Below are 56,968 nucleotides of genomic sequence, written 5' to 3'. Positions count from 1 at the left end.
GCGCGAAGTCATCCGGCCGGTCGGCGGGTTCCTCGGTGACCACGGCCTCGACGATCCGCTCCACCCGGAAGGTCCGCTGCCCCTTGTCCGTGCCCGCGAGCAGGTACCAGATGTCGTCCTTGTCGACCAGCCCCCACGGCTCGACCAGGCGTTCGGAACGTTCCCGCGCGCCGCTGGTGTAGTTCAACCGCACCTTGCGACGGCGCACCACCGCGGACTGCAACAGCTCCACCATCGCCGGCCGCTGCCGGTCCCGCTCACCCCAGCGGGTCGAGTCGATCATCGTGGCGTCGGCCGCCGCCTCGGCGTCCGCACGGAAGGTGCTCGGCAACGCCCGCACCAGCTTCCGCAACGCCGCCTTCGCCTCCCCGGAGACCGCCGCGGCTGGTCCGACCAGCAGGAACAATGCCTGCGCCTCGGCCGAGGAGAGCCCGCTGAGATCGGTCCTGGCCCCGCCGACCAGCGACCAGCCACCACCGCGGCCGGGTTGCGGGTACACCGGGATGCCCGCCGTGGACAGCGATTCCAGGTCCCGGCGGGCGGTGGCCACCGACACCTCCAGCTCCGCGGCCAGCTCGGCCGCGGTCACCCGGCCCCGGGCCTGCATCAGCAGCAGGGTGGCCACAAGTCGGTCAGCGCGCATGTGTTTCAGCTTCTCCGGAAAAGTGCTCAGTTGATGAGCACTTTAAGCCGCAACATGGTTCCCGTCAGCCCAAGCGAGAGGAACCCCGATGCTGCGAGGTCTCACCACCCACAACTTCTTCGCCGAGGACGTCACGGCCGCCGTCGCCTGGTACACCGAACTCCTCGGCGTCCAGCCCTACTTCGAACGCCGGCTCGACGGCAAACCCGCCTACATCGAGTTCCGCATCGGCGACTACCAGCACGAACTCGGCATCCTGGACCGCCGCTTCGCTCCGCCCGGCGCCGGCGCCACCGGCGGCACCCTGACCTACTGGGCCGTCGACGACATCGAGTCCGCCTACCAGCGCCTGCTCGACCTGGGCGGCACCGCGCAGCAGGGTCCGACCGAACACGGCCCCGGCTTCGTCACCGCCTCGGTGATCGACCCCTTCGGCAACATCCTGGGCATCATGTTCAACCAGCACTACCTCAACGTGCTCGCCGGCCAGGCGGGGGAGTGAGATGAACACTTTCACCGCGCCAACCACCGAGGACTGGCGAACCTGGCTGACCGCCCACAGCCAGTCCGAGTCCGAGATCTGGCTGATCATCCAGCACAAGGACAGCCCCACCCCCAGCCCGCGCTACCACGAGGCCATCGAACAGGCCCTCTGTTTCGGCTGGATCGACAGCCACCACCGCAAACACGACCCCACCAGCTCCCGCCTGCGCTTCACCCCACGCAAACCCCGCAGCACCTGGAGCAGGCTCAACCGGGACCGCGCCGCCACCATGATCGAACGCGGCCTGATGACCCCACCCGGCCAAGCCATGATCGACCTGGCCAAGTCCACCGGAACCTGGCAACCCCCGACCACCCCACCCGCGGACCTACACACCCAACTCGACCGCAACCCCCTGGCCCGCAACCACTTCGACCAGTTCCCACCCTCCTCGAAACGCCTCATCCTGGACTGGATAGCCAGCGCCAAACGCCCGGACACCAGACAACGCCGCATCGAGCAAACCGTGTCACTGGCCGCGATCAACCTTCGCGCCAACCACCCCAGCCCCCGCCCCAGTCCCCACTCCCGCCAGGGCGCCGGTGCGCGGCCAGCACGACCGCGCACCGGAGAACTCACCTGAGCTGCTGCTTGATCAGATCCAGGTAACTGATCACCCGCGCGTACACACCGGGCTTCCCGGCCTGGGCACAACCCTCGCCCCAGGACACCACGCCGACCAGCTTGCCCGCGGTGACCAGCGGACCGCCGGAGTCACCCTGACAGGAGTCCTTGCCGCCCTCGGGCAGACCGGCGCAGACCATCGAGGTGGCGTTGTACTCGCTGTAGGCGGCCTTGCAGTTGGCATCGCTGGTCAGCGGCACGTCCACCTTCCGCAACACCGGCGAGGACGGCCCGCCAGGCCGGATATCGCCCCAGCCCAGCGTGGTGGTGACGGTGCCGGCCCGGTACAGCCCGGTGTCCGCCGAGGTCACCAGCGGCAGGGTCTTGTGCTCCAGGTTGCGGTCCAGAGTCAGCACCGCGACGTCGTCACCCTGTTCCACCGACCGGAAACCAGGGTGCTGCCAGTACTTGGTCACCCTGGCCACCACCCCCTTGGTGGTGCGCATGTCGGTGCGCCCGGCGACCACGGAGAACCGCGAGGCCGGATCACCATCGGTGCAGTGCGCCGCGGTAAGCACCTTGTTGGGCGCGATCAGGGTGCCACCGCAGTGCTCGCGGTTGCTGTGGAACACCGCGACCGTCCAGGGATGGGCCTCGGTGGTGGTCGTGGTGCCGCCGACGATCAGGGGATCGACGTCACCGGCGGGGGCGGCGTTGGCCAGACCGCCCATGGGAATCACACACACCGCAGCAGTGGCCACAACTGCGGCGCAACGGGCAAACTTTCGCAGGGTTTCTCGCACGATCGGATTCCTTCCACAGAAATTCCGGTACGTGCCCCAGCGCACCACCCTCCATGCGCAAGCAACATCCAACAGAGGTCGGGTACCCCCTCCCCAAAAAGTCCACCCCCCTCAGGACACCAGCCCCCCATCCCGAGCGATCATCGCCGCCTGCACCCGATTAGCACACCCGATCTTGGCCATCACCCGACTGAGATGGCTCTTGATCGTGCTCTCACTAACCCGCAACGCCACCCCAATAGCCACATTCGACGCCCCCCGAGCCACCAACGCGAGCACTTCACGTTCCCGAGCACTCAACTGCCCCAACAACCGATAGGCCTGCGCAAACCGCCCCGGATCAACCCTGCTGAACTGCGCCAACACCAACCGGGTCAGCCGCGGCGACAAGATCGCCTCCCCGTCAGCCACCACCCGCACCGCATAGAGCAACTCCCCAGGCCCACCATCCTTGACCACAAACCCAGCCACACCAGCCCGCACAGCCCGATACACAAACTCAGCCGTGTCCCCACAACCACCCCGCCCCGCCAACCCACCCACACCCCAGCGCCCAGCCTCACCTGCCGCGCGGTGTCCGACCCCGCAAGTGCACGCCGCCTGGTGTCCGACCCCGCGTGTGCACGCCACCTCGTGCCCGACCCCACGTGCGCACGCCACTTGATGTCCGGATCCACCAGCGCACCCCGATTGTTGTTCGGACCCGCCAGCACACGCGACCCGATGCCCGGACTCACCCACATCCGCGCCCGCAACCCGGCACCCGGTCTCGCCCAGACCGGTGCTCAAGGCAGGCCGCTCGAACTCGCCCGCGCCCCAGTACCCGGATCCCCCGGCGCCCGCAGCCGCAGCCTGATGCCCAAACCCGGCCTTGCCACCACAAGCACCCTGCCGTGCTACCCCGCCCACACCCACGCCCTGGTACCCGGCCTCGCTTACACCAGCGCCCGCAGTCTGGCACCTGAACTCACTCGCGCCAGTGCCCGCACTCGGGCACCCGGCCTCGTCCACGCCGGTGCCCGAGACAGGCCGCCCGAACTCGCCCGCACCCGCGGCCAGGTTCGCGAATCCGCCCGCCCCAGCGCACCTCGCGTGGTGTCCGGATCCGCCCGCGCCCGCAACCCGATGCCCAAACTCGCCCGTGCCCGTGCCCGTGCCCGTGCCCATGCCCGTGCCCATGTCGGTGCCGGTGCCGCTAGCCCGGCTCGCGAACTCGCCTGTGCCCGCAGCCCGGTCCACAAACCCGCCCGCGCCCCAGCCCACCGCCCGGTGCCCATGATCGGCCTGCTCGAGCGCGATCAACGCCACCACCGCGGTCTCCGGCACCTGCTCCCGGACCGCCTCGATCGCGGACAACCCGTCCTCACCGGGCATCCGCAGATCCGTCAGCAGCACCTGCGGTCGCTGTTGCCTGGCCAGCCGCACCGCGGTCGCGCCGTCCCCGGCCTCGCCCACCACCCGCAGATCCGGCGCGCTTTCCAGGATCCCGCGGATGCCGTACCGGGCCAGGGTTTCGTCGACGATGCCCACGGTGATCACGAGACCCGCCGAATCAGGAATCGCGGTGAGCGAGTGTGTGCAATTCCAGTAAGCGCTCCTTCATGTTTATCGTCCGGCAATTGCCGCCGGTCGGGGATAATGTGGCTGGCATGGTTCCGGAAATATAGTCCCAAGGTTCCGTCCGGCCCGCTCGGATGTCACGTCAGGTCGCCAGCGCCTCGACCGTACCACGGTCGTGCACGTGCGCTGTACTGCGCAGACGTTTCACATCGCGAACTGAACAGGTATGCCGGACAGGTCTGCCAGGCATACTACTTTCCTCCTACTCGACACCCCGGTCCAATACCAGAAAGTATGACCCATCAATACCCGCCAGTGTGATTGTTCGGCCCTCTCGCGCACCTAGGCTTGCTGTCAGATGGGCCATGCTCCACTGTGGACCGGCGGCCCCCGATGCCGACCGGTTCGCCGGGTTCTCCCGTAGCGATATCACCCCGACACTGATGAGGAACCCACCGCCATGGGCGCACGGAAGACGACAGCAGTACTCGGCGCGGTCCTGCTGACCCTGACCACCTCCGCGCCTGCGGTCGCCGCACCCACCGACGAGCTGTCCGGCTACCGCTCCCAGCAGCTCACCTGGTCCGCCTGCGCCGACCCGGACCTGGCCGCCGCGGGCGTCGACTGCGCCAAGGTCGAGGTCCCCCTGGACTACCGCGATCCAGGAGGCAGGCGTATCGAGGTCGCGATCAGCCGGAAGAAGGCCGCCGAGCCGGCCCGCCGGCGCGGTGTGTTGCTGACCAACCCCGGCGGCCCTGGCGGTGAGGGCCTGTTCCTGGCCGCGAAGCTGGCCGAGCAGCCGATCGCGCGGGTCTACGACCTGATCGGGATGGACCCGCGCGGGGTGGGCCAGTCGACCCGGCTGTCCTGCTTCTATCCGCCGACGCCCGAGCTGACCACGCGGCCGCCGGAGGCCGAACTGCCGCTGTGGACCCAGCTGGCCAGGGACACCGAAACGGGCTGCGGTGCGGCGGGCGGTGCGTTCCGGCAGCACGTCACCAGCATGAACACCGCCCGGGATCTGGACCTCATCCGCGCGGCGCTGCGCGAGGAGAAGATCAACTACGTCGGCTACTCCTACGGCACCTTCCTGGGCGCCATGTACGGCACGATGTTCCCGGACCGGCTGGACCGCAGCGTGCTCGATTCGGCGCTGGACCCGCGCAAGACCTGGCACCAGCAGGACTACGACACCCTGGGCGCGTTCAAGGACAACCTGCGGAACTGGACCGAGTGGACCGCTGCCCGCAACGGCACCTTCAAACTGGGCGACAAGCCCGCGGCGGTGCGCGCCGCGGTGGACCGGATCGCCGCCGAGGTCCAGAAGCGCCCGCTCGGCTTGCTCACCAACGTCAGCGCCTTCGACCGCACCATCGGCAACACCACCCGGTACCGCCGGATGTGGGCCGACCTGGCCTTGGCCGTGCGCGAGCTGCTCACCCAGGCCGAGGGCGGCGCCGGTCGGGCCGCGGGTGGTGATCTCGCCGCCGCCGGGGCGATCCTGCACGCGGCGCGGCAGCAGGTCACCGAGGGGACCTACAACTCGGTGGTCTGCGACTGGTACTGGCCGCAGGCGGTCAACGGCTACCTCGCGGACATGCGGCAGGTTCGCGACACCTTCCCCTACGCCGACGCGGTCAACTTCATGGCCCCGAAGAACTGCACCTTCTACCTGCCCAGGGACCGGATGACCCGGATCCGCCCGCGGGCCTACCCGACCGGGCTGGTGGTCCAGTCCGAGGGCGACACCCAGACCGCGCACGCCAACGGTGTGGCCATGGCCCGCCACCAGAAGGCCCGCCTGATCAACGTGCGCGACGACGGCAACCACGCGCACTACGGCATCCAGAACAACACCTGCGTGGACCGCCTGGTCAACGCCTACCTGCTCGACGGCGCGCTGCCCGCACCGCGGGTGGACTGCCCTGGCGTGGACAAACCCAAGGACATCCCGGCCGACTCCGCCCGCGCCAAGTCCACTGTGGACAATCCGGCAACCGCTGATCTGGTCACGGCCGCCAGGGAGATCGTGGCCCGCGACCTGGTCCGGGGACAGCGGTGAGCCGACGCAACCGGGTCGGCCTCGGCGGCGCCCTGCTGGTGCTGCTCGGAGTGCTGGCCATGACCATAGGACCGGACCTGGTCAACGCCGCCGTCCCGGACCGGACCCCGCCGGTGCGGTCCGGCGACACCAGGGTGATCGACACGGGGGAGGCCCGGGTCCGCCTGGACCTGACCCCACTGGTGGGCTGGACCCCAACCCCAGGCACCAACCCCACCGGCTTCACCCTCACCCGCGCCACCGACCGGCTCAGCGTCGAGGTGAAGTCAGGCGTGCGGAACGGCCGGATCGCGCTGGAGCGGTACCTGCGCGGCCTGGGCGTCACCGAACCCGCACTGCGCTGGCAGCTCACCGGCGACGTGCGCACCGACACCGGACTCACCGGCCACCAGGCCACCTTCCACAACCGCGACCGCCACGGCACGGTCTGGCTGCTCAGCCGCGCCACCACCGCGGTGATCCTCAACCTGGTCGGACCACCGGACACCGAACCCGGCATCGGCACCCTGCTCGACCTGGTGGAGGTGAGCGGATGAGACCCACCCGGCCAGCCGCACGCCACTGTTGGCGCGGTGCGGGCACGCTGACCTTGCTCCTCAGGGATCGCGATGTGGAGGCCGGATCCTCGGGTGACCGGCGTGGACAGCCCGGCGCATCGCAGCCGTCCGGTGGGGCGACCTGCCCGACGTGCTCCCATGCCTGGCGCCGCGTGCACATGGCCACCAGCCGGCTCGCGGTCAAGACGATCGTGGCGCAGGTGAACGTCGCCGGCGGCGCGTTCGTGATCACGGGTGATCGCCCGGTGCCCATCGAGCAGGCCGCACGTCCTGACGTCCTCGAAGGCCCCGGCCGTGAAGGGGGATAGCGCCATCAGCACGCTCCAGACCCGTGCGTTCTGGCAGCCCCGGCGCGCGATGCTGTGGGTCTACCTGCTGGTCGTGGTGACCTGCCTGCCACTGCTCGCCCTGACCTTCGCGCCGTTCGCCGCGGCCTCCCCGGTCGCACTGGGCATCGCGCTGGCCGGGCAGCTGGTGCTCGGCGTCCTGCTCTACACGCTGATCCGCTGGATCGACCTGTTCGAGAAGGAACCCCGCACGCTGCTCGCCGCGGCCTTCCTGTGGGGTGTGGCGATGACCGCGCTGGCCGGCAGCCCGAACGGGGCGATCGGCCAGCTGGTGGCCAAACTCGGCGGCCACCAGTTCGCGGTGGACTGGTACGCCGCCATCGCGGGTCCCACCACCGAGGAGACGCTCAAGGCACTAGGCGTGATCGCGATCGTGGTGATCGGCCGCGAACAGGTCCAGCGCCCGCTGGACGGTCTGGTCTATGGCGCGATGGTCGGCCTCGGCTTCCAGCTCGCCGAGAACGTCACCTACGTGCTGAGCAACGCGATCGAGAACCCCAACAGCGATGTCCAGGGCGGCATCGGGGTGCTGCTGGCCCGGTTCCTCACCGGCCTGGCCACGCACACCGTGTACAGCGGCGTGGTCGGCCTGGGCATCGGGTACGCGCTGACCAGGATCGACCGGTCCTGGGCCCGGCGGGTGATGGTCGCGCTCGCGTTGTTCCTGGGTGGCTGGGTCCTGCACTTCCTGTGGAACTCGCCATTGCTCGGCGAATCCGGCCTGGTGACCGTCATCGTCAAGCAGGGCCTGATCGTGGTCTTCTTCATCCTGGCCATCCGCTACGGCGCGCGGCACGAGTACCGCTGGTTCGTCAGCACCCTGCGCGCGGAACCAGCCGAGATGATCACCCCAGCGGAACTCGGCGCCCTGCGCACCCGCCGATCCCGCCGCCGCGCCCGCAAACACGCCGCCGCCCAGCTCGGTCCGCCAGGCCCGGCGCTGCTCCGGCGGCTGCAGGACGCCCAGCTCGCGCTCGCCGTGGCCAAGGACTGGGCGGCCGATGCGGCCACTGATCCCGAGGTGGCCGCGGCCCGGAAAGCGATCACGCACGCACGGGCCGACCTGGGGCGACGCGGTCAGGAGGTCAGCCTGGGCGGGCGATGAGTTCGACCATGGTGCGGATCGGGGTGAACTTCGGCAGCTCGGCGAAGGCATCCCGGTGCTCGACGACGAACCCGGCCCGGCGCACCGCCGCCTCGGTGTCCCGGTTGGGGCGACAGCCGGCGGCCAGTCGTCGCCACAGCGGGTCCACCCGGTCCTGCCACCTGGCCAGCCCGCCGGTGCCGCGCACGTGCTCCAGCACCACCAGCCGTCCACCCGGCGCCAGCACCCGTCTGGCCTCGGCCAGCGCCCGGTCCGGGTGCGCGACCGTGCACAGCACCAGCGTGCAGACCACCGTGTCCACACTGGCGTCGGGCAGGGCCAGGGCCTCGGCGGGGGAGTCCAGTACCTCCACCGGCACCCGCGCGCGATCCACCCGGCGGGCCAGGCGCTGCCGCATGTGCGGATCCGGCTCGGTGGCCAGCACCCGCGCCGCACTGGCGAAGTACGGCAGGTTGACCCCGGTGCCCGCCCCGACGTCCAGCACCACCCCGGTCAGCCCACCCAGCAGCCTGGCTCGCCGGGCGGCCAGCACCCGGCGTTCCATCGCGGCCGTCATCCGGTCGTACACCATCGCGAAAAGCCGGTGACCAGGCATATCGCCCATCATCCCAGAACGGAGTCGGCTTGCTCACTCGTTCCGCGCTTGAAAGTTCGGCCAGCCGAACTTTAGTCTTCCAGAGACCGAACTCGGCACTGGGAGGCGCGGAACACGCATGCGGAACACACCCTCGCGGTTAACGCGCACCTGGCTGGCCACGATCTCCGTCCTCGCGCTGGCCGTGACCGGCTGCACCGCCCGCACCGCGGCCGACCCCGCTGACAGCCGCCCGGTCGTGCTGACCACCTTCACCGTGCTCGCCGACATCGCCGGCAACGTGGCGGGCGACAAGCTGCGGGTCGAGTCGATCACCAAGGCGGGTGCCGAGATCCACGGCTACGAGCCCACCCCCGCCGACATCCGCAAGGCCACCCAGGCCAAGCTGATCCTGGACAACGGCCTCAACCTGGAGGCGTGGTTCACCAAGTTCGTCGCCGAACTGGACGTGCCGCACGCCGTGGTCAGCGAGGGCGTGCAGCCGGTGGACATCGCCGAGGACGCCTACCGCGGCAAGCCCAACCCGCACGCCTGGATGTCCCCGCTGAACGTGCGCACCTACGCCGACAACATGGCCAAGGCCTTCGCCAAGCTCGCCCCGGCGCACGCGGCCGAGTTCACCGCCAACGCCGAGAAGTACAAGCAGCAGCTCACCGAGGTCCAGCAGCGGCTCACCGGCGCACTCGGCAAACTGCCGAAGGAACAACGCGCGCTGGTCACCTGCGAGGGCGCTTTCTCCTACCTGGCAAGGGATGCCGGACTGACCGAGCGGTACCTGTGGGCGGTCAACGCCGAACAGCAGGCCACCCCACAGCAGATCGCCGGCGCCATCGAGTTCGTCCGGCAGAACAAGGTGCCCGCGGTGTTCTGCGAGTCCACCGTCTCCGACGCGCCGATGCAGCAGGTCGTCTCGGCCACCGGCGCCCGCTTCGGCGGCGTGCTCTACGTTGACTCACTCTCCGAGGCGGGCGGCCCGGTGCCGACCTACCTGGACCTGATCCGGCACGACGTGGACACCATCGTCGCGGGGCTGACCAAGTGAGGCCCGCGGTCCGGGTCGAGGACGTCACCGTGCACTACGGCGAGGTGCAGGCGCTCAACGGCGTCAGCCTCACCCTGGAACAGGGCCGGGTGCACGCGCTGATCGGGGTCAACGGCTCCGGCAAGTCCACCCTGTTCAAGACCATCATGGGCGTGCTGCGCCCGGACTCCGGCACGGTCGAGGTGGACGGCCAGACCCCGGCCCGCGCCCGCAAGTCCGGCGCGATCGGCTATGTGCCGCAAAGCGAAACGGTCGACTGGGCGTTCCCGCTCTCCGTCCGCGATGTGGTGATGACCGGCCGCTACGGACACCTGGGTTTCACCCGCCGCGCGCGCCGCGCCGACCACGAGGCGGTCAACGCCGCGCTGGCCAGGGTCGAGCTGACCGACCTGGCCGACCGGCAGATCGGCCAGCTCTCCGGCGGTCAGCGCAAACGCGCCTTCCTGGCCCGCGGCATCGCCCAGCACGCCCGGATCCTGTTGCTGGACGAGCCGTTCGCGGGCGTGGACAAGCCCTCGGAGGCCACCATCACCCGCCAGCTCCGCGCACTGGCCGCCGACGGCGTCACCATCCTGATCTCCACCCACGACCTGGCCGCCGTGCCCGGCCTGGCCGATGAGGCCCTGCTGCTGATGCGCCGGATCCTGGCCCGCGGCGAACCCGCCGAGGTCCTCTCCCCGGAGAACCTGGCCCTGGCCTTCGGCCTCGACGTCTCCCAGGAGCGGGTGTGAACATCCTCGACCTGCTGGCCGAACCCCTCGGCTACAGCTTCATGGTCCGCGCGCTGGTGGCCACCGTGATCGCCGCGGTGGTGTGCGCGGTGCTGTCCTGCTGGCTGGTGCTCATCGGCTGGTCGCTGATGGGCGACGCGGTCTCGCACGCGGTGCTGCCCGGCGTGGTGCTGGCCTACGTGCTCGGCGCGCCGTTCGCGGTGGGCGCGCTGGTGTTCGGCTTCCTGGCGGTGGCGCTGATCGGGGTGGTGCGCGACACCAGCCGGATCAAGGAGGACGCGGCCATCGGCATCGTGTTCACCACGCTGTTCGCCCTCGGGCTGGTGCTGATCTCGGTGACCCCGAGTCAGACCGACCTCAACCACATCGTCTTCGGCAACCTGCTCGGCGTGGCCACCACCGACGTCATCCAGATCGCCGTGCTGGGTGCGCTGGCGCTGACCGTGCTGGTGCTCAAACGCCGCGACTTCACCCTGTACGCCTTCGACCCGACGCACGCGCACGCCATCGGCCTGAGCCCCCGGGTGCTCGGCGCCCTGCTGCTGGCCCTGCTCGCGCTGACCTCGGTGGTGGCGTTGCAGGTGGTCGGGGTGATCCTGGTGGTGGCGATGCTGATCATCCCGGGCGCCACCGCGTACCTGCTGACCAACCGCTTCCAGCGGATGCTGATCATCGCCCCGGTGCTGTCCGTGCTGGCCGCGGTCACCGGCCTGTACCTGAGCTACTACCTGGACACCGCCTCCGGCGGCATGATCGTCCTGGTGCAGGGCGTGGTGTTCACCCTGGCCTACCTCTTCGGCCCGGAACACGGGATTCTGGGCCGCAGGCTGGCCGCGCGTCGGCGTGCGGCGGCCCGAGCGTGACCGTGCGCGGATACCCTGCCCGCATGTCGGTGTCCGAACTGTCCGAGAGCACCCAGAACTACCTCAAGGTGGTCTGGGCGCTGCAGGAGTGGTCCGAGGAGCCGGTCACCACCTCGGTGATCGCCCAGCGTCTTGGCCTGCGGCTGTCCTCGGTGTCGGAGTCGGTCCGCAGGCTGACCGAACAGGGCCTGCTGGAACACCCGCGTTACGGCAGCGTCGGCCTGACCGAGGCAGGCCGGGCGCACGCGGTGGCCATGGTCCGCCGCCACCGTCTCATCGAGACCTTCCTGGTCAACGCGCTGAACTATCGCTGGGACGAGGTGCACGAGGAGGCCGAGCAACTCGAACACGTGGTCTCGGACCTGATGGTCACCCGCATCGACGAGTTCCTCGGCAAACCCACCCGCGACCCGCACGGCGACCCCATCCCCGCCGCCGACGGCACCGTGCACCGCCCCGACGCCCGCCAGCTCACCGGCATGCCCCCGGGAACCCGCTGCCGGGTCGAACGCATCTCCGACGCCGACGCCGCCCGCCTGCAGTACTTCGCCGACAACGGCCTGGTCATCGACACCGAACTCCTGGTCCTGGACTCCGCAACCGGCGCCGACACCCTCACCATCCGCGTCGCCGACCGCACCGACCACCTGAGCCTCGGCCCCGCCGCCACCGACGCGGTCTGGGTCTCCCACCAGCCGTAGCTCCCGGCACCGGGTCCCAGCCGTCGCTGTCAACAGGACGTGCACAGAACATAAGCACCCGCCTGCGAATGTCCAGGTGTGCTCACCAGGCGAACCTTCACCAAGCTCATCACCACCGGAGCGGCCACCGCCACGCTGACCGGCGTCTCCACCGCCGCGGCCAAGGCCCAGACCGAGCCCCGAACCGGCATGGCCCGGGACGAGGCGCCCGCCCAGGACAAGCCGTCCGCTTCAGACCGGCCATCGACCAGCGGTGCCCCGGGCTGGCGCAGCCTAGGCCCGATCCGGCAGGTACGCACCGAGTTGCTGGACATCGCCTACCACGAGTCCGGCCCAGCCACCGGCCCCGTCGTGCTGCTCGGCTACGGCTGGCCGTACTCGCCGCTCGCCTACGCCGAGGTCGCCCCCGCACTGGCCCGCCGCGGCTACCGAGTGCTCATCCCCTACCTGCGCGGCCAGGGCACCACCCGATTCCGGTCACCGAACACCATGCGTTCCGGGCAACAAGCAGCGCTCGGTTCGGACTGGATCGCGTTCATGGACGCACTCAAGATCCCCAAGGCCATTTTCGGCGGCTACGACTGGGGCGGCCGGGGCCTGTGCGTGGCCGCCGCCCTGTGGCCGGAACGCTGCCTCGGCCTGGTCTCGGTGAACAACTACCTGGTCCAGAACCTGTCACTGGCCAGGATGCCGCTGGCACCGTCCATCGAATCAGCGCAGTGGTACTTCTACTACTTCCTGACGGAGCGCGGCCGCAACGGCCTGACCACCAACACCAAGGAACTGACCCGCGTGGTCTGGCAACGCAACTCCCCGACCTGGCGCTTCACCGAGCAGGACCTGGACCAGGCAGTCTCGATCTTCCAGAACCCGGACTACGTCGACATCGTCCTGCACAACTACCGCCACCGCCTGCTCACCGAACCCGGCGACCCCCGCTACGACGACCTCGAGTCCAAGCTGCTCACCCAGCCCCGGATCACCGTGCCCACAGTGACCCTGGACGGCCTGGACGACGGCAACTTCCCACCCACCAACGGCACCCCCTCAGCGAAGTTCTTCACCGGCCCGCGGGTACACCACCAGGTCCCCGGCGCAGGCCACAACCTTCCCCAGGAACGCCCGAAAGCCTTCCTGAACGCAGTCCTCGAGGTAACCCGCCTACGCCCCTGACCTGTCCCCAGTGCGAGGTCTTTCCCTTCACTTTCAGCAGCCCAGGATTCCACTGTGGACAGGGTGAAGCGAAGAACCAGCAACCCACGCACCCAAACCAAGGCCCTCGGCCTGGCAATGGCCCTCGCGTTCACCCTGCCCCCAGTCGCAACGGCAAGCCCAGCCCAACCTCAAGCTCCCACCCCAGCCACGACAGCGGCCCTCGCCGCCACGCCAGCCGCAGCAGCCCCAGCCCCAGCGGCAGCGGCGCCGGCGGGAGCCCCAGCGGCAGCGGCAGCGGCGCCGGGCTCGGTCATCCGGCACAGCTTCGGCAACAGCGCGGGCAGCCGTGAGTACGGCCTCTACCAACCCGCCGGCGAAGTCCGCCCCGGCCGACCGCTGATCGTGTTCCTGCACGGCTGCGGTGGCGCGACCCCAGAGGAAGCAGTGCGGCAATCCGGCCTCACCACCCTCGCCGACCAGCACGGCTTCCTGGTAGCCGCGCCCGCGCAGCCCCCGTCCACGGGGTTCAACGGGTGCTGGAACTGGTTCCTGCCCTGGCAACAGCAACGCGACGCCGGCGAGCCGTCGATCATCGCGGGCATCACCCGCGAGGTGATCCAGCGGGAACAGATCGATCCGGCCCGGGTGTACGTCGCCGGGTTCTCCGCAGGTGGGGCGATGAGCACGGTCATGGGCGCGACCTACCCGGACCTGTACGCAGCCGTGGCGACCTTCGCCGGCTGCGGTTACCCCACCTGTGTTGACGGCACCGGCTTGCTCGCCCGCCTGCGCATGGGCGGCCTCGCCCGGCCGATGCCGGTGCTGCTCGGACAGGGCGAGCTGGACCCGATCAGCGTCTACCCGCTGGGGCGACTACACCTGCGCCAGTGGCTCAACGCCAACACGCTGGCCGGCGGCGGTGGCCCGTGGCTGGGCCCGGACCGGTTGTCGCGCAACAAGCCCTTCGACCGGGAGACCTACCTCGATCCGAGTGGCTGTGCACTGGTTGAGTTCCTCACCGTGCACGGTGGCAAGCACACCTACTTCACCGAACAGCCGGACTATCCCGCCGAGTTGACCAGCTTCCTGCTGCGGCAACGACTCGGCGCGGCACCCGCGGACTGCCGGTGAACACCACTGCCACACTGACGTAGTTGCCGGACAACGTGAACGTTGATCAGCAGGACATCACCAGCCCACACCTTCAACCCGGCCACTTGCTTCAGTGCCGTAGTGGATTCCCTCGCCCAGACACGTCTACTTGGCGGCGAACCACGAGACCCGCCGGGCGGGGATCAGGGGCCAGACGCCTCGGCGAGGCCCTTGAGGTGTTCGTTGCGAGTGCTGATCAATCGCCGCATGTAGTGATCGAGTACCAGCAGCTCCGCGAGCCGGCCCAGCGGACCGAGCGGCGCGGCGAAGTCGATCACATCGCGCATCAGCGTGCCGCCCCGGCCATCCGGCTCGAAGTGGTGCGCGTGATGCCAGCGCCGGAACGGACCGCGCTCCTGCTCATCGACGAAGTACCCCGGCGGGTCGTACGCACTGATCCGCGAGGTCATCCGCCAGTTCAGTCCGAAGTGCCTCGCCTGCCAGGTGACGGTGTCGCCAAGGGCAAGCTGCCCGGAGGTGACCCCGTCGACCGCACGTTCGGTGGAACCCGCCATCGAACTCGTGTGCACCTCGACCTCCAGCGAGAGGTCGAAGACCCGCTGCGGCGGCGCGGCGATGCTGGTGCTGACCTCGAAACGCGGCATGCCTCGACCCTACGTCTGACCTCCGCCGAGACACCCAGCCTCAGGGACGCCGGACCAGATGTCCGCCGATCTGCAGCTGATCACGTAGCAGCCGTTGGGTTCTACTGACCTCCTCCTCTGTGCAATCGATCAGTACCTTGATCTCGACATCCCGCTTGACCAGATCCGCGGTGAGCAACACCCCGCACACACCTGCCCCGGCAGCGCTGCCCAGGAACACGTCGATCCCTTCACCGTCGCCGCTGCTGGTGGCCTCCAGGTGGCCGTAGTCGAGCGGGTAGATCACATCGGGAAATCGCGGGTGCGGTTGGCCACGCGGTCGGTCGACCACGATGGACGAGGCCGCGACCAGTTGGTCGAGCCGTTCGAAGAACCCCAGCAGTTCACTTTGTTGGCGTCCAGGAGAGGTAAGCACCCGAACATTCTCGTTCACCCCTGCCGCAGGCCGGAGTCATTACTCTGGCCGGGTTGATGGTCTTGCTGACGGGGGAGAGCGATCGTGACTACAACCAGGGAGTTGCTCCGGAACGTGCGGCGGCGGCCTGGCATGTACTTGTGGCGGTCTGAGCTGTCGTATGGGGGACTGGTCAACTTCGTGATGGGCTTGGACCTGGGTACAGATGGCGCCCTGCTGAACGGTTTTCGTGAGTTCCTGGTGCTCAAGCTCGACGGCGGCGACAATCTCGGCTGGCCTGGGCTGGTGAAGCACCTGTCGGGCGACGGGACGGAGGCTGCGGTTGACCAGATCGGGCCCGGCCAGGCTGGGGTTGACTGCCTCTTTGATCTGCTGGATGAGTTCCTGGCCGAAGCCAGTAACCCGCACCGCCGGACCCGCATCCATCACGAATACGTGCAGTGGCTGCAACGGCAGTCCTGGTACAACCAGGATCTGGCGCGGTTCAGCAGTTCCCCGCCGCCTGAGATGCTCGACGTGGACCAAGCGTGCGCGATGTCCGGCGTGGACCGGCCGACCCTGTTCGACCTCGTGGCAGCCGGTCAACTCCAGCTGTCGCGAGCTGGGGCTGAGGTGCTGTTCTACCGGCGAGAGGTCGAACAGCTGGTCCCGTGATTCGCTGGGCTGGGAGAAGATCGGGGTATGAGCGATCTGCTGTTGCGGGATGGGCTTGTGCTGGATGTGCGCTCTGGTGACTACTTCGAGGCGAGCCTTCGTTGTGTGGACGGCCGGATCGTCGAGATCGGCCCGGGTCTGACCGCCTCGGCGGAGGCCAGGATCGTTGACCTGGCCGGGGCGGTGGTGCTGCCGGGGTTGATCGACGCGCATGTGCACGTCACCGCGGCGACCGCGGCGCTGGGGGATCTGCCGACCTGGTCGCCGTCCTATGTGGCCGCACACGCCGCCCGGATCATGGGGTCGATGTTGCGGCGCGGGTTCACCACCGTCCGGGACGCGGCCGGTGCGGACTATGGGCTGGCCGATGCCCAGGCCGAGGGCCTGATCGTCGGACCTCGGTTGGCCTTTTGCGGCAAGGCGTTGAGCCAGACCGGCGGTCATGGCGACCTGCGTGGGCGGGGCGCCTCGGCTGCGGACGATCATCCCTGTTGTGCGGGGCTTGGCCAGGTTGCCGATGGGGTGGACGCGGTCCGGGTGGCGGCCCGGAACGAATTGCGCAAGGGGGCGCACCACATCAAGGTGATGGCCTCCGGTGGCGTGGCTTCGCCGACGGACCGGATCGACTCCACGCAGTACTCGATGGAGGAGTTGCGTGCGGTGGTGGAGGAAGCCGAGGCGGCCAATCGGTATGTGGCGGCGCACGCCTACACCGCGCGGGCGGTGAACCGCGCGCTGGAGGCCGGGGTGCGGTCGATCGAGCACGGGAACCTGATCGATGAGCGCAGCGTCGAGTTGTTCCTCGCGCACGACGCCTATCTGGTGCCGACCCTGGTCACGTACTGGGCGTTGAAGCAGGAGGGCAAGGCGCACGGCCTGCCGGCGGACAGCCACCGCAAGGTGGACGAGGTGCTGGAAGGCGGCCTGCGCGCGCTGGAACGCGCGGCCCGCGGTGGGGTGAAGCTGGTGTACGGCAGCGATTTGCTCGGCGGGATGCACCGCTACCAGAGTCACGAGTTCCTCCTTCGGGGTGAGGTTCAGCAACCGATCGATGTCATCCGCTCAGCCACGGTCACCGCGGCCGAGCTACTGGGGCTCGCCGGGGAGATCGGCGAGGTTGAGGTGGGGGCACGGGCCGATCTGGTGGTGCTGGACCGGGATCCGTTGACTGAGGTGGGGGTGTTGGCGGCCACACGTCATATCGTGCATGTGGTGCAGGAGGGCCGCATCGTCTCTGACGGCAAGGCCGCATAGGAGGAAAGTCGTACCCGGCTCTGCCCTCCTCGCCGATGTCCCCAAGCTCCCGACCGACGATCGTGGAAATCGCGCTTCGGACGGAGGGACAAACAGTGATCATCGCTGAGGGCTTGACGAAACAGTACGGCGGCGGCGTCGGTGTGGCCGACCTGTCCTTCGCCGTGCGGCCCGGTGCGGTCACCGGGTTCCTCGGTCCGAACGGGGCAGGCAAGTCGACCACGATCAAGCTGATGCTCGGCCTGGTGCGCGGCGCGGGCCGCACCACCTTCACCGGCCGCAGCTACCTGGAACTGGCCGATCCGTTGCGCACAGTCGGCGTGCTGGTCGACCCGGGCGCGGTGCACCCGTCCCGCTCGGCAGCCGGGCACCTGCGGATGGTGGCCGCGGGCGGCGGGTTGCCGATACGCCGGGTACACGAGGCGCTGTCCCTGGTTGGTCTGGACTCGGTGGCGGACAAGGCGGTCGGGAGGTTCAGCCTGGGCATGCGGCAGCGGCTGGGCCTGGCCACCGCACTGCTCGGCGATCCGGAGTACCTGATCCTGGACGAACCTGCCAACGGGCTTGATCCCGACGGGGTGCGCTGGATCCGACGGTTCCTGCGTGAGTTGGCGGGGCAGGGGCGGACCGTGCTGGCCTCCTCGCACCTGCTGGCCGAGATGGCACAACTCGCCGACGATCTGGTCGTCATCGGCGGGGGCCGGTTGATCTCGGCCGGCTCGCTGGCGGAGTTCGTCGACCAGCACACCCGCAGCGTTGTCGTGGTGCGCGGGCCCGAGACTGCGCGGTTACTGGTGGCCTTGGGTCGCAACGGGTTACGCGTGTGGCAGGGCACCACCGAAGAGCTGGTGGTCGACACCGACAACACCGAGCTGGTCGCCAGGGTGGCCGCTCAGACAGGGTTACCGGTCCGGGAACTGTTCCTGCGGCGGTCCGATCTGGAACAGGCATACCTGGCCGCGACCGCGCACACCGTCCAACACCGAGGAGAACCGTCGTGAACACAGCGGTGGCCTACGAATGGCACCGGGCCCGCGGCCTGCGCTCAACCTGGGCGTTGCTGCTCGCGGCCGGAGCACTGGCCTTCGCCTCTGGGCTGTACTGGGGCGCCAAGACCGATCTGGGGAGGCTGGACGCGTTCGATTCCTCGCTCGGTCTCCCACTGACTCTGGGCGCTTCGCTGATCGCCGCGGTGGGGGTGTGTGCGTTCGGACTGGACTACCAGCACGGCACGATGCTCACCACCCGCCTGGTGCTGCGGTTCCGGGCCCGGATCGTGGCGGCCAAGGCGGTGGTGGTCGGCGGGCTGAGCCTGGTTGGCGGAGTGCTGGTGACTGGGCTCGCGGTGGCCGGGGTGTTACTGGCTGGTGGTTCACCCGATGGTGGGGTGACGCATGTGCTGCTGCGGGGCGTCGGCGTGCTGTTACTGACGCTGTTGTCCGGGCTGGCCGGGCTCGCGCTCGGCGGGCTGCTGCGGTACACCGCGATCGGTACCGGGGTCTTCCTGGTGTGGACGTTGGTGGCCGAGACCGCGCTGGGTGGGTTCCTGCACGTGCCCCCGTCCTCATTGCCGTTTCGCGGCACCGCGCTGCTGTTCGCCGGGAGCGCCCCGCCGTGGTTCGCGGTGCTGCTGTTCGCGCTGGTGGCGGCGGCCGGACTGACCGCGGTGGGATTCACCCTGGCACGTCGGGACAGCTGACGGTCAATGATCACGTGGCCGCCTACAGTGGGCCCGGTGGGGTCCGAGAAGCGGGTGCAGGGCAGATGGGCCTTGTGGGACGGTCGGCTCAGCCTGTTGGCACTGGACCTCCTGGTGTTCGCCGCCGTGTTCGCCTTCGAGCTGGTCAGCGCTCAGAACCAGGACAAGCTGGCCAGCCCGTACTACCAGGTCGCGATGGTTACGCTGATCTGCACGTTCGCGCAGCTGCGTCGGCGCTTCCCGATGGTGGTGCTGGTCGTGGCGCTGGCCGGCATTCCGGCTGGACTGACCCTGGTACCGGCGACCGTGGCGGTCTACTCGGTCGCGGCCCGGCACGGACTGGGCTGGAGTACAGGTGTCGCGGTCCTGCTGACGACCGCCGTGGAGTTCATCCAGCGGAGGCCGTTCCGGGTGGAGGACCTGGCGCCGATGGCGTTCGCGTTCGCCATGATGGTGGCGGCCCCGGTGCTGGCCGGGCTGTGGATGCACCAGCGGGCGATGCTGCTCGTCGTGCTGCGGGACCGGGCCGAGGAGGCGGAGCGCACCCGCACCCTGCTCGCCGAGCAGGCCGTGTCGGCCGAACGCCGGCGCATCGCCAGGGAGATGCACGACGTGGTCGCGCACCGGGTCACCGCGATCGCGTTGCAGGCGGGCGCGTTGTCGGTGAACGCGCCGGACGGGCGGACCGAACGGGCCGCGGAGACGATCCGCACGGTGAGTGTGACCGCGCTGGATGAGTTGCGCGGCATCCTGCGGGTGCTGCGTGATGAGGCTGACGAAGGTGAGCCGCCGCCGACGCGGGCCACCGGGGCCGGGTTGTTCGGTTCGATCGAGCATCTGGTGGAGGAGGTGCTGGCCACCGGTGGACGGATCGAGTTGGAGCTGCCGGATCCGGCTCCGGAGGTGCCCGAGGTGGTGGAGCGGGCGGTGTACCGGGTGGTGCAGGAAGCACTGACCAATGCCGGTAAGCACGCTCCGCACGCGGACGTGCGGGTGCGGGTCGGCGCCACGGCCGACCTGCTGGTCGTGGAGGTCAGCAATCCGCTGGCCCCGCGTCCGGCGGACGTGCCCGGCTCCGGTTACGGTCTGCTGGGTATGCGGGAACGGGTCGAGTTGGCCGGTGGGCAGCTCAGCGCGGGGCGCGTCGAGGGCGGCGCGTTCCGGGTGACCGCGCGGTTCCCGCTGGAGGAGACGACAACGTGACGGTGAAGGTGGTCCTGCTGGAGGACGAGGAGATCGTCCGCAGCGGGGTCCGGATGATCCTGGAGTCCGCCTCGGACATCGAGGTCGTGGCCGAGGGTGAGGACGGCTCGCAGGCGATTGAGCTGACCGACCGGTTCCGGCCGGATGTGGTGCTCACCGACATCCAGATGCCCAAGGTCGACGGCATCGAGGTCACCCGCCAGTTGACCGCGCGGCCCGGAGCGCCCGCGGTGGTCATCCTCACCACCTTCGACGTCGACGAGTACGTGCACGCCGCACTGCGGCACGGCGCGGCCGGCTTCCTGCTCAAGGACAGCCCACCACTGGAGCTGGTCACCGCGGTCCGGGTGATCGCCTCCGGCGAGGCCATGATCTCGCCCCGGATCACCAAGCGCCTGCTGTCCCGCTTCGCCACCGGCGCGGCCGAAGAGGCGGCACTCGCCCGCCTGGCCGCGCTCACCCCACGGGAACGCGAGGTGGCGGTGCAGATCGGGCATGGGCTGAGCAATGTGGAGATCGGGGGCGTGCTGTTCATGAGCGAGTCCACCGTGAAGGTCCACATTGGACGAATCAAGATCAAACTACGGGCGGCGAACCGAACCCAGGTCGCAATCCTGGTGCACGACGCGGGGTTGCTCTGACGCACCGGGGCTTTGTCCGGTGGTGTGGGGCGAGTCTGGTGTGACGGGGTGTGGGCGAGGAGCTGGTCGGCAGACCGGCTGGCTCACCGGCTGGCTGGCTGGCCGACCAGCTGATTGGCCGACCGGCTGGGGCCGCGCGGTCCGGCGGGTTTGGCGGTGTGGTTGGCGCCGTTGGTGGAGGGGTGCTGGGCTCTTGTTGGTGGGGTTGTCAGCGGGCGTCGCCGTAGGCGCTGGTGCGACCGAACAGGAACCACAGCAGGGGGCCCAGGAACGGGGCACACAAGGTGAAGGCCACCCATACCAGGGTCATGCCGCCGCGCAGGGGGCTTCGTAGAACGCTGATCAGTGCGGCCAGGAAGAGCACGAAGCCGGAGATGATCACTAGGGCGATGGCTGCGGCGGCTCCATATGCCCAGTACTGCTCGGTCATGGGAGGACTGCTCCTGCGGGTTGGGGGCGGCGGTGCTGTGGGCTGTGTTGAGGGGCGGTGTTGCGGGCTGGTTGAGGGGTGGTGTTGGGGCGGAGGGCTGGGGCGGTGAGGGTTATGGGGGACAGGCCGGGCTCGCCGCGGCGGCGTCAGCTGTGGATGGCGAGGGGGCGAGGGGGCGAGTGGTGCCACGGTGAGTGGGGCGCTGGCGAGCGCCGCGTGCGTTGTGGGCAGCGAGGTGGATGGGGGCAAGCTGGGGCTCCGTTTGGTGGGCGGGGCGGGAATGCCGTGGTGGAGCCCAGTTTTGTGGCTGTGGTGGGGGTGCGCATCAGACGTGTTGGCAGGGCGGGTAGTACCTGAGTCGTAGTGGGAGATGGCCGGATGGCCTAGGGGTGGGGCGGAATTTCACTCCTGGGAGGGAGAAGCGGTATCGCGGCGGGGTTTTGTGGCTGGTAGCGGGGTTGGGCTTGGGATGGGTGGGGGCCTGGGGGACCGGTTTGCCTGGATTTGCCCGCACAGCGGACGGGACGTGTCCCGTAGTCGGACAAGTAGCCTGCGAAGCGTGAGCCGAATTTCGGATCGATCGCACCCTGATCTACCCGTGAACACCTGCAGCCGGACCCGGTTCGTCGTCGGGATCATCGGCGCCCTGCTCATCCTCGCCATCGGCACCATCGTCATCGGACTGGTCGTCCGGCTCGTCTTCCCGGTGCAGTTCAGCGCCGGGGACCATTACCAGTTGTCGCCCTTCGGCATCGGTTTCGGCGTCAGTGCGATCTACCTAGTCTGGCTCGGTTACCTGGCGCTACGCCGGCGTCACTGACCCGCGGGCGCTCCTGGCCAGGCTCCGCGGCTGAGCAGGCACAGCACCAGCGCGGCGATGTTCCACGAATCGTCGTCGCCGCGGTGGTGGCGGCCCTGCAACGGCAGCCCGGCGATCTCCAAGGCGCGGGCCATGCCTGCGGGGCGGCGCAGGCCGAAGGCGGTGGCGAAGACCGCTTTGGCGTTGGTGTGGTGCGGGCTGAAGGGGTAGGCGTTGGCGGACTGAGGGTTGGCTGGGTGGATGCTGGGTTGGCCTGGGCTAGGTGGGTGGGTGTTGGTGGGCTGCGAGCTAGGCGGGGAGAGATTGGTGGGGCGTGGGCTAGCTGGGTAGGTGTTGGAGGGGTGCGGGTTAGCTGGGGAGAGATTGGTGGGGCGTGGGCTTACTGGGTAGACGTTGGTGGACTGTGGGCTAGCTGGGTAGAGGTTCGTGGGGTGCTGGCGAGGTGGGTAGGTGTTGGGTTGGTGGGGGCTAGGCGGGTTGGCGTTGGTGGGGTGGGGGCTTGACGGGGCGGTGGTGGTGCACTGGCGCTGGAACTGCTTGCGGTCGTAGTCGCCCCAGCTGGTCCAGGGGCGTTCGCCCGCGGCGTGTTCGGTGGCCAGGATCGCGCAGGCTTCGGGGAAGTTGACGCCGGTGTCCACCTCGGCCTGGGTGAGGCCGGTCAGCTCGGTGCAGAACTCGCTGACCGTTGACTGCCTGGGGCGTACCAGGATTCGGTGTTTGTGGAGGCGTTCGGCGGTGGCGAGGCTGACCACGGTGAGGCCGATCTCGATGATCTCGCTGGCCTGGCCTGGTGGTGGGTTGCCGGGCCAGCAGGTGGCCTCGACGTCGATGACGTTCAGCAGGTCGGGCTCGCTGCGCATCCGGCGAGGCTAGCCGGTGAGCCGGAGCCTGTGGTGGAGCTGGTCGCGTGTGGTGGACCGGGCCGCCGGGGGTGGGGCCCGTGCGCCTGGGCCAGGGGAGGGGCGGGTTTTCCAGGCGCACGGGGGTTTTGGTTAGGTTACTGAGACTACTGGGGGGCCTGTGCCTTCTTCCATGTCCTCGGCTATGCGTAGGGCTTCCTCGATCAGGGTTTCCACGATCTGGTGTTCGGGGACGGTTTTGATTACCTTGCCTTTGACGAAGATCTGGCCTTTTCCGTTGCCGGAGGCCACGCCCAGGTCGGCTTCGCGGGCTTCGCCTGGGCCGTTGACGACGCAGCCCATGACCGCGACTCGTAGCGGGACTTCCATGCCTTCCAAGCCTGCGGTTACCTGTTCGGCGAGGGTGTAGACGTCTACCTGGGCGCGGCCGCAGCTGGGGCAGGAGACGATTTCGAGTTTGCGGGGGCGGAGGTTGAGGGATTGCAGGATCTGGGTGGCTACCTTGATTTCCTCGACGGGTGGGGCGGACAGGGACACTCGGATGGTGTCGCCGATGCCTTGGGAGAGCAGGGCGCCGAAGCCGACTGCTGACTTGATGGTGCCCTGGAAGGTGGGGCCCGCTTCGGTGACGCCCAGGTGGAGGGGGTAGTCGCATTGGTCGGCCAGGAGTTCGTAGGCGCGGACCATGATGACGGGGTCGTTGTGTTTGACCGAGATCTTGAGGTTGTGGAAGTCGTGTTCGGCGAAGAGGGAGGCTTCCCAGAGGGCTGATTCGACCAGGGCTTCGGGGGTGGCCTTGCCGTGCTTGGCGAGTAGGCGGGGGTCCAGGGAGCCCGCGTTGACGCCGATGCGGATGGGGGTGGCGGTTTCCTTTGCGGCTTGGGCGATTTCGCCTACTCGGTCGTCGAACTTCTTGATGTTGCCTGGGTTTACCCGGACGGCGGCGCAGCCGGCTTCGATGGCGGCGAAGACGTACTTGGGCTGGAAGTGGATGTCGGCGATTACCGGGATGCCGGATTTGCGGGCGATGGCGGGTAGGGCGTCGGCGTCGTCTTGGGAGGGGCAGGCTACGCGGACGATGTCGCAGCCTGCGGCGGTGAGTTCGGCGATTTGTTGGAGGGTGGCGTTGACGTCGGAGGTGAGGGTGGTGGTCATGGATTGGATGGAGACGGGATGGTCGCTGCCTACGCCTACTTTGCCTACCTGGAGTTGGCGGGTTTTGCGGCGAGGGGTGAGTACGGGGGGCGGGAGTTCGGGTAGGCCGAGGGGCACGGTCATCGGAGCAGGCCTTTCAGCGGGGCGGGGTGCTCGAACAGGGCGCGGACGGTGTCGGCGATGTTCTCCGCGTCCAGGCCGCAGGCGGTGAGGATGTCGCCGCGGGCGCCGTGGTCCAGGAACGCCGCTGGCAGGCCGAGGTTGTGCACGGGGGTGGCGACCCGGGCGTCCGCGCAGGCCTGGGCGAGTGCGGTGCCCAGGCCGCCGGTGCGCAGGCCGTCCTCGACGGTCACGACGAGGCGGTGTCGTGCGGCGAGGTGGACCAGGGTCGGGTTGATCGGGAACAGCCAGCGGGGGTCGACGACGGTGACGCCGATGTGGTGGTGGGCAAGGAGTTCCGCCGCGGCCAGGGCTGGGCCGGCGAGCACGCCTGCGGAGACCAGGAGGACGTCGAGGGGTTGGTGTTCGCCTCGGTAGAGGATGTCCAGGCCGTCCATCCGGTTGCGGGCTGGGATGTCCTGGCCCGCGGAGGCTTTGGGGAAACGGAGGGCGGTGGGGCCGGTTTTCACCGCGACCGCCTCGCGTAGCAATGCGGCGAGCTGGGTGGTGTCGCGGGGGGAGGCGACTCGCATGCCGGGTACCTGGCTGAGCAGGGCGAGGTCCCACATGCCGTGGTGGGAGGGACCGTCGGGGCCGGTGATGCCCGCGCGGTCCAGGACGAAGGTGACGGGGAGCTGGTGCAGGGCGACGTCCATGAGGACCTGGTCGATGGCGCGGTTGAGGAAGGTGGCGTACAGGCAGACCACCGGGTGCAGCCCGCCCATGGCGAGGCCGGCGGCGCTGGTGACGGCGTGTTGTTCGGCGATGCCGACGTCGAAGATCCGGTCCGGGTAGCGCTGGGCGAAGCGGTGCAGGCCAACGGGTCGCAGCATCGCGGCGGTCAGCGCGACGACCTCGGGGTGTTCGGCGCCGAGGTCGGCCATTTCGGCGCCGAACAGGCTGGTCCAGCTCGGTGCGCCGCCGGACTTGGCGGTGCCGGTGGCCGGGTCCAGCACGCCGATGCCGTGCATGTGGTCGGCCGCGTCGGTTTCCGCGGGCAGGTAGCCGCGGCCCTTCTGGGTCACGCAGTGCACCAGCACTGGCCGGTCGAGTTCGACGGCGGTGCGGAAGGCGGCCTCCAGGGCCGGGATGTCGTGGCCGTCCACCGGGCCGAGGTAGGTCAGGCCGATGCGCTGGAACAGGGTCGAGCCTGGGTCGGGTTCGTTGGCGCGCAACGTGGTGAGGTGGTCGGCCAGACCGCCGACGGTGGGGTCGTAGGAGCGGCCGTTGTCGTTGAGCACCACCACGACCGGCCGGGTCGAGCCACCTAGGTTGTTCAGCGCTTCCCAGGCCAGGCCGCCGGTGAGGGCGCCGTCGCCGATCACCGCGACCACCCGGCGGTCGGACTCGCCGCGCAGCTGGTGGGCCTTGGCCAGACCGTCCGCATAGGACAGTGCGGTGGACGCGTGCGAGTTCTCCACCAGGTCGTGCTCGGACTCGGCGCGCTGCGGGTACCCGGCCAGACCGCCCGCGGCACGCAGGGTGTCGAAGCCGTCGGCGCGGCCGGTGAGGATCTTGTGCACGTAGGACTGGTGGCCGGTGTCGAAGACGATCCGGTCGTGCGGGGAGCGGAACACCCGGTGCAGGGCGGTGGTCAGCTCGACCACGCCCAGGTTCGGGCCGAGGTGGCCGCCTGCCGCGCAGACCTTGGTGATCAGCAGCTCGCGGATGGCGGCGGTGAGGCGGTCCAGTTCGGTCGCGGACAGCTCGCGCAGCCGGGAAATGTGGTGCAGGCTCATGGGATCACACCTCTTCGTCGCTGGGGCAGCGCTCGGGCGGCACGGCGCCACCGCGGTCGATGACGGTGGCCGGGCCGAGGCCGTGGATCGCGCTGACCACCTGGGTGACCAGCCGCCGTTCGGTGTCCGGGTGGGTGAGCACGCCCAGGGTGCGCACCCCGGCCAGCCACTCCGGGCGCAGGTCGGTGACCCGGCGCAGCCACTGCGCGGGCCTGCCCTGGCGGCGGCAGGGCGCGACGGTGGCCGGGTCCAGGGCGAGCAGCAGGTCCACCGGCTCCGGTTCGGCCAGCAGCAGCACGGTGCGCGGGCCCAGCACCGCCGAGAACTCGCGCACCACCCTGGCCGCGGCGGCCAGCGTGCGCGGATCGTCGGCGTTGGCCGCCGCGCCCAGGCCGACCCGCCTGCCGCGACCGTCCACCCAGGACACGGCGAAGCCCAGTGCGCGGTGATCGCCGCAGCCCTGGTCGAAGGCCAGCGGGCCGCGCCGGCTGGTGACCCCGCGGCGGCGCAGGCTGGCGGCCAGCAGTGGGGCCGCCGGGCACGGGGTCACGCCCAGGTGCCGGGCCCGGAGTTCGTCGGCCACCATCGGCGCCCTGGTGTCGTGCAGGGCCAGCACGGGGGCGAACTCGGTGTTATGGCGTAGGGCGGTCATGGGGTTGTCCCTTTCTGCGCACGGCGGCGGGGAGTCCGAAGTGGACGGTCTCGCGGGTGACCTCGCGTTCCTGCCTGCTGACCGCGCCGAGCCCGCCGAGCGCGGTCACCACCTCCTCGACCAGGGCCGGTGGCGCGGAGGCACCCGCGGTCAGGCCCACCGCGGATACCCCGGCCAGCCATTCCGGCCGGATGTCGCCCGCCCGGTCGATGAGCTGGGCCGGGGTGCCCTGGCGGCGGGACAGTTCGACCAGCCGGACCGAGTTGGAGGAGTTGGTGGAGCCGACCACCAGGACCAGGTCGGACTCCTCGATCACCGCCTGCAGCGAGTGCTGCCGATTCGTGGTGGCGTAACAGATGTCCTCGGTCGGCGGCTCGTGCAGTCGCGGGAACTTCGTCCGGAGCGCGTCGATGACCTCGGCGGTCTCGTCGATGGCCAGGGTGGTCTGGGTGAGGTAGGAGACCTGCTGGTGCCCGGCCAGATCCAGCCCGACCACGTCCGCCGGGGTCTCGACCAGGATGGTGGCTTCGGGGGCTTCGCCGAGGGTGCCTTCGACTTCTTCGTGTCCGGCGTGGCCGATGAGCACGATGGTGTCGCCGCGGGCGGCGTAGCGGCGGGCTTCGGCGTGCACTTTGGTGACCAGTGGGCAGGTGCCGTCGATGACTTCGAGGCCGCGTTCGTTGGCCTCGGTGCGGACGGCGGGGGAGACGCCGTGGGCGGAGAAGACGACGGTGGATCCGTCGGGGACCTCGTCGAGTTCGTCGACGAAGATCGCGCCGCGGGCGGCCAGGTCCTCGACCACGTAGGTGTTGTGCACGATCTGCTTGCGCACGTAGACCGGGTTGGTCCGGGTTTCCAGGGTGCGTTCGACGATCTCGATCGCCCGTTCCACCCCGGCGCAGAAGGAGCGTGGGCTGGCGAGCAGGATCCGGCGTGGTCCGGCCACCTTCGCCCAGGCGTTGATCGCGGCGCGCAGCAGATCCTCGGGTGCGCCGGGCTGGCTTGCGCCACCCAAGCCAGCGGGGCCGAGTCGGCCGCGGTCGAACCAGGTGTGGTGGGTGCGTGGGCCGTTGAGCGGCAGTGGGGCCGTCACGACGGGGACTCCGTGACGGACCAGCTCACCGGCCAGCAGGGGCGCGGCCGGGCAGGGCAGGTGCTCGCCCTCGGGATCGTGCAGCAGGTCGGCGACCAGCACGCCGCCGGGTGGGGCGTTGACCATGGGGACTCCTCAGTGATCGCGGTGGGTGAGCCTGCGGGCCAGCTCCAGCAGTTCGGTGGCCGCGGCCGGATCGCAGCGCGCCGATTCCAGGCGGTCCACCGCCAGCGCGACCTGGGCGCCCGCCTGCTGCTGGGCCCAGCGCCGGCCACCGGCGGCCTCGACCAGCGCGGCCAGTTCGGCCACCTCGCCGGGCTCGATCGGCTCGGGCGCGGTGTAGCGCGCGGCCAGCTCCGCGCCCGCGGTGGTGCCGGAGGTCAGCGCGGCCACCACCGGCAGCGACTTCTTCTTGCTGCGCAGGTCGTTCCCGGCGGATTTGCCGGTGACCTCGGGTGCGCCCCAGATCCCGAGCAGGTCGTCCACCAGCTGGAAGGCCAGCCCGACGTGCTCGCCGAAGGCCCGCAGCGCCACCACCTGTGCCGGGCTCGCACCACCGGCCAGCGCGCCCAGCGCACAGGCCCCGCCCAGCAGCGCGCCGGTCTTGCCAGCCACCATGGTCAGGCACTCGGTGAGCGTGACGCTGTCCCGCTTCTCGAAGGCCAGATCCGCGCTCTGCCCGTCGCACAACGCCAGCACGTACTCGGAAAGCCATTGCACGCCAAGGGCTCCGGCCCGCCCGCCCTGCCGGGCCAGCACCTGGCAGGCCAGCGCCAGCAGGGCGTCGCCGACCAGGATCGCCTCCGGCACGCCGAAAACCGACCAGGTGGTCGGCCGGTGTCTGCGCACCGGATCGCCGTCCATCACGTCGTCGTGCACCAGGGAGAAGTTGTGCACCAGCTCCACCGCGACTGCGGCGGGCACCGCGTTCTCCGCCGCGCCGCCCACGCCGCGGGCGGAGAGCAGCACCAGCGCGGGCCGCACGGCCTTGCCCGGGTTGCCCCTGGTCGGCGTGCCGTGCTGGTCCCACCAGCCCAGGTGGTAGCCGGCGCCGTGGCGCATCGAGGGCGGCAGCGTGTGCACCGCCCGGTGCAGGGCGGGATCGGTCAGCGAACGGCTCCACGAGATCACATCGGTGGTCAGCACGGGGGCTCCTCGGCGCCGGGGGATCGGGTCACAGCAGGCTGTCGGCGTAGCGCGGGGAACTGCGGTGCCAGTCGAGGCTGCCGGAGATCCACGCCTTGAGCCCGGCCACGAACTGGCGCAGCGCGGGAGTGCCCTGCTCGGCGAGCAGGCGGTCCTGGAGGTCGTCGAACTCCCTGGTGCGGGCCGAGGTCATGTCGGCAGCGGTCTCCACCGCGCCGCGCCAGGTCATCCCAGAGGCCCCGTGCAACACGGTGACCAGGTTGTTCAGCTCGCCGTGCCGGAACTCCTTGGCCACGGAGAACACGTCGTTGCTCCAGCAGATGATGTCGTTGGCGGCCAGCCGCACCGCCCTGGTCGCCGGGTCGGCGGCCAGCTTCGGGTACAGGTAGGCCTCTGGCTGGCGTTCGATCAGGTCCAGGCAGGTCTCCACCGCGCCGCTGAGCCGCCGCAGCTCGATGTAGGCGCGCAGGTCGGGCACGGCGCCGGTGCGGTCGCGGGCCAGGTCGCTTGCGTAGGAGCGGGCGTACTCGTCGGCGTTGCGGCGGAAGCGTTCCTGCAACGGCCGGGGCATGGTCGCGGCCAGCTCCCGCCACAGCTCGGCCAGGGCCGCGGTCACCGGCGTGCGCGCGGCGACCGGGGCGGCGCCGTCCAGCGGCAGCAGGCCGAGCACACCCCGGTCGATACCGCCCTCGGCAGGCGCCCGGTTCTCGTCGAACTCGTCATCGGCGACGAACAGCCAGGTCAGCCATTTCGCGTAGACCAGCAGATCGGGCGCGTCCGGGTAGGAGTAGGCCGCGCATTCGCCGAAACGGGCCTGCCGGAAGCGTTTCTCGATGGCCGGCTCGGTGAGCAGACCGGCGGCCAGCGCCCATTCGTGCAGTCGCTGCTCGACCTCGGGCACGGAAACCAGCGAGTTGCGCCGGGAGGGATAGGGGCACCAGATGGTGGCGGATCGCATCGCGGTCATGGGGCACCTTGTCTGCCGATAGAACAGGGTCCGTGCCCAGAAATGTCGATCCTTTTCCGGCTCAGGTGAACGGGTTCAAACCCGGCGTGCACCCAGTTACCGCCCGCACTGCGTCAAGGGGCAGCGGGGCGACCACCGGCAGGTGCGCTGGCCTGGACTTGAGCGAACCAGGGCCGGGCTGCACCGAGTTCCCGGCCCGGCTGCGGGAAGGGGCAGAGTTCGCCGCCAGGGCCCGTCCACTGTGGAAATCGCCGGGGTCCGCGACCACAGTGCGTGCTGCGTGCTGCGAATGAACCCGGTGATCCTGGAGGAAGTCATGCCCAAGCCCATTCCGGAAGCTCCCGGCGCTCTGCCGCTGATCGGGCACGCGCTGCCCCTGGCCCGGCGGCGGACCCAGTTCCTGGCCTCACTGGCCGAACTGGGCGGAATCGTGCGGATCAACATGGTCGGCATGCCGGCCTATGTGCTCACCGATCCGGATCTGGTGTGGCGGGTGCTGGTCTCGGAAGGCCGCAATTACCACCGCGGCCGGATGTTCGACAAGATGACCGAGGTGCTCGGCAACGGGCTGGCCACCATTTCCGGCAAGGCGCACCACGAGACCCGGCGCATCCTGCAGCCCACCTTCCACCACCAGAAGGTGGCCTCCTACGCCTCGATCATGACCGGGGTGGCCGACGCGGTGTCCTCGGCCTGGCGGGCCGGGCAGGTCATCGAGGTGGACCAGGCGATGAACGACCTGACCGCGCGGGTGGTCAACGGGATCCTGTTCGCCTCCGAGATGGGCGCCCGCGCCGCCGACGCCATCCAGCTCCGGCTGCCCGAGGTGATGAAGGGGATGCTGACCAGGACGCTGATCCCGGGCGCCTGGCAGAAGCTCCCGCTGCCGGCCAACATCCGCTACGACCGGGCCAACCAGGAGATGCACGCCGCCATCGACGAGGCCATCGCCGCCTACCGGGCCGAAGGCAAGGACCACAGCGACATGCTCTCCACCCTGCTCGCGCTGCGCGATGACGACGGCAATCCGATGACCGACCAGTGGATCCACGACCAGGTGATCACGGTGGCGGTCGGCGGCATCGAGACCACCAGCGCGGCCCTGGCCTGGTGCCTGCACCAGATCGGCGTGCACCCGGAGATGGAGCAGCGGCTGCACGCCGAGCTGGACGAGGTGCTGGGCGGGCGGCCGCCGGAGTTCGCCGACCTGCCGCGACTGGTCTACACCGGCCGGATCGTGCTGGAGGTGCTGCGGATGCACGCGGTCGCGGTGTACATGCGGCGCACCCTGGACCTCACCCAGCTCGGCGAGTTCGAGCTGCCGGCCAAGGCCGAGATCATCATCAGCCCGTACGCGCTGCACCGGAACCCGCGCTACTTCCCGGACCCGGACGTCTTCGACCCGGACCGCTGGGCGAGCGAGGCCACCAAGAAGCTGCCCAAGGGCGCCTACATCCCGTTCTCCGCGGGCGGCAGCAAGTGCATCGCGGACAACTTCGCCATCCTGGAGATCACCATGGCGCTGGCGGTGATCTGCTCGCGGTGGCGGCTGCGCGGGGTGCCGGGCAAGCAGGTCAAGGAGATCACCACCGGCGCCACCCGGCCGGACCGGCTGCCGATGATCGTGGCGGCGAGGACGCCTGCGATGGCCGTCTGAGCCTGCGGCGGGGTGGGTGATTCTCCTGGTTTTCCTACCCGCCCCGCCCTATCGTCAGCACGGTTGATCACCGCAGGTGGTGAACCAGTGACGGACGGCGAGTGTCCGGCTGCCTGGGGGACAGGCATCCTTTGACGGGGGAGACAGTGGCGGCACCGGTCGATGACCTGTGCGTGGGTGTCCTCGGGCCGGTCCGCGTGCTGGCGGGCGCCCAGGAGCACGCGCTCGGCCCGGCCCGGCAGCGCGCGGTCTTCGCCGCCCTCGCCGCCTGCCCAGGCAGGCTGATCCCGCGGGCCGACCTGATCCGCGCGGTCTGGGGCGAGTCACCCCCGGTCAGCGCGATGGGCAGCGTCTACACCTACGTCTCCGGCCTGCGCCGCTGCCTGGGCGAACACGCCGGCCTGCTGGCCTCCACCGAGGTCGGCTACGCGTTGCGGGTGCGCCCGGAACAGGTGGACGCGGTCGCCTTCGACCGGTTGCGGCAGGCCGCGGACCGGCGGGCGGCGGGTGATCCGGCCGGCGCGGTGGCCGACTACGACGCGGCACTGCGGTTGTGGCGCGGCGAGCCCTACGGCGGGATCCCCGGTCCCTTCGCCGAGGCCGAACGGGCCCGGCTGACCGAACTGCACGTGCTGGTGCGGGAACGCCGGGCCAGGGCACTGGTCGCGCTGGGCGCGGACCCGGAGGTCATCGCCGACCTGGCCGCGCTGGTGCACGAGCACCCGCTGCGGGAGTCACCGCGGGTGGCGCTGCTGCGTGCGCTGGCCGCGGCCGGGCGCCGGGCCGAGGCACTGGCGGTCTACCACGACGGCAGGCAGTTGCTGCGGGCCGAACTCGGCGTGCCGCCCGGTCCGGAACTGCGGCAGGCCTACCAGCGGTTGCTGGAATGCGACGGCGAGGCGGTGCCCAGGCGGGCCCGGCCGCCGCTGCTGGGCCGGAGTGCCGAACTCGCCCGGCTGCGCGCGCTGCTCAGCACACCTGGCGCGCACGGCGGTGGGCGGGCGGTGTGGGTGGAGGGGCCGGCCGGGATCGGGAAATCCGCGTTGCTGGCCGCCGCGCTGGACCGGGTCGCGGCCGCCGGGCGGCTGGTGCGTCAGGTCGGCGTGGACGAGTTGGACGAACTCGACGTCGAGGCGTTGTGCGCGCGGGCGCCGCTGGTGCTGGTGCTCGACGACGCCGACCGGACCGCGGCGCCCTCGGCCTGGCGGGAGCTGGTCGCGGCCACCGCGCGGCTGCCGCTGGTACTGGTCGGCGCGGGCCGCTCCGGACGGCCCGCTCACGGCGCGCGGGCGGCGGTGACCGAGCACGGGCATCCGGTGCTCACGGTCGGACCGCTGGGCGCGGACGGGGTCGCGGAACTGGTGGGCGCGGTGGCCGGGGCCCGGCCGGGACCGACGCTGGCCCGCCTCGCCGACTGCGCGGGCGGCAATCCGCTGTACCTGCGCGAGCTGATCCAGGCCGTGCTCGCCGCGGGTGCGCTCAGGGTGGCCGGGGAGATCGCGGAGATCGACGAGACGGTGCCGTTCGCCCTGCCCGCCGCGCTGGTGGCGGTGGTGCGCGGGGACCTGGCCTGCCTGGGTGAGCCGGTGCGGGAGTTGCTGCGCTGGGCCAGTGTGCTCGGCGCGGAGGTCTCGGTGGCCGAACTCGCCCTGGTCACCGGGCGCGGGCCGGCCGAGCTGGTCGCGCTGGTGGAGCAGGCGGTCGCGGCCGGGGTGCTGGCCGATGTCCGGGGTGCGCTGGAGGTCCGGCCCACGTTGATCCGCGAGGTCGTCTACGACGCCATCCCCGCCGCCACCCGCACCCGGATGCACGCGGGTGCGGCCAGGGCGCTGGCCCGCGCGGGTGGCCTGCTGGACCGGGTGGCCTGCCAGCTGCTGGCGGTGACGCCGATCGAGGCCGGGTGGATGATCGACTGGCTGGTGGCGCACGCCGCCGAACTCGGTCACCGGCTGCCCGCGCAGGCCGTGGAACTGTTCGGCCGGGCCCTGCACGGCGCCGGCGTGCGGGGCGCGGACCGGGAAACGCTGACCGCGACCCTGGTCCAGGTGCTGTGCACGCTGAACCGGGACTCCGAGCGGCAGGCCAAGGAGGTCATCGCGGCCACCGGTGATCCGGACCGGGCCGCGCACATGCGTCAGCTGCTGGCCGCGATGCTGCACGGGCGCGGCGAGACCGGCTCGGCCAGGCAGGTGCTGGCCGCCGGACTCGGGCAGCCGGGCACCCCTGCGGTGTGGCGGGTGCGGCACCGGGTGCTGCTGGCCAGGATGGACCGCGGTGCGCTGACCGATCTGGCCGCGGCCGAGGACCAGGCGGTGGCCACCCACGCCGCCGCACTCGGCGCGGGTGATCACGCCTTACGTGCGCACGCCCTGCAGACCCTGTGGCACGTGCACTCGCTGCGCCGGGACCACGCGATGGCGCTGCGCAGCGTGGACGAGGCGCTGGCGGTGGTCGGCGGCCGGGCCGAGCTGGCCGGACTACGGCTGGACCTGCTGGACAACCGGATCTTCTCGCTGCACTGCCTGGACCGGCTGGCCGAGGTGCCGCCCACGCTGGCCGCCGCCCGCGGCCACACCATGGCCGCGCTGCCCATCGAACTCCAGATCACCGCCGCCGCCCAGTACTACTGGCAGGGCCGCTGGGCCGAGGCCCGCGCCGAGCTGGAGTCCTTGCCGGCCAACGGTGGCGCGAGTCTGCGTGAACCGGGGCGGCTCGGCCGGAACTGGCACGGACTGGTCGCGCTGATCGCCTGCCGCCAGGACGACCGGGCGCGGGCGGCGGCCGGGCTGGCCTTGCTGGCCGAGGCGCCGCCAGGGGAACTCGAGTGCCCGGACTTCGCGCTGGCCGCGCTGGCGCTGGCCGCCGAACAACGCGGGGAGCCACGGCGGGCGGTGGCGGTGCTGGCCAGACTGCTGACCGACCGGGACCGGCCGGTGCTGCCCCGGCACCACTGGCTGCCCGACCTGGTCCGGCTGGCCATGTCCCTCGGCGACCGGGCGATGGCCAGGGCCGCCACCACCCGTGCGGCCAGGGAGGCCGAGGCCGAGGTGCAGCCCGCGGGTGGGTGGGCGGCCTGGCAGCGCTGTCAGTCGCTGTTCACCGGTGATCCGGAACCCGCGCGGCTGGCGGTGGCGCACTACCGAACGGTCGGTAGGCGGGTGGAACTGGCTGCCGCGCTGGCCGAGCTGGGCGGGGTGCACGCGGCGGGTGGCCGGTCCGAGGCGGCGCGGGCGGCGCTGGCCGAGGCGGTCGAACTGCACCGGTCTTTCGGGGCGCACTGGGATCTGGGCGGGCTCACGGCCCGGCTGGCCCGGCTCGGTGACCCGCCCGCGGCGGCGGGCGAGTCCGGGCGCGTCAACCCCTGGTCAGGGCTGACGGCGGTGGAGCAGCGGATTGTGCGGGGTATTGCCGATGGCGAGTCCGACAGCGTGATCGCGGACAGCCTGGCGGTTCCGCCACGAGTGGTCGAGGCTTACCTCAAACGGGCGCTTGGCAAATTGCGGATCGCGACTCGCAGTGAAATCCGCGAACTGGTGCGGCAGGATAACCAGCGCGGAAGACAGGCGAGTGACCGTCAGATGAATCCAGAGCGGAGCGCGTAAGCCACCGCGTGCGCGCGATTGCGTAAACCGAGCCGGGTGGTCAGCTCGTAGATGATGTTGTTCACGGTCCGTTCCGAATAGTCCAGGCCCTCCGCGATCTCCGCGGTGTCCAGCCCCTCGGCCATCAGCCGCAGCACGGCCAGGTCCCGGGAACTGAGTCCGGACAGGGTCAGTCCGTTCGGTGTGAGCACCTCCCGGTGTAATCGCTCGACCTCGCGCAGCACCTGGCCGAGCAGGTCCGGCGGCAGCACCGCGGCCCCGCCCGCCACCGCGGAAATGGTCTCCATCAGCCGATCGCCGCTGGTGGAGTGGCAGGACAGCACCGCCATCACCCGGCATTCGATCATGGCGAGCAGGTCCACGCTGCGCAGGTCGCCGGTCAGCAGCACGATCGGCGCCGGGTTGCCCGGCAGGCCCCGGCGCATGGCCGCCAGCACCTCCGAGGTCACCCGTTCGGCGGCCAGCACGGTGACATCGCAGTCGCCGGGGGGTGGCCCCGGAACGACGGTCAGCTCCGCGCTGGCGTGCAGGAAATCGGTGAGTCCGGCCGCCATGATTGGGTCCCAGGCGTGCCCGATCACTCGAATGGACCGTTGAGTGGAGTCGGTCGCGGTATTAGACACACACGCAGTATGGGTCTGATGTCTTCATAACGACTTTCCACGGTGTCCCGATCCGGACAACCTGGGGTACGGTCTGCGCGCGGATCCGTCGGAGCCCCTTAATAACGGCGTGATCTGAACAAAGGAGCGGGGATTGATGACGACTGGTCCGATCGCGTCCGGGATCCGGGCGGAGCTGCTGGGACCGGTCCGCGCCTGGCGGGACGGCCGGGAACTGGACCTGGGCTCGGCCCGCAGGCGGGCGGTGTTCGCCATGCTGGCCCTGCGGCCCGGACAGGTGGTCTCCAGGGACGAGCTGATCGAGGGCGTGTGGGGCGCGGCGGCGGCAGGCGCCCCCGAGGCCGGGCTGCACGCCTGCGTGTCCGGACTGCGCCGGGTGCTCGACCCCGGCCGGATCCGGTGGTCGGCGGGGGAGGTGCTGCTGTCCGCGGGCTCGGGTTACGCGCTCCGGCTGGACGAGCACGCCTGCGATGTCAGCCGGTTCGCCCGGCTGTGCGGCCAGGCCAGGGTGAGCGCGGACCGCGGCGAGACCAGGGCTGCGCTGGTCTCGGTGAGCACCGCGCTGGACCTGTGGCGGGGCACCGCGCTGGACGGACTGGACGGGCCGTTCGCCGCGGCCCAGCGGGACCGGCTCGGCGAACTGCGGCTGGCCGCCAGGGAACTGCGGGCCGAACTGCTGCTGGCCGAGGGCGAGGTGGATCAGGCACTGGCCGGGCTGACCGGGCTGGCGCCGCTGCACCCGCTGCGCGAGGGCCTGCAACTGCTGCACATGCGGGCCCTGCACCGCGCGGGCCGGCTGGACGAGGCGGTGGCGGTCTACCAGCGCACCAGGGCCCGGCTGGTGGACGCGCTGGGCATCGAACCGGGGCCTGGACTGCGCGCGTTGCAGGAAACCCTGCTGGCCCAACGGGCCGGCGCGGCCGGATTGGTCGGCCGGGCCGCGGAACAGGCCGCGCTGGCCGCCCGGCTGCGTGCGCTGGCCGGTGGCCGCGGCGGCACGCTGTGGCTGACCGGCGGGCCCGGCTCGGGCGCCACCGCGTTGCTCACCGCGGCCCTGGCCCAGGCGCCCTGGTGCACCGCGCACCGGGATCCGGCCGATCTGCCCGGCACCGGCCCTGCCGTGCTGGTGCTGGACGAACGGCGGACCGGTACGGCCGCGGCCCGCTGGCGGGAACTGTTGCCGCGCACCAGGGATCGGCCGCTGCTGCTGATCGGGATCGGTCGCCAACCTGGTCAGGGGGCAGACGAGGTGATCCCGGTGAAAGCGCTTACCTCGGCGGAGTCGGCCGAGTTGCTGGCCGGGGTGCTCGGTGCCGAACCGGGGCTGTCGCTGTGCGAGCTGAGCGCGTACACCGGCGGGAATCCGTTGCTGCTGCACGAGTTGGCCGAGTTGCTGACCCGGCACGAGCTGGTCCGGCCGGAGGACGGCATCGCCGAACTCGCCGAGCACGCGCCCGCCCGGCTGGCCGAGGTGCGGCAGGAGATCATCGCCCGCAGGCTGGCCCTGCTCGATGAGCGCACCCGCCAGGTGCTGACCAGGGCGACCCTGCTGGGCCGCGAGTTCGGCCTTGGCGAACTCGCCGTGCTGCTGCGCACCGCGGGCGCCACCCTGCGGCCCGCGCTGGCCGAGGCCGGGGACGCGGGCCTGATCCGGGTCAGTGGGGAGCGGGTGGCCTTCCGGCAAGACCACACCTTCGCCGCGCTGCACCGGAGTGTGCCCTCGGCGGTGCGGGCGAGTCTGCACCGCCAGGCCGCCCAGGACCTCGACCACGCGGGCTGGCCCGCACACCTGGTGGCCGGGCAGTTGCTGGCCGCCGGCGAGCCGGACGGCTGGGTGATCGACTGGCTGTGCGCGGCGACCGCGGGCGCCGAGGCCCCGGTGGAGGTGGTGCGGCTGCTGGAACACGTGGTGCGCAGTCCGGCGTTGCGTGGCCCGGCCCGGCGGATCCTGCGCGCGCGGCTGATGTGGTTGCGGCTGTGGGAGGAGGAGGACGAGATCGCGGCACACGCCGCGCTGGCGCTGACCGGGGACGCCGCGGTCGCCGCGGAGCTGGGCCTGGTGCTGGATCGCGGCGGTAACGGCAGAAACCGTGAAGGAGCACCGCGCACCGTGGTCTGGTCGCCGCCCGGAGGCCCCGCACGGAGGAAACGTGGACCGCGTCCTGATCGCAGTGTGTTCCCGCACCATGCTCACCCTGCCGGGCGTGACCCGGTTGCTCAGCGCGGAACCGGAATTGGAGGTGGTCGGCCCGGCCCGGATCCGCGCGGCGCAGGTGGCGCTGGTGGTGGCCGAGGAGGTGGACGTGGACACCAGGGAGATCCTGTTGCGGGTGCGCCGGTCCAGCCCGGCCCGGCTGCTGCTGGCGGTCAACCGGCTGACCGAGGCCGACCTGCCCTGGCTGGCGCGGACGAAGGTGGCCGCGGTGCTGGAGCGCCGCGAGGTGGACACCCCGACCCTGGTAGCCGCGATCGCCGCCGCCCGGCACGCCCCGGAGTCCCCGGAGCGGCTGGCCGCCGGTCTGCGCGCGCGGCTGGCCGGGGGCGCGGTGCCGGCCCAGCGCGCTCGCGCGGACGTCCCGGTGCGGCTCGCGCCCCGGGAACGGGATCTGCTGGAACTACTCGCCGACGGTTACGGCACCGCGGAGATCGCCCGCCGGTTGCGCTACTCCGAGCGGACCGTGAAGAACATCGTGCACGGCCTGCTCAGCCGGTTCGAGTTGCGCAACCGGACGCACGCGGTGGCCTACCTGCTGCGCGCCGGGGCGCTCTGAACCCGCGCCAGCGCCGCCCGCACCACCGGCGCCAGCTCCGGCGCCGGGTGGCGGGCGAGCCAGTCCGCCAAGGTGCCAAGGTGACTGCCCAGCCGCGGATCCACCGGCAGCACCGGCAGTTCCCCGGCCAGCACCTCGCCGGTGTGACCGTCCACTGTGACCAGCAGCCCGGCCAGTCCGGCCAGCACGTCCGGTCCGCAGCCGACCACGCACGGCCTGCCCAGTTCCCGGCTGACCACGGCGGCGTGCGAACTCGACCCGCCCAGCCCGGTCACCACCGCGGTCGCGGCGATCATCCCGTGCACGTCGGCCGGATCGGTGGTCGGCCGGGCCAGCACCACCCGGTGCCCGGCGGCGGCGAGTTCCTCGGCCTGGTCGGCATCGGGCACCACCCGGCCGGAGCCGATGCCCGGCGCGGCCGGGGTGCCGGTGGCGAGCAGTTCCGCACCGGCCCGGCCGATGATCCGGGAGCCGGTCAACGCGGTCACGTGCGCGGGCCGGATCCGTTCCAGGGCAACGGGAATCGACAGTACCCCGGACTCGACCAGGCCGATGGCCAGCGGCACCATCGCCGCGTCGGACCGCTTGGCGGACCGGGTCTGGAGCAGCCACAGACGTCCACTTTGGACGGTGAACTCGATGTCCTGGACATCCTGGTGCGCTCGCTCCAGGAGTGCCGCCGCGTCGAGCAGTTCCCGGTGCACCGCGGGCAGTTCGCGGGCGAGGTCGGCCAGCGGACGTGGTGTGCTGCGACCGGACACGACCTCCTCGCCCTGCCCGCGTGGCAACCACTCGCCCAGTGGATCCGGTTCGCCGGTGATCGGGTTGCGGCTGAACAAGACCCCGGAGCCGGAGCCGGGGCCCAGGTTGCCGAACACCATGGCCTGCACGGTCACCGTGGTGCCGCCGTGCTCGCCGAGTCCGCGATGTGCCCGGTAGGCCCTGGCCCTGGGTGACATCCAGGATCGGAACACCGCGGCGGCGGCCAGGTCCAGCTGCGTCCAGGGGTCCGGTGGTGGTGGCGAGCCGGTGATCTGCTCGAACTGGGTGCGGAACCGTTCGGCGATGTCGGTGGCGAACGCGTTGCCGCCCAAGGTGATCAGGCCGGGACGAGTGGAATCGGTGACGCCCAGGTTCAGTACCGTGTCCATCATGCCCGGCATGCTTTCCGCCGCGCCGGAGCGTACCGAGACCAGCAGTGGCCGAGTCGGATCGCCGAAGCCGCGGCCTGTTTCCCTTTCCAGTAGCCGGATTCCGTCTCGCAGCTGGGTGCTGTCGGGATGTGTCAGGACGAACGCGGGTGGAACCGGTAGGCCGAGGGCGCGCATTCCGTTGATGCCAAAGGCTTTGCCGCCGATGTCGGCGCGGGTGGCGGTGGCGGTGCCGTCCAGCCGGAGCATCAGGCCCGCCCCGCCTTCGCCTCGGCCAGCCGGGTCAGGCCGAGCAGGGACATCAGGTCGTCGTGCAGCTCGAACCAGACGGTGTGGTAGCTGTCGATGGTGGGTTTGGCCAGCCAGTCCAGGTCACCGGCACGCAGTTTGTCGGCGGCGTGGCTGAGGCGGGGTGCGTAGCAGGACAGGCGCGGTGCTTCGGCGGCGATGGTCTGGGCCAGGGGGAGGGCCTGGTCGTGCAGGTCGAGGAGTTGGGGCAGCGCGGAGGTGTCGCCGGACTGCCAGGTTGTCATGATCGACTTGAGGTTGTCGTTGAGGGCGCTGAAGCAGTGGTAGAGCTGGGGGAGCAGGGGGCTGGCGAGGTGGGTGCGTTCCTCGGTGAGCAGGGCGGCGGTGTGCTGGCGTCCGGCGGCGGTGAGGCGGAGGGCGCCGGAACGCTGGAGGGCCCAGCCCTGGGTGAGGATCCGGGGGAGGGAGGTTTCGGCGTTGGGGATGAGGTGGGGGAGATCTGTTGCGGGGCAACGGCCTTTGAGCATGAGCAGGCGGAGGAGGGGGAGGTCGGCGAGGAGGGGGTTGTTGCCAGGGATCGCGGGGGCGGGGGTCGGCTCGGAGGTGTAGGCAGAGGGGGAGGGGGAGCTTGGCTGGGCGGCGGTGTGGGGCGGCCCGGCGGTGGCGGAGCTTGGCTGGGCCGCGGCGGCTGCGTTTGGCTCGGCGGTGGCGGGCTCGGGCTCGGTGGTGGCGCGGTGTCGCACCGTCACGATTCCCGCGGCTCCGTCCACCCGCAGCCAGTCACCGGACCGCAGCACCACCGTGCCCGTCCCGGTCCCGATCACACACGGCACGCCCAGCTCCCGCGCGATGATCGCCCCGTGGCTCATCGGGCTGCCCACGTCGATCACCACCGCACCCGCGATGCCCAGCGCGGGCGCCCAACTGGGATCCGTGGTCGCGCACACCAGCACCTCGCCCGGTTCGACCAGGTCGCTCTCCCCGGCGTCGAGGACCACCCTGGCGCGGCCCTCGGCCAGGCCGCCCGCACCCGCCTGGCCGCGTAGTTCCCTGATGTCCTCGGTGCTCGCCACGGCCAGGGGAATTGGCTGGGCTGGGCCGGTCCAGCGTTCGGGCAGGCGGACCGTGCGCAGGCGCCGGCGCTGGGCTCGGCGGGACTTGACGGTCGCCGCCACGTCGGCCGGCACCTGCTCGACGATTTCGGCGACGGTGAGCTGGAAGACCTCCTCCGGGTCGCCGAGCACCCCGGCCCGCACGAGTTCCCGGCCGCGGGCGCGGGCGGCGTGCCGGGCGGCGTCGACGGCCTTGAGGAAGTTGGCCTTGCTGATCTCGCGCAGGGGGTTGAACGTGCGGGCCAGTCGTAGCACCAGCCGTGCGCCGGACCGGCTGCGTCGGGGCAGGGCGGCGAACAGTTCGGCCTCGGCGGCGGACCGGTCGGTGCGACTGACCGGGGGTGGGGCGGTGCGGTAGGTCTCGATCATGCGGTGCAGGGGGGTGGGGTCCTCGCGCCAGGAGTGGGCGGAGATCTCGCCCGCGCCGGGGCCGTGGAAGCCGTAGGTCGCCAGGACCGGGTCGAGCGGGAGTCGGCCGTGGGCCACCGCGCGGAGTTGTTCGACCAGGCGGGCTTCTTCCAGGTCGCCGTCGCCGGCCAGCAGGTGTAGCTCCAGGCCGGGGAGACCGGCTTTGGTGGTGAGGTCGCGGAGGCGGTCGAACAGGGCGGGGCCGACCATGGCGGAGATCATGTGTGCCCGCAACGCGTGCGCGGTCACCCGGCTGGCCTCGACGAGGGCTTGTTCGGGGCGCCCTGGCAGGTCCAGGTCGGTGGTCACGGCGGTGCGCCACCACTGGTGGATGTGCCGGCTCAGCGCGGCGAGGCGGCGGGGGAAGCGGGCCACCGTGGTAGGGGCCTTGGTGAGTACGAACGGCAGGCGCCGCAAGCCGTTGGCGCGCGGGATGCCGGGGCGGGCGGTGCCGAAGAGCTGGCGTTCCATCGCGTCGCCGGAGGTGCCGGGGGTCAGATCTGCCATGCGGCGCAACACATCCAGGTTCGCCGCGTACCTGCCGGCGAAGACCCCGGAGATCCGCTCGTCCACCTGCTCGGGCAGACGGACCTGTCCGGCGGACAGCACGCCCAGGTCGTGGAAGGCCGAGCGCAGGCCGATCTCGCAGACCGGCAGCCAGAACGAGGCGCCCAGTGGGGTGAGCACGCCGGGCATGGCCTCGGCGGCGTTCGTGATGGTCCAGGCGGTGTCCGGACCGCTCTGGTGCTCGAGCACGTCGGGGTCGGTGAGCAGGGTGAAGCCGGGCAGGGTGGGCTCAGACGTTGACATGGCGTCGTCCTTCCGCCGGGCGCGGCCGCACCCCGTCGTGGGTGGCCGCGCGGATGCCGAAGAGGGGCTCGGTGACCCGTCTGCCGTTGGAGACACCGAGATCGCAGTAGCCGGTGCGGCCGTCGGGGGTGCGGGCGTGGCAGACCGTGTCGACCTCGATATGGCTGTGCGCGTTGAAGAACCAGCCGTCGACGGTCTCGATCTCCAGGCTGAACTCGCTGCCGTCGGCCAGCCACATGCGCAACCGGCCGCCGCGGTGGGACAGGCCGTCGGACTCCTGGAACACCACGATGTCGATCCCGGTGGCGGCCAGCCCTCGGCCGTCCCGCCAGAGCGTGCCCTGGGACAGGAACCGGCCGTCGGTGCCCTGCATGACGGTGGCGGAGAAACTCAGATCCGGGCCGAGGCTGCCGATCACCCACCGGTGCGAGACGATCAGCGACCAGTCCCGCGGACCCCAGCTGTGGTCGCGCACGCAGAACGCGTCGATCTCGTGCGTGTGCCCGGCCAGGGTGAGCCTGCCGCGGACCCGGCCGTGCGTTTCCAGGTGGTCGCGCACCGTGCCGTGGCCGACGGATTCGAGGCGTTCGGGTGGGTAGACCGAGGTCATCGGGGCGAAGTCGTCGGCGATGAGGTCCAGGTCGAGGTCCGGCTCGGTGATCCGCAGCCGCATCCGGCCGTCCGGGTCCAGGGTGAAGGTGTGCGTGTCCAGGCCGAACACCGGAACCGACCGATCGGTAGGCAGCAGTGCGACCCGCTCGTCCCGGCGGAAGCGGTGCCCGGGGGTGAGCACCCCGCACCACAGTTCGCCCCGGCCCTGGTTGACCTCGTGGCCGAGCCGGTGGAAGCCACCCAGGCCGCGGTCCGGATCACCCCACAGCAAGACCAGGGACTCCTGCCAGTCCGGCTCCGGACCGGGCTCGTGCGCGAGTTCACTGGAGATCAGCTCGATACGTCTGGGATGGGGCATCTGGCCTCCGCCTGTCTCGGGTCGGCCGAGACAAGCACGGCAAACCCGCAGGCAGACAGGCCAGGACCGGGAAACGGCCCGATCCCGCAACGGCGTCGGCCGACCCGGGCAGAGATCGCGTCGAGGTGTTGACCGGCCGCCGCCGGGTAGCGGCAGTGTCAGGGGCGCGGCACCCCGGACAGACTGAGGACAGGCCGGGTACAGAAGGCCGTGGCGTGCTGTGCGCAGTCCACGAGGGAGGTGTGCGCATGCGGCGCACCCCGGTCCGGGCCCGGCTCGGGCTCGCGCTACCGCAGTACGGCCACTTCGCCGATCCGGCGCTCACCCTGGAGGTGGCCGCGGCGGCCGAGCAGATCGGGTTCGACAGCCTGTGGGTCTCCGACCGGCTGCTGCTGCCGTTGCTGCCCGGCGAGCACCACCCCGGTCCGCACGGCGGCTTTCCCCCTGAGCACGGCAGTTTCCTGGACCCGCTGACCCTGCTCACCCTGGCCGCCACCGCCACCAGCTCGGTCCGGCTGGGCACCAGTGCGCTGCACGCGCTCTGGCAGCCGCCGGTGCTGCTCGCCCGCACCCTGACCACCCTGGACCAGCTCAGCGGCGGACGGCTGGACGTGGGCATCGGACTGGGCTGGTCCAGTGATGAGTACCAGGCCGCCGGGGTGCCCTGGAGTGGCCGGGGCGCGCGGCTGGAGGAGACCCTGGACGTGCTGGAGGCGGTGTGGACCGGGGATCCGGTCGAGCACAAGGGTCCACTGTGGACAGTGCCGCGGTCGACTGTGCCTGCCAGGCCGCGGCAGTCGCCCCGGCCGCCGTTGCTGCTGGCCGGTTCCACCCCGCGCGGACTGCTGCGGGCGGCCCGGCGGGCGGACGGCTGGCTGGCCGCGGACCTGCCGCTGCCCGCGCTGGCCGCGACGGTGGACCTGGTGCGTGCCCAGACCGAGCGGTTCGGCCGGGACCCGGCGGTGTTCCGCACGCCGTTGCGGATCACCCCGCGGCTCACCGCGGACCAGGCCGATCCCTCGATGCTGCCCGGCCGCGGCACCGTCGAGCAGCTCACCGGCTACCTGCGCACCGCCTTGGCCGACAGCGTGGACGAGGTGATCCTGGACCTCCAGCTCACCGCGGGCGGCCCGGCCGAACTCCTGGACCTGGCCGGGGAGTTCCACCGCGGGTTGCGCGACTGACTCAGGCCAGCGCGGTCAGCGCGGTGGCCACCGGCCGCTCGGGCAGCCGGGCCCGCAACGCCACCAGCGCGGGCATGGTCTCCGCTGCCAGCACCGTGCGCAGACTGGCCAGGGCCAGCCGGTCGGTCACCGTGTCCAGGGTCTGCCCGGCCAGCGCGGCCCAGTGCTCGTGGTCCTCGCTGAGCAGGGCCAGCTGCGCGGCGGCCACCACCGAACGCACCGGGTAGGCCCGGCGCTGCTCCCAGGCCCGCTGGAACGCCTCGGTGGCCGCGGCCAGTTCCCCTGCCGCGCGGTGCAGCAGGCCCTGCAGGTTGGCGGCCGCGGCGAGCAGGTCGTCCATGGCCAGGTCCTCGGCGACCCGCCGGACCCGGACCAGGGTGGCCGCGGCCGTGCCGGGGTCCTCGGTCAGGTCCAGGTAGGCCAGGCGCAGTTCGGCATAGCTGTGCTTGACCGGCGAACTGCTGGCCAGCGCGGCGTCCCTGGCCTGGGTCCACCGCTTGCGCGCCTGGTCCAGGTGCCCGGCGTGCTCCTCGGCGTCGCCGAGGCGGAGCTGGGAGTACACGATGCCGAAGTCGTCGCCGATGCTCTCGGAGAAGCCCAGCGCGGCCAGCGAACTGGCGATCGCGGCGGCCACATCGCCGTCCTGGCGGTGCTTGTCCGACCACACCCCGTCCAGCGCCGAGCGCAGCCACGGATTGCCCGAGGCCGACACCCCGGCCTCGGCCGTGCGCAGGCAGGCGTCGGCCTCCTCGGGATCGCGCAGCCGCACCGCGATCCAGGCCACCGTGATCGGGGTGTCGGTGATGACCTCCGGGTTGGCGCTGGACTCGTACACCGCGCGCAGGCGTTGCACCTCCGGCCACGGATCGGCCAGTGTCCCGCTGGAGACGCCGAGGAAACACCGCCAGCCAAGGGCCAGGGTGAACGGCCGGTCCGAATCCGGCTCGGGGCGCTCGTCGTGCGCGGCCACCGCCCTGGCCAGCAACGCGCTGCCCTCCACCTCGCGGCCGCTGATGTAGAAGAAGTAGCCGAGCATGCCCAGCAGCATCATCGCCCGGTTGGCCGCGCGCTGTTCCAGCAGCCAGGCCGCGGCCGCGCGGATGTTGGGCAGTTCGGCCAGCAGCCTGGTCATGAACTGCCGTTGCCGCGGTGATTGCAGGCCGATGTATGCCTGTTCGGCGAGTGCGTACATGGCCTCGGCGTGCCTGCGGCGCAGTTCGGCCAGCCGCCGAGGGCAGTCAATGGCCGACCAGGCGAACTCGCGCACCGTCTCCAGCATCCGGAACCGGGTCCCGGCGCCGTCCCGGACCGGCACCAGCAGTGACTTGTCCACCAGCCGGGCCAGCACCGCCATGACCTGCCCGGCAGCAGGCCGCTCGTCGGCGCAGACCCGTTCGGCGGCGTCCTGGTCGCAGCCGCCGGGGAAGACCGACAGCGCGGTGAAGACCCGCCGCTCCCGCTCGGGCAGCAGCTCGTAGCTCCAGTCCAGCACCGTGCGCAGGGTGTGGTGCCTGGCCGGTGCGCCGCGGCTGGTGTTGTCCCAGGAGCGGAGTCGCTCGTCCAGTCCGGACTCGATCTCGGCCACGCTGAACAGCCGGGTGCGCGCGGCGGCCAGTTCCACCGCCAGCGGCAGGCCGTCCAGCCGGTGGCAGACCCGGTGCACGGCCGCGGTGGTGTCGGCGTCGGCAGGCAGGTCGGCGGCGAGCAGCCCGGCCCGGTCCCGGAACAGGGTGACCGCCTCGGCCAGCTCCAGCGGGGCCAGCGGGACCAGGTGCTCGCCGTCCAGGGCCAGCGCCTCCCGGCTGGTGGCCAGCACCCGCAGGCCGGGGCAGCGCTCCAGCAGGGTGCGCACCACGGTGGCCGCGCTGTCCACCACGTGCTCGCAGTTGTCCAGCACCAGCAACAGATCCCGGCCGCGCAGGTAGCCGATCAGCCGCTCCAGCCCGGCCGGACTGGCGTGGCTGCCCGTGCCCTCATCGGGCAGCAGCACCGAGCTGACCGCCTCCAGCACCTCCCCACCCGCGGGCAGCGGGGCCAGTTCGACCAGCCACACCCCGTCGGCAGGCCCGCCCAGCCGCTGCCTGCCCGCCTCCAGCGCGGTCCTGGTCTTGCCGACGCCACCGGGTCCGGTGAGGGTGATCAGGCGATGCCGGTCCACCAGCGCGGCGATCCGGGTCAGTTCGGCCGTGCGTCCGATGAACGCGCTGAACGGATGCCGCAGGTTCCCGTTGGCCGGACCCGGCGCCGACCGACCGGTAGGCAGGGGCGCGCGCAGCACCGCCAGGTGGCGTTCCTGGAGTTCGGGCGAGGGGTCCACGCCCAGCTCCTCGGCCAGGTGCGCGCGCAGGCCCGAGTAGACGGCCAGCGCCTCCGGCTGGCGGCCGGACTGGTGCAGGGCGAGCATCAGTTGCCCGGCAAGGCTTTCCCGCAGCGGGTACTCGGTGGTCAGCGCGGTCAGCTCGGGGATCAGCGCGGCATGCCTGCCCAGGCCCAGCTCGGCCGTTGCCACCGCCTCCACCGCGGTCAGCCGCAACTCGGTCAGCCTGGCCCGTTCCGGTTCGGTGAAGGCCAGATCGGCGAGATCGGCCAGCGCCGGTCCGTGCCAGCAGGCCAGCGCGGCCCGCAGGGTGGCCGCGGCCTCGGCCTGCCTGCCCGCGGCGAGCTGGCCGCGACCCCTGGCCAGCGCGGTGCCGAACTCCTCCACGTCGAGTTCGCCCGGCCGCACCACCAGCCGGTAGCCGCCGTGCTCGGAGTGCAGCCGGGGTTCCGGATCGGCGGCGGCGAAGGCGGTGCGCAGCTTGGCGATCTGCAGGTGCAGCGCGTTCACCGGGTCCTTGGGGTTCTGCCCGGCCCACACCGTGTCCAGCAGTCGGCGTTGACTGACCGCGCCCGGCCGGTCCAGCAGCAACAGCGCCAGCAACGCCCTGGTGCGCTTGCCGGGCAACGCGAGTGCGGCGCCGGTCGGGCCGAGCACGGAGACGGGGCCCAGCAGGCGGAAACGCACCCGCGCAGTATCCGCGCCGGGTTCGGCCTGCCGCCAGTGCACATCCGGGTCAGGCCTTGATCCACCGGGTGGCGTAGGCACGTTCCGGGTGATCCTGGATGCTGAGGGCATGGCACGTAAGTTCCAGGTGGTTGTCGACTGCCACAACCCGGACCGGATGGCCGCTTTCTGGTCCGTCGCGCTCGGCTATCCCATCCAGAGACCGCTGGACGGCCACCGGAGCTGGCTGGAGTACCAGCTGGCCAAGGGTTTCCCGGCCAACGAGCACGCCAGGTTCGCCGCGATCGCCGATCCGGACAGCGGCGACCGGGTCTGCTTCCTCGGTGTGCCCGAGGCCAAGGACGGCAAGAACCGGCTGCACCTGGACATCCAGGCCACCGCTCCCGGTGACGCGCTGCCTGCCCGGCAGGCCAAGGTGGACGCGCTGGTGGCCGAGCTGCGCGGGCACGGCGGATCGGTGTTGCGCACCGGCCGGGAACGCGGCCAGTACTTCGTGACCATGGCCGATGTGGAAGGCAACGAGTTCTGCGTGCACTGACGGTCCACCCCGATCCGCTGGCCTGCGCCGTCCGGCGCGCGGGCCGGCGGCTGTTGCCGTTCATGGCGCTGCTGTTCTTCGTGAACTACCTGGACCGGGTCAACGTGGGCATCGCCGCGGTCCGGATGAACGCCGATCTCGGTTTCAGCGCAACGGTGTTCGGCCTGGGCGCCGGGCTGCTCTTCGTCGGCTACACCCTCTTCGAGCTGCCCAGCAACCTGGTCCTGCGCCGGGTGGGCCCCCGCCGCTGGATCGCGGTGATCACCCTGGGCTGGGGGATCTGCGCCGCGTCCACCGCGTTCATCCAGGACGAGACCGGCTTCTACCTGCTGCGCTTCCTGCTCGGCATGTGCGAGGCGGGTTTCCTGCCCGGCATGATCCTGTACCTGACCGAGTGGTTCCCCCGGCGGCAGCGCGGGCGCTACACCGCGCTGTTCATGCTCGCCGTGCCGGTCACCGTGGCCATCGGCACCCCGATCTCCACGGTGCTCATGGACGTCAACGCCTTCGGCCTGGCCGGCTGGCGGTTCATGCTGCTGGCCGAGGGCCTGCCCGCGATCCTGCTCAGCGGCCTGGTGCTGAAACTGCTGCCGGACCGCCCCGAGCAGGCGAGGTGGCTGCCCGCCGAGGAGACCGCCGCGCTGCGGGCCGCGCTCACCGCCGAACAGGCCGAGATCAGCACGCACGGCAGTGGTTCGCTGCGCGCGGCCTTCCGGGACGGCCGGGTCTACGTCATCGCGCTGATCGGCTTCGGCATCAGCGGCGGCCTGTACGCGCTGACCTTCTTCCTGCCGCAGATCGTGGCCGGTTTCCGCACCGGCCCCGGCGGCCCGTCCACCTACGCGATCGGCCTGATCACCGCGATCCCCTCCGCACTGGCGGCGGCCTCGATGTGGTTCTACGCGCGCAGATCCGACCGGGCAGGCGAACGGATCCGGCACATCGCGCTGCCGCTGATCCCGGCCGGGCTGGCACTGGCCGCCGCGCTGTACCTGGATTCGCCGGTGCTGGTGATGGCGGCGATCACGGTCACCACGGTCGGCGCCTTCATCACGTTGCCGGTGTGGTGGCAGCTGCCTGCCGGAATCCTCACCGGTCCGGCCGCCACCGGGGGTATCGCGCTGATCGCCTCGCTGGCCAATACCTCCGGTTTCCTGGCGCCCTACCTGACCGGCTGGCTCAGGGATCTCACCGGTGACTACCGGTCCGGCATGCTGGTGATCGCCGCCTTCATGCTCATCGCGGCCGCCGCCACCCTGTCGCTGGGTCGCACCGCGGCCTTCTGCGGCACATCCGGGACACCGTGATCGCGGTTGGTTGTCCGGGCGGACCGGCTCCGCCAGGGTGGTGAGCAGTAGCGCGCAGGCGGCTGCCGCCGGGCGGATGGTCGAACTCCGCATCAGGTCGCCCAGACTTCGAGCAGGCATCCAATGAGCCTGGCGGAATGCGGCATTCAGCGCTGAGGGGGCGTTCGCCCGGCTTCTGGTCAGCCATTGGTGGTGTTGTATCCAGCTAACGTGGGTTGGTCATCCTCCTTCGAGTGATCTCGGTGGCCGGTGCTTGGGTTTGGTGCAACGCTCACCTGAAATGGGTCGTTTGCCGTTTCCAGCTAAGGGGTGTTGGCGGTGGGGTTGGGCAGTCGTGGTTTTGTGCTGTTCGGTTGTATGGTGTCAACAGCGGCATTGCTGGCCGCTTGCGGGATCTCGCAGGCGGTGGAGCCCTCGCGGGCGCCGGTGGACGACGTGGACCTGTACCTGATGCGTGGTGGTGCGGAGCTGGTTCCCGGTGGCTCGGTCGAACGGGCGATGACCGTGATCAACCACGGGCGCGACATGGTCGGGAACGTGGAGCTGTTTTATACCACCCCTATTCTCATCAATATCGACGGCACCAAAAAGCTGCCGGACGGTTGCGCCATGTACTACCAGAACAAGGATTACCGGGTCCCCGAAGTCGTCAAGTGCACCCTGCCTCCGCTCAAGCACAACGCGCGGGTGGAGGTGAGCTTGCCGCTGAAGATCTACCAGAACGCGCCGCCGGTGCCTACCTATGGCGCCGCGATCGCGCGGCCGGCCGATGCGGGCAAGGACCGCGAGCGCAACATCACCGACAACATCGCGGTTCCGGGCGGGGTGATCTCCCTGCCCGCGATCGCCGCGAACGGTCAGGCCCGGCAGTCGCGCGCCGGATCGCGACTCACGTTGCACACCTCCACGGCGGCCGTGCCGGACAAGCCCACCGAAGCGGTGTATCGGATCTACAACATGGGGGATCAGCCCGCGCCCAAGGTCCGGCTGCAGGTGGTCACCTCGCTGTACGTGAACACGAGCACCGCGGGCCCGCTACCGGCCGGCTGCGGCATGGTGCTCAAGGACCCCGACCCGGCGGTGCCGGAGATCGTCGACTGTGAGATCGGCGATCTGGCCCCTGGCAAGTCGAGGGAGTTCCGGATCCCGGTGAAGGCCGTCCCAGGTGGTCCGATTGGGCAGCTGCAAGGCGTGGCCCTGGTGACCAGAGGCGGCGCGTCCCGGGACGCCCTTCAATCGGAGGTGACGATTGCGCAGGGCATGGTCCACGGACCGCTCATCAGCGGTGTCCCGACATCGCCACCGAGGTAGGCCGGGATCCAGTTGGCCCAGTACAGCACCCGGATCCGGTCGCCGACAACGCGGCGACCACCCGGGTGCTGGCTGAGCTGGCGGCGCGCCATTTCCCGTCTGGGCAAGAGGTGCTGATCCGAGTGATCCGCACGGTCGCCGAGGCAGACGAGGTCGCCGAGGAGGTCACCCGGAGCGGGGGCGCGGAGTTCCTCAGTCAGCTCGGCTACGCGCCCAAGGCCGCGCCGGGCTGCGGTCAGTAGGGCGCCACCCGGCGATCTTGCCCAGGCTGCCTGGCCGTTGCGCGGGCTTGAGGTGCCAGCAGGTCAGTGTGCGCTGGCACCTCAGCCAGTATGCTGAACTGTCGCCGGAGCTGCTCAGGGTTGGATTCCTGCCGAGAAAGGAAGAAAGAAACTAACCTCTTTTGGTCTTTGGAAGGTGCCCGTAGGAAGCTCCTCAATTTTTCGCCAAATGGGCCAGTCTGAGTGTATGGCGGCTTGGGTTTGCATGGCGTGTATGCGCCGTCGAGTTGTTCGGGATCGTCGAGAATGTATCTCGCTTCAAGTGTTGCACTTTTCGTTGCCAAAATTGTTATCTGGCTAGATGGTCGATTGCGGTAGATCTTAGTGTTCAAGTCATGGTGGATTTGGTTTGAGTATTCGGTAGTGCTGGGTTTACCGTCCGATCAGACGATAAGTGCGGCCTCGAGCGACTTCAAGTGGATCAGTCCGCTGAAGTAGGTTTCCTTGGCCGCTGACTTGCTGAGATCACCTCAATGCCAATGATACCGCGATTATGGAATACGTCAGAAGTCTCGATATGTACAGATGTCGGGCCACAATTACTGAATTCTGGGGGTGTGTGATTCGATGGTAGATTACACATCATACTGGTTGGGCTTCAGCTGTCCGAGTGTCGAATCGTCGGCACAGGAGACATTCGGGATCGCCATGGTGTGATGCATCCCGACCGGATGGCCTGGTCGAGTGGGTGATCGATCGGCGTGCTCCCGGGCTCGGTCGCCGGCCGGTAGAACCGGGAGCGATTCGCCAAGCTGGAGGCTGGACTGGGCACCGCGCTCCGCTGGTGTGACCGGCCACTGCGCGCGGACGTGCTTGGGACCCGGCTCGCCCCGGCCAAGCTGATCAGGGAGTTCCACGAGGACAGCCCAGACGTCGACATCGTCGCGATGAAGGGCCTGTCTCCCGGGTGTCCGCCCTGCTCAACGGCACCGTGTCAGGTCGAAGGGACTTCGGGTCAGCGTCCGCTCGGCGTTGTGGAGTGTGGCATTCCGAGTCGGTGCGCGCCTCGGCTTCGGCGGGTGACGGAAAGAAGTAGGTTGCGCTTTAATACATTTATACCTAGTCATCTTGTCGGCCGTCTATGAGTTGATGGATACAACACGTAACTGATCGTTCACTCGATCGGCGGGTGGTTTCCTGTTGCGTGAACCCGATGGACGGCAATTGTCGTTCCTGAAACACTCGAATAGGCAAGTCTTCTACCGGTTCTGGACAAGGAGTGGTTACGGTGAGTTTGCGAAGTCGTGGCCTCGCGATGCTTGGCTGCGTGGTGGCAATGGCGGCATTGCTGGCAGCGTCGGGGGTATCTCAGGCGGTCGAGGGTCGGCAGGTGCCGGCTGGCGACGTTGACCTGTACCTGATGCGGGGCGGGGCGGAATTCGTTCCCGGTGGGTCGACCGATCGGGCCATGACGGTCATCAACCACGGGCGCGACATGGTCGGGAACGCGGAGTTGTACTACACCACGCCAATTCTGGTCAATATCGACAGCGACAAGAAGCTGCCGACCGGATGCGTCATGTATTACCAGAACAAGGATTACCGGGTCCCTGAGGTAGTCAAGTGCACCATCGCGCCGCTCAAGCGCAACGCGCGTGTGGAGGTGACCTTGCCGCTGAAGGTCTACAAAGGCGCGCCCGCCGTGCCAACCTACGGTGTCGCGATCGTGCGTTCCGCCCAGGCGCACAGCGACCCCGAGCGCAACATCACCGACAACATCGCCGTTCCCGGCGGGGTGATCTCCCTTCCGGTGCCGGCGCCTGATTACGATCGACAGGTACAGGCTGGGCCACGACTCGCGTTGCTGGCGTCCACGGCGATCGTGTCGGACAAGCCCTCCGAAGCCATGTACCGGGTGTACAACATCGGGGATCAGGTCGCGTACAAGGTCCGCCTGCAGCTGGTCACCGCGCTGTATGTGAACACGAGCACGGCCGGCTCGCTGCCCACCGGCTGCAGCATGACTCTCAAGGATCCCGACCCGGCGGTGCCGGAGATCGTCGACTGCGAAATCGGGAATCTCGAACCCGGGAAATCGAAGGAGTTCCGCATCCCGGTCAAAGCCGTCCCCAATGGCCCGAAGGGGCAGCGGCAGGGCGTAGCGCTGGTAACCAGGAGTGCGGCACCGCGGGATGGCTTGGACGAGCCACTTTCGGTTGATCTGCAGAGTACCTCTTCGACACTGGGTGGGAATGGCATCCTGCGTCTTGGCGGCAATTGATCAACTGTGGCTGCCTGCCGGTCGCGGATCCGACCGGCGGGCAGCCACGCACAGGCGGGAAATCCGGCGGAAATTCGGTGGCGCGTGCGCGGGAGGTCCAGCACGGTTCCGCGCCGCGCCGTCTGCCTGATCCGGGTGGGACGCCGGCGGACCGAAGGCTGGCCTGCGGCGTTCCGGTCCCTTGCGGCACAAGGAGAACTGGCATCAGCGCGGCTCGCCTGAGTGCTTTCGCAGTAATGGCTGAGGTGCCAGCAGGTCACCTGAACGCTGGCACCTCAGCCAGTGCCGTGTTGAGACGGCGAAGGTGCGGGGCTGTCGAGAATTGCACTCACTGGGTCGTGACAGTGCTGGAATTCTTGCCCGATCTGCTCAGGGTTGGACTCCCACGGCAAATGGGAGCAAGATTGGCACAGTGACCTTTCCTTCGGAGAGTACGTCCAGCTTGCTCAGCGAAGGGAGGATGCCTCTGACAATACATGGCGGGCTGGGCTTTGGTTTGCATACTGTGTCAAGTTTTTCGTGATTTTTGAGAATGTACCTCACCTCAAGTGTCGCGCCTTTCGTTGCTGAAATTGTTACCGAATCAGTTAGTCGGCCGCAGCGGATCGAAGAGTTCGCGCCGTCGTAGCCGGGGATTGAGCATTCGGCAATGCTGGGTTTTCCGTCCTGCCACACGATGAGTACAGCCTCGAACATCTCCAAATAGAATAGAGTGCTCGCGTAGTTATACTGAACTCCGGCCGGTATAGTGTAGTTGACAGGCTTCCGGTCCTTGTTGTATTCGGTCCACCTGGAGTTCAGTAGCATGGTCTGCGTTGCGATCAGCTTGTTCTTGCTGAAGACAACATTCGCGGCTTCTCCGTTTACCTTCTGCTCTGTCCACTTGATGTCGGCGCCGGACTTGAACAGGTCTCGCGGGGTGCTGGGCGGCTCCTGGATCCAGTCCCTGGGTTTGGCTCGGAAGTAGGACCACACGAGCTTTCCAACGCCGTAGATTGCCAGTCCGACGGAGATGATCGCGCCCAGCGGTGGGAAGGCAAGGCCGATGGCGAAGGCTGTCAACCCGATGACGGCAACGATGCCCTGTTCTATGTTTCCGCTGGAGATCGCCTCTGCCAAGGAGAGTAGGTCGCCGAGAGGTGGACGAAAGCTCAAGGCCAGATAAATAGCAGCCTTGGCATACTCCAAGACTGTCTGTTCGCCCAGTGCGGCGCCGGTTCCCGTATTGCTTCGGGAGGCGAAGTCGGCGAAGGTGCTGGCCTTGTCGGTCAGCTTCTTCACGGCGGGATTCTTGCTGATTTTCGTGGCGTTTTCGATGATCTTGGTGATATCCGCCGTGGTGCGTTGTCCTGAAGTCATGGCTTGTGCCGCTGGGTCGGACATCGCGGCAGCGCGGAGCGCCGCTGTCTCGTCCTGGAGGTTCGGCAGGAGTTTCTCGATCTGCTTCGCGCTCATATCGCAGGTGCGTTTGTCCAGCCTCCCTGAGTGGCAGCCGGTCTCCGCTACGAAGTTGAGTTCTTTCTCGCTCGCCGTCAAGGCGGGAAACACTTTGTCTGGTGTGGGTGGTGGGTCGATGGCTGCCAGCAATGCGGCATATCTGGAATCAGTGGGGGGAGCGGGCGGCTCGGCGGTCGCCGGCAGTGTGTGGGAGAACAGTGCCAGGGACATCGCGATTACGGGCAGTGCGACAAGTCTCGATCTGACAAAATTGCGGACCATACTTGCTGTAGTTTAGAGGTGTCCAGTCTGGCGGTAAACCACACGTCAGGATGGTTTCGGCCTCAGTCTTCCGGGTGCGGAATTGTTGACGGAGGGAGACATTCGGGGACACCATGGTGGAATGCATCCCGACCAGGTGGCATCGGTTTCCAGGTGCGGCGCGGAGGGTTCGGAGGCCGTGGCCGGCAAGCGCTTGCCTGCTCGGCCCGGTGTTTCTTGTCGGGATTTCGTCGAGTACCCCGATAGTTGCCCTGTGAAGCATCCCGATCGTGTCGGATAGTTCGCCGGTAGGTGCTGGCCGTCACCGCATGTGGCACGGATTCCGGTCGGCTGGTCACGGAGCGTGAGAATGACTCAGGCCATTGTGTCACGTCGATGTGATGATCAACTCGCTACTCTTCGAATTGCTTCTGAAAATTGTGCGCGTTCGGTTCGGTCTGGATTGCGCCAATCTCAATCGGAGGGGTTATGCGGTTGAAACATCATGGGCTCGTTGTCGGGGCGATGACACTGGGGACGGTGCTGTTGGCCGCACCGGTGGCGTCCGCGCAGGGTCCATATCAGGTCGGACTCGCCGAGGAGGGTCAGGTCATCGTCAACTCGGCGCGCTTGACCGTTGGCTACCGGTGCCCGGTGGCCGACCGGTTCGCCATGCTGGAAGTCCAGCTCGCACAAGGGACGGCGAATACCGAGGACAACACCGTGGGCGCGACCATCGTGGCCGTCGAGTGCTTCGGCCGCCCGCATCAGTTGACCATCGGCGTTGGCAAGGTCACCGGACCCGGCTGGCAGGACGGTGAAGCCGAGGCTCGCGTCGTGCTCTGGAAGCGAATCGGCCAGAAAGTCGAGGTCAAGGCAGAAGTGGCCAGCTCAATAGCGCTGCGTTGACCCGCGGCCGCCTGCTGGTGACGGTGGCATTGATGGGAATGGCGTCTTTCGCACAGATCGGGGGAAGTGGTCGTGCCGGGTGATTTCGAGGATGATCGCTTTCCGTTGCCGGAGTTCGCGCGACTTGTGCTGGACCGGGAGGGCGGCGCCGACTGGTCCAGCACAACCGACGAGTTCTGGCACGCCGTGCAGCCACCGCACTACCCCTGGCCGGACCAGGGCTGGAAGCTGCACGTCTCGGCGACCCCGCTGTCCGCGCCCCTGGTGCTCAGCCGCGTCATCCCGGTTCTGTGCCGGCTCGGCTGCGCGTTCAAGTTCGCCGCGTCGCTGAGCCGGGTCAAGGAACTGGTCTCCGGATACTGCGCACGCGGCGGTGGCGGGAAGTTCGTGACCGCCTACCCCGTCGACGATCCCATGTTCCGGGTGCTGGCCGAGCAGTTGCACACCGCGACCTACGGGCTGCCCGGTCCGACCGTCCTGTCCGACCGGCGCTACCGCTCCGGCAGCCCGGTGTACTACCGGTTCGGCGGGTTCATCCGGCGCACCCGCTACTCCGTGGACGGCCTCTGCGAAGCAGTCCTGCTGGCCCCGGACGGCGATCTGGTCCTCGACGAGCGGTTGCCCTGGTTCGCCGCGCCGTCCTGGGCGCGGTCACCACTGCCGGCGGACGCCGACGGCCTCCTGACCCGGCCGCGCCCCGGCACCGTCCTGATCGGCGACCGGTTCCTGGTGCGCGAGGCGATCCAGCACGTGAACAAGGGCGGGGTCTACCGCGCGGTCGACCGCACCACCGGGGACGAGGTGGTCCTCAAACAGGCCAGGGCGCACGTGCAGTCCGGAGTGGACGGTCTCGACGCCAGGGACGCCTTGCGCAACGAGGCCGACATGCTGGACCTGCTCGCCCCACTGGGCATCACACCGCGGCGGATCGCGCTGTTCGCCCAACAGCTCAACCTCTTCCTCGCCCAGGAGACCGTTCCCGGCAGGTCCTTGCGGCACTGGGTCGAGTCGGCAGGGGAGCCGGACCGCCACCAGCGGCGCGGCGCCGAGATCCGGACCATGGCCAGGAGGCTGGTCGAGCTGGTGGCGCTCGTGCACGAACAGGGTGTGCTGCTCCAGGACCTGACGCCGAACAACATCATGGTCATGCCGGACCGCGACCTCCGGCTCGTCGATCTTGAGCACGCCACCCGGCCGGGGCAGGTCAGCAGGAGGGTGCTGACCCTCGCCTACGGAGCACCCGAGA

The 56,968-nt window shown here is 70.0% G+C and carries 51 protein-coding genes and 1 pseudogene (2 of these 52 cut by a window edge); 30 read left to right on the top strand and 22 right to left on the bottom strand.

From position 1 onward, the window contains the following. Window positions 1–643, bottom strand: partial view of a helix-turn-helix transcriptional regulator gene (locus tag HNR67_RS29435; RefSeq protein WP_185005434.1) — the 5' portion only. The gene continues 299 nt to the left of window position 1, outside the view; 643 of the gene's 942 nt are visible here — the first part of the coding sequence; its start codon is at window positions 641–643; the stop codon falls past the left edge of the window. An 88-nt stretch (window positions 644–731) separates the two neighbouring features. Here HNR67_RS29435 and HNR67_RS29430 point away from each other — a divergent pair, with 88 nt between their 5' ends. Together HNR67_RS29430 and HNR67_RS29425 are read left to right on the top strand one after the other, a co-directional pair. Next, a complete protein-coding gene (locus HNR67_RS29430; protein WP_185005433.1) occupies window positions 732–1,145 on the top strand; it encodes a VOC family protein in 414 nt (137 codons plus the stop codon). 1 nt (window position 1,146) lies between these two features. Next, a complete protein-coding gene (locus HNR67_RS29425; RefSeq protein WP_185005432.1) occupies window positions 1,147–1,770 on the top strand; it encodes a YdeI/OmpD-associated family protein in 624 nt (207 codons plus the stop codon). Here the strand turns inward: HNR67_RS29425 and HNR67_RS29420 are convergent. Both HNR67_RS29420 and HNR67_RS29415 read right to left on the bottom strand, forming a co-directional pair. After that, window positions 1,763–2,482 carry a S1 family peptidase gene (locus HNR67_RS29420; protein ID WP_185005431.1) on the bottom strand — a complete coding sequence of 240 codons (720 nt, stop codon included), beginning with the start codon at window positions 2,480–2,482 and terminating at the stop codon, window positions 1,763–1,765. The genes HNR67_RS29425 and HNR67_RS29420 overlap by 8 nt on opposite strands. A 183-nt stretch (window positions 2,483–2,665) precedes the next feature. Next, on the bottom strand, window positions 2,666–4,084 hold the full coding sequence (locus HNR67_RS29415) for a LuxR C-terminal-related transcriptional regulator (protein ID WP_185005430.1): 1,419 nt from the start codon (window positions 4,082–4,084) through the stop codon (window positions 2,666–2,668). Between the two features lie 490 nt (window positions 4,085–4,574). On the opposite strand from HNR67_RS29415, the gene HNR67_RS29410 reads away from it, so the two are divergent. The 4 genes from HNR67_RS29410 to HNR67_RS29395 all read left to right on the top strand — a co-directional run bounded on the left by HNR67_RS29410 (window position 4,575) and on the right by HNR67_RS29395 (window position 8,185). Beyond that, on the top strand, window positions 4,575–6,176 hold the full coding sequence (locus HNR67_RS29410; protein ID WP_185005429.1) for an alpha/beta fold hydrolase: 1,602 nt from the start codon (window positions 4,575–4,577) through the stop codon (window positions 6,174–6,176). Beyond that, a complete protein-coding gene (locus tag HNR67_RS29405; protein WP_185005428.1) occupies window positions 6,173–6,712 on the top strand; it encodes a hypothetical protein in 540 nt (179 codons plus the stop codon). Before HNR67_RS29410 ends, HNR67_RS29405 begins: the two co-directional genes overlap by 4 nt. Window positions 6,713–6,891: 179 nt before the next feature. Beyond that, window positions 6,892–7,041, top strand: a complete 150-nt coding sequence (locus HNR67_RS29400) for a hypothetical protein (RefSeq protein WP_185005427.1) — start codon at window positions 6,892–6,894, stop codon at window positions 7,039–7,041. Beyond that, a complete protein-coding gene (locus tag HNR67_RS29395; RefSeq protein ID WP_185005426.1) occupies window positions 7,028–8,185 on the top strand; it encodes a PrsW family intramembrane metalloprotease in 1,158 nt (385 codons plus the stop codon). Before HNR67_RS29400 ends, HNR67_RS29395 begins: the two co-directional genes overlap by 14 nt. On the opposite strand, the gene HNR67_RS29390 is transcribed toward HNR67_RS29395, so the two are convergent. After that, complete coding sequence (locus tag HNR67_RS29390) at window positions 8,166–8,741, bottom strand: class I SAM-dependent methyltransferase (RefSeq protein WP_407645146.1); 576 nt, start codon at window positions 8,739–8,741, stop codon at window positions 8,166–8,168. The two genes, HNR67_RS29395 and HNR67_RS29390, sit on opposite strands and share 20 nt — an antisense overlap. 157 nt (window positions 8,742–8,898) lie before the next feature. Here HNR67_RS29390 and HNR67_RS29385 point away from each other — a divergent pair, with 157 nt between their 5' ends. The 6 genes from HNR67_RS29385 (at window position 8,899) to HNR67_RS29360 (ending at window position 14,403) form a co-directional block, all read left to right on the top strand. Next, the gene (locus tag HNR67_RS29385; RefSeq protein ID WP_185005424.1) at window positions 8,899–9,822 is read left to right on the top strand and encodes a metal ABC transporter substrate-binding protein; all 924 of its coding nucleotides are present in this window, start codon (window positions 8,899–8,901) and stop codon (window positions 9,820–9,822) included. Beyond that, window positions 9,819–10,553: a metal ABC transporter ATP-binding protein gene (locus HNR67_RS29380; protein ID WP_185005423.1), complete on the top strand. Its 735-nt coding sequence runs from the start codon at window positions 9,819–9,821 to the stop codon at window positions 10,551–10,553. The genes HNR67_RS29385 and HNR67_RS29380 overlap by 4 nt, the downstream gene beginning before the upstream one ends. Continuing rightward, window positions 10,550–11,416 (top strand): metal ABC transporter permease, encoded by an 867-nt coding sequence (locus HNR67_RS29375; RefSeq protein ID WP_185005422.1) that lies wholly within the window; start codon window positions 10,550–10,552, stop codon window positions 11,414–11,416. Before HNR67_RS29380 ends, HNR67_RS29375 begins: the two co-directional genes overlap by 4 nt. 23 nt (window positions 11,417–11,439) lie before the next feature. Then, entirely contained in the window at window positions 11,440–12,117 is a 678-nt protein-coding gene (locus HNR67_RS29370) for a metal-dependent transcriptional regulator (RefSeq protein WP_185005421.1), read from the top strand. 78 nt (window positions 12,118–12,195) lie between these two features. Next, a complete protein-coding gene (locus HNR67_RS29365) occupies window positions 12,196–13,290 on the top strand; it encodes an alpha/beta fold hydrolase (protein WP_185005420.1) in 1,095 nt (364 codons plus the stop codon). 117 nt (window positions 13,291–13,407) lie between these two features. Continuing rightward, entirely contained in the window at window positions 13,408–14,403 is a 996-nt protein-coding gene (locus HNR67_RS29360) for an extracellular catalytic domain type 1 short-chain-length polyhydroxyalkanoate depolymerase (protein ID WP_246493629.1), read from the top strand. Between the two features lie 164 nt (window positions 14,404–14,567). On the opposite strand, the gene HNR67_RS29355 is transcribed toward HNR67_RS29360, so the two are convergent. Further along, window positions 14,568–15,029 carry an SRPBCC family protein gene (locus HNR67_RS29355; RefSeq protein ID WP_185005418.1) on the bottom strand — a complete coding sequence of 154 codons (462 nt, stop codon included), beginning with the start codon at window positions 15,027–15,029 and terminating at the stop codon, window positions 14,568–14,570. Window positions 15,030–15,069: 40 nt separating this feature from the next. Continuing rightward, entirely contained in the window at window positions 15,070–15,444 is a 375-nt protein-coding gene (locus HNR67_RS29350) for an inorganic pyrophosphatase (protein ID WP_312988285.1), read from the bottom strand. Between the two features lie 102 nt (window positions 15,445–15,546). Here HNR67_RS29350 and HNR67_RS29345 point away from each other — a divergent pair, with 102 nt between their 5' ends. From HNR67_RS29345 to HNR67_RS29320, 6 genes are all read left to right on the top strand, one after another. Next, window positions 15,547–16,098 carry a helix-turn-helix domain-containing protein gene (locus HNR67_RS29345; protein WP_185005417.1) on the top strand — a complete coding sequence of 184 codons (552 nt, stop codon included), beginning with the start codon at window positions 15,547–15,549 and terminating at the stop codon, window positions 16,096–16,098. Window positions 16,099–16,125: 27 nt separating this feature from the next. Next, complete coding sequence (locus HNR67_RS29340) at window positions 16,126–17,352, top strand: metal-dependent hydrolase family protein (RefSeq protein ID WP_185005416.1); 1,227 nt, start codon at window positions 16,126–16,128, stop codon at window positions 17,350–17,352. 113 nt (window positions 17,353–17,465) lie between these two features. Then, on the top strand, window positions 17,466–18,353 hold the full coding sequence (locus HNR67_RS29335; RefSeq protein WP_246492622.1) for an ATP-binding cassette domain-containing protein: 888 nt from the start codon (window positions 17,466–17,468) through the stop codon (window positions 18,351–18,353). After that, on the top strand, window positions 18,350–19,051 hold the full coding sequence (locus HNR67_RS29330) for a hypothetical protein (protein WP_185005414.1): 702 nt from the start codon (window positions 18,350–18,352) through the stop codon (window positions 19,049–19,051). The genes HNR67_RS29335 and HNR67_RS29330 overlap by 4 nt, the downstream gene beginning before the upstream one ends. Window positions 19,052–19,087: 36 nt before the next feature. Further along, the gene (locus HNR67_RS46405) at window positions 19,088–20,254 is read left to right on the top strand and encodes a sensor histidine kinase (protein WP_185005413.1); all 1,167 of its coding nucleotides are present in this window, start codon (window positions 19,088–19,090) and stop codon (window positions 20,252–20,254) included. Then, window positions 20,251–20,895: a response regulator transcription factor gene (locus tag HNR67_RS29320; RefSeq protein WP_185005412.1), complete on the top strand. Its 645-nt coding sequence runs from the start codon at window positions 20,251–20,253 to the stop codon at window positions 20,893–20,895. Before HNR67_RS46405 ends, HNR67_RS29320 begins: the two co-directional genes overlap by 4 nt. A gap of 208 nt (window positions 20,896–21,103) precedes the next feature. Here HNR67_RS29320 and HNR67_RS29315 read toward each other — a convergent pair whose 3' ends face one another. Continuing rightward, entirely contained in the window at window positions 21,104–21,325 is a 222-nt protein-coding gene (locus tag HNR67_RS29315) for a PLD nuclease N-terminal domain-containing protein (RefSeq protein ID WP_185005411.1), read from the bottom strand. Between the two features lie 598 nt (window positions 21,326–21,923). Here HNR67_RS29315 and HNR67_RS29310 point away from each other — a divergent pair. Continuing rightward, window positions 21,924–22,145 carry a hypothetical protein gene (locus HNR67_RS29310; RefSeq protein ID WP_185005410.1) on the top strand — a complete coding sequence of 74 codons (222 nt, stop codon included), beginning with the start codon at window positions 21,924–21,926 and terminating at the stop codon, window positions 22,143–22,145. Here HNR67_RS29310 and HNR67_RS45010 read toward each other — a convergent pair. From HNR67_RS45010 to HNR67_RS29270, 7 genes are all read right to left on the bottom strand, one after another. Then, window positions 22,139–23,005, bottom strand: a complete 867-nt coding sequence (locus HNR67_RS45010; protein WP_246492621.1) for a 3'-5' exonuclease — start codon at window positions 23,003–23,005, stop codon at window positions 22,139–22,141. The genes HNR67_RS29310 and HNR67_RS45010 overlap by 7 nt on opposite strands. Window positions 23,006–23,137: 132 nt before the next feature. Continuing rightward, window positions 23,138–24,283 (bottom strand): flavodoxin-dependent (E)-4-hydroxy-3-methylbut-2-enyl-diphosphate synthase, encoded by a 1,146-nt coding sequence (ispG, locus tag HNR67_RS29295; RefSeq protein WP_185005409.1) that lies wholly within the window; start codon window positions 24,281–24,283, stop codon window positions 23,138–23,140. Then, window positions 24,280–26,058: a 1-deoxy-D-xylulose-5-phosphate synthase gene (locus HNR67_RS29290; protein WP_185005408.1), complete on the bottom strand. Its 1,779-nt coding sequence runs from the start codon at window positions 26,056–26,058 to the stop codon at window positions 24,280–24,282. Before HNR67_RS29290 ends, ispG begins: the two co-directional genes overlap by 4 nt. A gap of 4 nt (window positions 26,059–26,062) precedes the next feature. Continuing rightward, window positions 26,063–26,710, bottom strand: coding sequence for a hypothetical protein (locus HNR67_RS29285; protein ID WP_185011816.1), 648 nt, complete (start codon window positions 26,708–26,710; stop codon window positions 26,063–26,065). Continuing rightward, complete coding sequence (gene ispH / locus HNR67_RS29280) at window positions 26,691–27,929, bottom strand: 4-hydroxy-3-methylbut-2-enyl diphosphate reductase (protein ID WP_185005407.1); 1,239 nt, start codon at window positions 27,927–27,929, stop codon at window positions 26,691–26,693. The genes HNR67_RS29285 and ispH overlap by 20 nt, the downstream gene beginning before the upstream one ends. Before the next feature lie 9 nt (window positions 27,930–27,938). Beyond that, a complete protein-coding gene (locus tag HNR67_RS29275) occupies window positions 27,939–28,949 on the bottom strand; it encodes a family 2 encapsulin nanocompartment cargo protein polyprenyl transferase (RefSeq protein ID WP_312988279.1) in 1,011 nt (336 codons plus the stop codon). A gap of 28 nt (window positions 28,950–28,977) precedes the next feature. Then, window positions 28,978–29,916 carry a terpene synthase family protein gene (locus tag HNR67_RS29270; RefSeq protein ID WP_185005406.1) on the bottom strand — a complete coding sequence of 313 codons (939 nt, stop codon included), beginning with the start codon at window positions 29,914–29,916 and terminating at the stop codon, window positions 28,978–28,980. A gap of 289 nt (window positions 29,917–30,205) precedes the next feature. Between HNR67_RS29270 and HNR67_RS29265 the strand changes: the two genes are divergently transcribed. Continuing rightward, window positions 30,206–31,573: a cytochrome P450 gene (locus tag HNR67_RS29265; protein ID WP_246493625.1), complete on the top strand. Its 1,368-nt coding sequence runs from the start codon at window positions 30,206–30,208 to the stop codon at window positions 31,571–31,573. 146 nt (window positions 31,574–31,719) lie between these two features. After that, window positions 31,720–35,175, top strand: a complete 3,456-nt coding sequence (locus HNR67_RS29260) for a BTAD domain-containing putative transcriptional regulator (protein ID WP_185005404.1) — start codon at window positions 31,720–31,722, stop codon at window positions 35,173–35,175. Here HNR67_RS29260 and HNR67_RS29255 read toward each other — a convergent pair. After that, window positions 35,148–35,729, bottom strand: coding sequence for a helix-turn-helix transcriptional regulator (locus HNR67_RS29255; RefSeq protein ID WP_185005403.1), 582 nt, complete (start codon window positions 35,727–35,729; stop codon window positions 35,148–35,150). The two genes, HNR67_RS29260 and HNR67_RS29255, sit on opposite strands and share 28 nt — an antisense overlap. Before the next feature lie 205 nt (window positions 35,730–35,934). Between HNR67_RS29255 and HNR67_RS46750 the strand changes: the two are divergent. Further along, window positions 35,935–36,639: pseudogene (locus tag HNR67_RS46750) on the top strand (AfsR/SARP family transcriptional regulator); the annotation flags it as partial. On the opposite strand, the gene HNR67_RS29245 reads toward HNR67_RS46750, so the two are convergent. Further along, entirely contained in the window at window positions 36,615–36,986 is a 372-nt protein-coding gene (locus HNR67_RS29245) for a hypothetical protein (protein ID WP_185005402.1), read from the bottom strand. The pseudogene HNR67_RS46750 and the gene HNR67_RS29245 sit on opposite strands and share 25 nt — an antisense overlap. A gap of 45 nt (window positions 36,987–37,031) precedes the next feature. Beyond that, window positions 37,032–37,907, bottom strand: a complete 876-nt coding sequence (locus HNR67_RS29240; RefSeq protein WP_185005401.1) for a hypothetical protein — start codon at window positions 37,905–37,907, stop codon at window positions 37,032–37,034. A gap of 41 nt (window positions 37,908–37,948) precedes the next feature. Between HNR67_RS29240 and HNR67_RS29235 the strand changes: the two genes are divergently transcribed. Then, complete coding sequence (locus HNR67_RS29235) at window positions 37,949–38,569, top strand: helix-turn-helix transcriptional regulator (protein ID WP_185005400.1); 621 nt, start codon at window positions 37,949–37,951, stop codon at window positions 38,567–38,569. On the opposite strand, the gene HNR67_RS29230 is transcribed toward HNR67_RS29235, so the two are convergent. The 3 genes from HNR67_RS29230 to HNR67_RS29220 are packed head-to-tail and all read right to left on the bottom strand — an operon-like array spanning window position 38,542 to window position 43,269. Next, complete coding sequence (locus tag HNR67_RS29230) at window positions 38,542–39,969, bottom strand: pyruvate, phosphate dikinase (RefSeq protein WP_185005399.1); 1,428 nt, start codon at window positions 39,967–39,969, stop codon at window positions 38,542–38,544. The two genes, HNR67_RS29235 and HNR67_RS29230, sit on opposite strands and share 28 nt — an antisense overlap. After that, window positions 39,969–42,299 (bottom strand): PEP-utilizing enzyme, encoded by a 2,331-nt coding sequence (locus HNR67_RS29225; protein WP_185005398.1) that lies wholly within the window; start codon window positions 42,297–42,299, stop codon window positions 39,969–39,971. The genes HNR67_RS29230 and HNR67_RS29225 overlap by 1 nt, the downstream gene beginning before the upstream one ends. Further along, window positions 42,286–43,269 (bottom strand): DUF7065 domain-containing protein, encoded by a 984-nt coding sequence (locus HNR67_RS29220; RefSeq protein ID WP_185005397.1) that lies wholly within the window; start codon window positions 43,267–43,269, stop codon window positions 42,286–42,288. Before HNR67_RS29220 ends, HNR67_RS29225 begins: the two co-directional genes overlap by 14 nt. A 248-nt stretch (window positions 43,270–43,517) precedes the next feature. Between HNR67_RS29220 and HNR67_RS29215 the strand changes: the two genes are divergently transcribed. Continuing rightward, window positions 43,518–44,453, top strand: a complete 936-nt coding sequence (locus tag HNR67_RS29215; RefSeq protein WP_185005396.1) for a TIGR03619 family F420-dependent LLM class oxidoreductase — start codon at window positions 43,518–43,520, stop codon at window positions 44,451–44,453. Window position 44,454: 1 nt separating this feature from the next. Here HNR67_RS29215 and HNR67_RS29210 read toward each other — a convergent pair whose 3' ends face one another. Next, the gene (locus HNR67_RS29210; RefSeq protein ID WP_185005395.1) at window positions 44,455–47,457 is read right to left on the bottom strand and encodes an AfsR/SARP family transcriptional regulator; all 3,003 of its coding nucleotides are present in this window, start codon (window positions 47,455–47,457) and stop codon (window positions 44,455–44,457) included. A gap of 109 nt (window positions 47,458–47,566) precedes the next feature. On the opposite strand from HNR67_RS29210, the gene HNR67_RS29205 reads away from it, so the two are divergent. The 4 genes from HNR67_RS29205 (at window position 47,567) to HNR67_RS29190 (ending at window position 53,115) form a co-directional block, all read left to right on the top strand. After that, the gene (locus HNR67_RS29205) at window positions 47,567–47,995 is read left to right on the top strand and encodes a VOC family protein (protein ID WP_185005394.1); all 429 of its coding nucleotides are present in this window, start codon (window positions 47,567–47,569) and stop codon (window positions 47,993–47,995) included. A 62-nt stretch (window positions 47,996–48,057) separates the two neighbouring features. Further along, on the top strand, window positions 48,058–49,302 hold the full coding sequence (locus tag HNR67_RS29200; protein WP_185005393.1) for an MFS transporter: 1,245 nt from the start codon (window positions 48,058–48,060) through the stop codon (window positions 49,300–49,302). Between the two features lie 318 nt (window positions 49,303–49,620). Continuing rightward, window positions 49,621–50,613 carry a COG1361 family protein gene (locus HNR67_RS29195; protein ID WP_185005392.1) on the top strand — a complete coding sequence of 331 codons (993 nt, stop codon included), beginning with the start codon at window positions 49,621–49,623 and terminating at the stop codon, window positions 50,611–50,613. A 1,509-nt stretch (window positions 50,614–52,122) separates the two neighbouring features. Further along, the gene (locus HNR67_RS29190) at window positions 52,123–53,115 is read left to right on the top strand and encodes a COG1361 family protein (protein WP_185005391.1); all 993 of its coding nucleotides are present in this window, start codon (window positions 52,123–52,125) and stop codon (window positions 53,113–53,115) included. Window positions 53,116–53,484: 369 nt separating this feature from the next. Here the strand turns inward: HNR67_RS29190 and HNR67_RS29185 are convergent, their stop codons facing one another. Beyond that, window positions 53,485–54,783 (bottom strand): hypothetical protein, encoded by a 1,299-nt coding sequence (locus HNR67_RS29185; protein ID WP_185005390.1) that lies wholly within the window; start codon window positions 54,781–54,783, stop codon window positions 53,485–53,487. Between the two features lie 570 nt (window positions 54,784–55,353). Between HNR67_RS29185 and HNR67_RS29180 the strand changes: the two genes are divergently transcribed. Together HNR67_RS29180 and lanL are read left to right on the top strand one after the other, a co-directional pair. Beyond that, window positions 55,354–55,722 (top strand): hypothetical protein, encoded by a 369-nt coding sequence (locus HNR67_RS29180; RefSeq protein WP_185005389.1) that lies wholly within the window; start codon window positions 55,354–55,356, stop codon window positions 55,720–55,722. A 72-nt stretch (window positions 55,723–55,794) separates the two neighbouring features. Next, window positions 55,795–56,968 carry the 5' portion of a class IV lanthionine synthetase LanL gene (gene lanL / locus HNR67_RS29175; RefSeq protein WP_185005388.1) on the top strand. Its footprint extends 1,541 nt past the window's final position, so only the first 1,174 of its 2,715 coding nucleotides appear in the window; its start codon is at window positions 55,795–55,797; its stop codon lies off the right edge, out of view.

Origin of the sequence: Crossiella cryophila (assembly GCF_014204915.1) — a bacterium.
Classification (GTDB): Bacteria; Actinomycetota; Actinomycetes; order Mycobacteriales; family Pseudonocardiaceae; genus Crossiella; species Crossiella cryophila.
Note: the sequence above shows the minus strand (reverse complement) of the source record. Positions and strands in the feature narration are given on the sequence as shown.

Bases quoted from the DNA above. Each gene is read 5' to 3' on its own strand.
- HNR67_RS29185 (WP_185005390.1), bottom strand. From the start codon at position 54,783: ATGTCCCTGGCACTGTTCTCCCACACACTGCCGGCGACCGCCGAGCCG.
- HNR67_RS29290 (WP_185005408.1), bottom strand. From the start codon at position 26,058: ATGAGCCTGCACCACATTTCCCGGCTGCGCGAGCTGTCCGCGACCGAA.
- HNR67_RS29255 (WP_185005403.1), bottom strand. From the start codon at position 35,729: ATGGCGGCCGGACTCACCGATTTCCTGCACGCCAGCGCGGAGCTGACC.
- HNR67_RS29230 (WP_185005399.1), bottom strand. From the start codon at position 39,969: ATGCTCCGGCTGGACGGCACCGCCACCGCCACCCGCGCCGACATCGGC.
- HNR67_RS29410 (WP_185005429.1), top strand. From the start codon at position 4,575: ATGGGCGCACGGAAGACGACAGCAGTACTCGGCGCGGTCCTGCTGACC.
- HNR67_RS29390 (WP_407645146.1), bottom strand. From the start codon at position 8,741: ATGACGGCCGCGATGGAACGCCGGGTGCTGGCCGCCCGGCGAGCCAGG.
- HNR67_RS29285 (WP_185011816.1), bottom strand. From the start codon at position 26,710: ATGACCGCCCTACGCCATAACACCGAGTTCGCCCCCGTGCTGGCCCTG.
- HNR67_RS29425 (WP_185005432.1), top strand. From the start codon at position 1,147: ATGAACACTTTCACCGCGCCAACCACCGAGGACTGGCGAACCTGGCTG.
- HNR67_RS29315 (WP_185005411.1), bottom strand. From the start codon at position 21,325: ATGACCGAGCAGTACTGGGCATATGGAGCCGCCGCAGCCATCGCCCTA.
- HNR67_RS29200 (WP_185005393.1), top strand. From the start codon at position 48,058: ATGGCGCTGCTGTTCTTCGTGAACTACCTGGACCGGGTCAACGTGGGC.
- HNR67_RS29215 (WP_185005396.1), top strand. From the start codon at position 43,518: ATGCGGCGCACCCCGGTCCGGGCCCGGCTCGGGCTCGCGCTACCGCAG.
- HNR67_RS29370 (WP_185005421.1), top strand. From the start codon at position 11,440: ATGTCGGTGTCCGAACTGTCCGAGAGCACCCAGAACTACCTCAAGGTG.
- HNR67_RS29265 (WP_246493625.1), top strand. From the start codon at position 30,206: ATGAACCCGGTGATCCTGGAGGAAGTCATGCCCAAGCCCATTCCGGAA.
- HNR67_RS29340 (WP_185005416.1), top strand. From the start codon at position 16,126: ATGAGCGATCTGCTGTTGCGGGATGGGCTTGTGCTGGATGTGCGCTCT.
- HNR67_RS29355 (WP_185005418.1), bottom strand. From the start codon at position 15,029: ATGCCGCGTTTCGAGGTCAGCACCAGCATCGCCGCGCCGCCGCAGCGG.
- HNR67_RS29400 (WP_185005427.1), top strand. From the start codon at position 6,892: ATGGCCACCAGCCGGCTCGCGGTCAAGACGATCGTGGCGCAGGTGAAC.
- HNR67_RS29360 (WP_246493629.1), top strand. From the start codon at position 13,408: ATGGCCCTCGCGTTCACCCTGCCCCCAGTCGCAACGGCAAGCCCAGCC.
- HNR67_RS29205 (WP_185005394.1), top strand. From the start codon at position 47,567: ATGGCACGTAAGTTCCAGGTGGTTGTCGACTGCCACAACCCGGACCGG.
- ispH (WP_185005407.1), bottom strand. From the start codon at position 27,929: ATGGTCAACGCCCCACCCGGCGGCGTGCTGGTCGCCGACCTGCTGCAC.
- HNR67_RS29420 (WP_185005431.1), bottom strand. From the start codon at position 2,482: ATGGGCGGTCTGGCCAACGCCGCCCCCGCCGGTGACGTCGATCCCCTG.
- HNR67_RS29385 (WP_185005424.1), top strand. From the start codon at position 8,899: ATGCGGAACACACCCTCGCGGTTAACGCGCACCTGGCTGGCCACGATC.
- HNR67_RS29270 (WP_185005406.1), bottom strand. From the start codon at position 29,916: ATGACCGCGATGCGATCCGCCACCATCTGGTGCCCCTATCCCTCCCGG.
- HNR67_RS29430 (WP_185005433.1), top strand. From the start codon at position 732: ATGCTGCGAGGTCTCACCACCCACAACTTCTTCGCCGAGGACGTCACG.
- HNR67_RS45010 (WP_246492621.1), bottom strand. From the start codon at position 23,005: ATGCGCAGCGAGCCCGACCTGCTGAACGTCATCGACGTCGAGGCCACC.
- ispG (WP_185005409.1), bottom strand. From the start codon at position 24,283: ATGACCGTGCCCCTCGGCCTACCCGAACTCCCGCCCCCCGTACTCACC.
- HNR67_RS29220 (WP_185005397.1), bottom strand. From the start codon at position 43,269: ATGCCCCATCCCAGACGTATCGAGCTGATCTCCAGTGAACTCGCGCAC.
- HNR67_RS29225 (WP_185005398.1), bottom strand. From the start codon at position 42,299: ATGTCAACGTCTGAGCCCACCCTGCCCGGCTTCACCCTGCTCACCGAC.